The sequence below is a fragment of the Mediterraneibacter agrestimuris genome, from assembly GCF_943193195.1.
Classification (GTDB): domain Bacteria; phylum Bacillota; class Clostridia; order Lachnospirales; family Lachnospiraceae; genus Schaedlerella; species Schaedlerella agrestimuris.
On record NZ_CALPDG010000010.1, the window covers coordinates 1 to 57671 of the forward strand.

Sequence of the window (57671 nt, forward strand, 5' to 3'; positions counted from 1 at the left end):
AAGCCCCCCTCAAGATGAGATATCCCATAACGTCAAGTTAGTAAGACCCCTTGAAGACGACGAGGTAGATAGGGCAGGGGTGGAAGTGCAGTAATGCATGGAGCTGACTGTTACTAATAGGTCGAGGGCATAACCAAAGCAAGGGCACTTAGTGAAGACAAGCAAAGCGTAGGCTTAGTTTAGTACGATGCTTGTTCGATGGAGCTTATGCTTCTTGAACTGCTAATGTTCAAGAAGATAGCGAGGTTCTGTCGAGTTTAGTAAATCGAACTTCATTAAAGCGCAAAGCACGGTGATAGGAACTAGTGATGTAATTCTTTGTATGCAGTTTTGAAGGTATATATAAATAGTGGGATGAGAGAAGAACAGTATCCGAAAGGGTACTGTTTTTTTACATTAAAGAAAAGTAAGAAAATTCAGGGTACTTTAAAAATACGCTTGTCTGTGCAAGTCTATGAAATATCTCACATACAATGTGGTTGATCTTGTTGAGGTTCTGTTGAGTAATATTGTTATTTTAAATATATTGATACAGTTGCAAATAAAGAGAGAGCTGTTGTGATTGAAAAAGAACAGACAAAATGTTATCATGCGAGTATAACAATGAAAAACTATAATGAGGAATTAAAATGATACAGATACAGAACGAAAAAAGAAAATCAATTGCGGTGGTGGCGCTTGACCCCATGGCGGGTGCCTCTTATAAACAAGAGATAGAGAATCTGTTTGGAGAGTATGCAGAAGTCAGGGGATACAGTGTGAGGGATGGTTCGGCTACAGGAAAACTTCCATGTGCAGATCTTTTTGTAATATCCACGGATGCTTATGGTTCAGCGGAGGAGGTAGCCAGACATGTGCCGATAGACAGTGAGGTTATGTCTGTAGAAGTGACCTTTCATTTGGAAACACTGGAAAAGCTCTGGAAGCTTCCGAAGGATAAAAACGTGTTGTTTGTAAATCTTACTGAGGTTATGGCAAGGGAAGCGATTGCGCAGTTAAATGCACTGGGAGTTAATCACCTGCATTTTATTCCTTATCGTCAGGGGATGCCGCTGACAGAGGATGTTGATATCATTGTGACTCCGGCAGAAGGGCGGTATGTACCACAGACAGATAAGCCAGTAATTGACATCGGACAGAGACCTTGCTCCTATAGTATGATGATTGAAATTGCTTTGCGGCTAGGTCTGGAACATCTGCTGGAAACAGAGTCGTTTTTGGATTATGAAAAATCAGTCGTATCTAAGCATTATAGTTTTGATAAAATGTTTAGTATAGCCCGAAGACAGGAAAGTCAGTTTCACATTTTGATGGAAATACTCAATGAAGGTCTTGTGGGAGTTAATGAATCAGGAGAAATCTTTGCGTGTAATAAAAAGGCATGCCAGATTGCCAGGGTGTCGGAAAAGCTTGTGATAGGAAAACGTGGGGAAGATGTATTTCCTTATATTTCATTTTATAAAGCGTTAAAGGAAAAAATAGAAATACCAGAAAAAATTACGAAGCTGTATAGCAATAATATTTCTATCGCAGTGATACCGGTTCTTAGGAAGGGAGAATGTATTGGTGCCTTTGCGACATTACAGTATTTTAATGAACAGGAGCAGAGACAGAATGAGCTGCGCAGCCAGCTTCTCAAAAAAGGGCATTATGCTAAGTACAGCTTTGATGATGTAATCGGAGATTCACCTGTTATCTGTCGGACGAAGGAAATGTTGAAGCGCATGGCGGCAACAGAGAGTCCGATCTTAATTGTCGGTGAAACAGGTACGGGAAAGGAACTGATGGCACATTCTGTTCATCGGGCATCTGCACGGGCAGAAGGTCCGTTTATAGCTATTAATGTGGCGGCAATGCCGGAAAACCTTCTGGAAAGTGAGTTGTTTGGTTATGCGGACGGGGCATTTACCGGAGCAAGAAAAGGAGGTAAGCCGGGACTTTTTGAATTTGCTCATCAGGGAACCTTGTTTCTGGATGAAGTGGAGGGAATGAGCGCTTCCATGCAGGTGAAGCTTTTGCGTGTGTTACAGGAGCGAGAGGTTATGCGCGTAGGAGGGAGCAATATTGTAAAGGTAGATGTACGGGTTGTGGCAGCTACCAATGAGTTTTTGGAAGAGAAGGTAGAAACGGGCAGCTTTCGGAGGGATCTATATTACCGTTTGAATGCCTTGACTGTGGTGTTGCCTCCGCTTAGAGAACGGGATGAAGATATTTTTATGCTTTTAGATCATTTTAGAAATGAGATCGGCGGGAATTTTGAGCTTGCGGAAGAAACGAAAAGATTCTTGCTGGCATATTCATGGCCGGGAAATATCCGGGAATTGCATAATGCAGCAGAATATTTTAATTATATAGGCAAGCCGGTGATAGAGGTACAGGATTTACCGCCTACAATGACAAAAAAGCTTTCCCGGCATACCTTCACAGATGATTTGGTGATTTTAACGCATACGAAGCAGGGCTCTCTGCAAGAGTTCATTATGGAACAGATATTTCTTGCAGAACAGAATGGCGGCAGCATTGGCAGGGAGGCTCTTTTGCAGGCAGCAAAGCAAAAAGGATTTCATGTATCGCAAAAAAAGATAAGAGACCTTCTTTCAAAAATGACAGAAGACGGTCTTATTATAAGAGGACGCGGAAGAGGCGGGAACAGATTGACACCGAGAGGTCTGAAGCAGTACAGCAGCTGAAAGGGAAAGTTGCTGTACTTTTTTGTGTAAGAAACCAAAAATGACCAATAAGATCATTAAAACGCAGATAATAACCAGATAGTGACCAATAAAATGAATTTTCTTAAGAGAATAGAGATAGAATGCATAATACAAATTAAAATTGATTAGTAGCAATAAAATATTTAACACGATTTTTAGTGCAAAAAACGTATTAAAATCATTTTTGTGTAAAAAATTAGAAATAAATTCCTGTTTATGCGGAAGTTGGCACGATAATTGCACTATATATAAGTAAAAGCCGCAAGAAACGGTAAAAAGAAGAGAAAGGAAGGTACTTATATATGAAGTACAATTTTGACGAGGTAATTGACCGCAGCAGTAACCGTTCATCCAAATATGATGAGTGTGTGAAAAAGTTCGGTACGCAAGATGTAATACCTCTGTGGGTGGCGGATATGGATTTCCGTACAGCACAGCCAATCATTGATGCATGTGTAGAAAAAGCGCAGGAGGGGATTTGGGGTTATACATCCAGACCAGATAGTTATTTTGAGGCAGTACAGGAATGGGAGAAGAAAAGAAATAATTGGGATACAGATACGGCGCTTATGAGCTGGAGCCTTGGTGTTGTACCGGCAATGTCATCTTTGATCAAGATTTTCAGTAAAACCGGAGACAAGATTATGATCCAGACTCCGGTATATTCAGAATTTTATGATATTACTGAGGCATGGGACCGGGTTGTTGTAGAAAACCAGCTTGTGGAAAAGGACGGAAACTGGGAAATTGATTTTGAAGATTTTGAGGAAAAGGTAAAAGAATGTAAGATATTCCTTCTGTGTAATCCTCATAATCCGTTGGGAATTGTATGGAAACCGGAAGAGTTAAGAAGGATGGCAGAAATTTGTATTGCAAATGATGTGCTGCTGGTTTCCGATGAGATTCATTCCGATTTGATATTTCATGGAAAGACACACACACCGACAGCAACTTTGTCGAAGGAAATAGCAGAAAGGATAATTACTTGTGTGTCTGTGACAAAGACATTTAACTTGGCGGGATTACAGGCGTCTACAACCATTTTCCCGAATATGGAGATGAAAAAAGCGTTTGATAAGTTCTGGGGCAATATGGATGTTCATAGAAACAACGCATTCAGTTCTGTAGCTATGGAAGCTGCTTACAGAGAGGGCGAGGAGTGGCTGGAACAGCTTTTGGAATATGTTTCCGGTAACTTTGACTTTATTAAAGAATATTGTGAGAAAAATATTCCTAAGATTAAGCCAAACCTGCCGGATGCTACATATCTGGTATGGCTGGACTGCCGCAAGTTGGGAATGGATAATGAGGAGCTTCGCCGTTTTATGATTCAAGACGCCAAGATCGGACTGAATGAGGGATATACTTTCGGACGCAGTTTATGTGGATTTATGAGATTGAATGCAGCTTGCCCGCGTTCTGTTCTTGAAAAGGCATTAAAACAGTTAGAAGATGCGGTGAATGCTTTGAACTAAAGAAACGTTAAGAGTAAAATATACAAAAAGGAAAAGAGATATATTGGAGGAGAAACAATGGATAAGAAAAAAATTTGGGAAAGCTATAAATTTCCGTTGCTTCTATTGGCAGGCATTTTGGCTGGCTCGGCAATCGGCTTGATTTTTGGAGAGAAAGCAACAGTTTTGGCGCCATTGGGAGATATTTTTATTAACCTGATGTTTACCATTGTAGTACCTATGGTATTTGTTTCCATTACAAGTGCAGTCGGAAGTATGCTGAATATGAAGCGTTTGGGGAAAATTCTGGGAAGCATGGTTCTTGTATTTATCGTAACGGGATTTATTGCGGCCATTCTGGTTTTAGTAGTCGTAAATATCTGGCCTCCGGCTGCAAATACTTCAATTACGATGCAGAGTGCAGAAATGGAAGAAGCTGCAAGTGTCAGCTCAATGATTGTAAATACTCTTACAGTAGATGATTTTGACGGACTTCTTAGCCGCCAGAATATGCTCCCGTTGATTGTATTCTCGATTATGGCAGGTGTTGCGGTATCTGCCTGCGGAGGAGAAGACAGCTCGGTAGGACGTCTGCTTACCAATATGAATGCGGTTATAATGAAGATTGTTTCTATGATCATGAAACTGGCTCCAATCGGACTCGGTGCATATTTTGCAAATCTTGTAGGAGAATTTGGACCTCAGCTTATCGGAGATTACGGACGGGCTATGTTGATCTACTATCCTCTGTGTATTGTATACGGGGTTGTATTCTTCCCGCTGTATGCCTATTTTGCTGGGGGGAAAGAGGGCGTAAAGAGAATGGTGAAAAATATTCTCAATCCTGCAGTAACGGCTTTTGCAACGCAGAGTTCTGTAGCAACGCTTCCTACAAATGTGGAGGCATGCGGCAAAATCGGTGTACCAAGTGACATTAGTAATATTGTACTTCCGATGGGAGCTACCATGCACATGGATGGTTCCGTGCTTTCCAGTATTACAAAGATTGCATTTTTGTTTGGTGTATTCCAGATGCCTTATACAGGTGTGGGTACATATGCAATGTCCATTGTAGTAGCAGTTATGAGCGCTTTCGTTTTGTCCGGCGCTCCGGGAGGCGGTCTTGTAGGAGAAATGTTGATTGTCAGCCTGTTTGGATTTCCAGGAGAAGCATTTCCACTGATTGCAACATTGGGTTTCCTTGCAGACCCGATGGCTACCTGCCTGAATTCTTCCGGTGATACGATTGCTTCGATGGTTGTAACCCGTCTGGTAGAAGGAAAGAACTGGCTTGCTGCGAAGCGGTAAGAGTATTGTCTTAAGCAGTTCTTTGTGAAATGAAAGAAATTAAAAAAAATAAATAATATAGAGAACAAAAAATATGATAGAATAAGAATAAAGAAAGTGAGAAAATAATTATGAAAATTACAGTAATTGGAAGTCATCTTTGCCCGGATACATTGTATGCACTGAATAAGCTGTCAGCAGCAGGAATTGAAGTTAGTTTTAAAGATATTTTGTCCTGTCACGCAGATCTTATGTCATATCTTTTGCTGAGAGATAACAGCGAGGTTTATGCTGAGATTCGCGGAAACGAGCGTCTTGGAGTGCCATGCTTCGTTTTGGAGGATGGCACGGTGACGCTGGATATCAATGAAATATTGAAATAGAAAGTTAATATTTTTTGCGGCGGTTGTCTATATCAGAGGTGTTCTGTTCTTTGATAATAACGCCGATGCAGGCGGAAACATTTGGTATATGGAAAAGTATAGTATGATTTCGGAGGGCATAAAAGGTGAATATACTGACCAATTTGATAAAAGAGGATATGAAGCCGGCGCTGGGAGTCACAGAGCCGGGGGCAATTGCTTTTGCTGTTGCAACGGCAGGAAGTCATATAAAAGGACCTGTTGAAAAGGTGATTCTCCGTCTGAATAGTGGGATATTTAAAAATGCATTTACTTGTGGGATCCCCGGAGTCAGTGAGGTAGGAAACTACTATGCGGCAGCTCTGGGGGCTGTTGGGGCAGATGCTGAAAAAGGTCTGGAATGTCTGGATGGAATTACAGAAGAACAGAAGGAAGCGGCGCGGGGCATGGTGGAGGCGGGAAAAATCACTGTTGAGATGAGTGAAATCACCAGCCGTATTTACATAAAGGCAATTGTGTTCGGAAAGAATTCACAGACTGCTGCGGTAACTATTCGTGATGCTCATACAAATATTGTTGAAATTATAGAAAACAGTCAGACAGTATATGAAAAGAAGCAGGAAAAAGAACAACGGGAGACAGATGGAGACTGTCTGATCCACCGTTATACTTTTGCACAAATATATGAATATGCATTAAGTGTACCAGCGGCAGAGTTAGACTTTATAAAAGAAGCCTTTTCGATGAATGAGGAGCTTCTGATGGAGGGGCTTTCCAGTGATAAAACGACATATGGTCCTTACCTGTTGGATGCAAACGGCGGAAACCTGGTTTCCGAAGATGAGAGGAAGACAGCGTCTCTTTTCTGCAATGGTGCTATTGAGGCAAGAGTGCTTGGACTTTCCAAACCGGCTATGAGTATTACAGGATCGGGAGCTCATGGTATTATTGCAACCATGCCTCTTTATGCAGCATATAAGGTGAAGGGGTACACAGAGGAAAATCTGCTGCGGGCAACGGCATTAAGTTATTTGGTCTGTATGTATATCAAGGAATATTCGGGGAAGTTATCTGCGTTCTGTGGATGTGCGATTGCTGCCGGAACAGGAATGGCATGTGGACTGGCATTTCTGCGGGGAGGAGATTTGGAAGTACTGGAAAAAGTAATCAACAACATGGCAAGCAGTATTACAGGAATGATCTGTGACGGCGGAAACCAGGGATGCACGATGAAAGGTATTGTAGCGGTGGATGCAGCTTATGCGGCAGTGGATATGGCAGTCAGAGATGTGTATATATATAATGTTCACGGAATCAACGGAAAAACACCGGAAGAGACGATGAAAAATATGGGATTGATTGCTTCACCCGGTATGGCAGGTACGGAAAAAACAATTGTAGAAATTCTGGAAGGAAAAAAATAAAGAGAGAAGAAGGGGTATGAAAAGATGAATCAGACAAATAAAAGATATCAGACATATTTGCAGATCTTGAGGGAAGAGCTTGTGCCGGCTATGGGATGTACGGAACCGATCGCGATTGCATATGCAGCTGCAAAAGGAAGAGAGGTTCTTGGAAGTATTCCTGACTGTGTGGAGATCGGTGTCAGCGATAATATTATCAAGAATGTAAAAAGTGTTATTGTGCCGAATACAGGAGGACTAAAGGGAATCGAGGCGGCAGCAGTGGCTGGTATTGTAGGCGGCAGGGCAGATATGCTTCTGGAGGTGATCTCTCAGGTGACTCCAGAACAGAAAGAAGAAATGAAAACATTTCTGGAGAAAGTGCCTGTCAGGGTGAAGGCGGTCGATAACGGTATGATTTTTGATATTATCATTCAGTTATATTGTGGGAACGAGTCTGCGAAAGTACGCATTTGCCAGTATCATACGAATATTGTCTGTGTAGAAAAAAACGGTGAAATATTGTATGATGCAGATGTACCAGAGAACTCCGAAGATAAAGCAAATGCAGAAATCGGACTGGCAGATAAGACACTGTTAAATATAAAAGATATTATTGAATTTGCGGATACTTGTGAGATTGAAGATGTGAAAGCGGTTTTGGATACACAGATTCAGTATAATACACTCATTGCAGAAGAGGGTCTGATCGGGGATTACGGCGCAAATATTGGTTCAACTTTTCTAAAATTTTACGGGCATGATGTGAGAAACCGCGCCATTGCCAAGGCGGCAGCAGGGTCTGATGCAAGAATGAGCGGCTGTGAAATGCCGGTTGTTATTAATTCAGGAAGCGGAAATCAGGGCATTACGGTTTCAGTTCCGGTAATAGAATATGCTAAAGAACTGTTCGTTTCCAAAGAAAAGCTGTATCGTGCACTGGTTGTCTCCAATCTTATCGCCGTCCATGAAAAGACAGGAATCGGAAGGCTTTCAGCATACTGCGGGGCTGTCAGCGCAGGATGTGCGGCAGGCTGCGGGATCGCATACCTGCAAGGCGGTGGATATAATGAGATAGCACATACACTTGTCAATGCGCTGGCGATTGTTTCAGGAATTATCTGTGATGGTGCCAAGCCTTCTTGTGCAGCGAAGATTGCATCCAGTGTAGAGGCTGGAATTCTGGGGTACCATATGTATAAGAACAATCAGGAATTCAAGGGCGGAGACGGTATTGTTAATACCGGTGTGGAAGCGACCATCAGAAATATCGGACGTCTCGGCAGAGACGGGATGAGACAGACCGATAAAGAAATTGTAAAGATTATGATGGATGAAGAATAAAATATAAGGAATCCTATTTCTGTTCGATGCAAAATTTATACATTGTTAAAATTGCATTAACCACAAAAATAGGATTCCTTATAAACTATTCCAGTACTTCCGATACTGTAACTAAAATGGTATCTCCGGCTTGCTTTCCTATTTTACTGCGGATATCTTTGCGTACTCCAATGATATAGCAGACAGAACCGTCTGCATTTTTCACTCCCATATTCACTATACTTCCAGAATATGGTTCACCGTCAAAGGTTACATTTACTTTCACTCTGCCTTTCCCAAACTCTTTCCTTATATCATACGGAAAACGAATATATGCGCCTCCTTTATCTGGGACAGCCTCTATCACTGCTCGAAATTCATAAGTTTTTCTGTTCACTGTCAATGTATCTCCTTTTTCAAATGATTACACTTGTAACAGTTCAGATCAGGACTTTGCACTGGCTGCAAAGTCTGTGAAATAACGTATAGGTAGAGAAGCATCAAGCCACCACGAAGTGGTTTTGCATGGCTTGATGCCTGTAACAGGAAGCCGAAGGCTGAACTGTTATTCACACTTGTTACTGATCACAGTCGAAATGCGCGTAAACTGCGCATTATTTTTATGATTCACATTATACTATATTTTAAACATAATTGTATCCTTTTTGTTAAAATTTATTTTATTTTAGAAATATCGCGATGTTTTTTTGTGCCATTTGCTGATTATCGACACTTTTTCGACACTTTAATTAGTATAATTCAACATAAATAATAAATAATACTAAATTATAGGAGGTGCAACTATGAAGAAAAAAGTGCTGTCTGGATTAATGTGTGGATTTATGGCTGCTATCATGCTTATGGGCTGCGGAAATTCAGGAAATGAGACAAAGGAAGCAGCAGACACAGGGGACAAGAGCGGTGATGGAATTGAAAATGCGAAGATTGCATTGGTCCTTCCCGGAAGTATTGACGATCAGAGCTGGAATGCATCCAATTATGCGGGAGCAAAAGCTGTTGAGGAAGAGTATGGTGTGAAAGTTGACGTTATCGAATCTTGTGCGGTGGAAGATTTTGATGCAACATTTACAGAATATGGTGAAAAAGGATATGATCTGGTTATTTCGGCGGGAAGTCAGTTTGACCAGTCAATTGCAAATATTGCCCCAAATTATCCGGATACTATTTATACGGCAATTAACGGGGTAATTTCCGAATCGGAAAATATGTGCCCGGTTTATCCTAAGGAATACGAAGCGAGTTACCTTGCCGGAATTATTGCAGGTTATGCTACGGAGAACGGCAAATTTGCTACTATGGGCGGTGCAGACAGCGCATCTATGAATAAATGTCTTGACTGTTATGACGCGGCTGCTGTTAAGACTGCAAAAGAGAGAGGTATTGAAGGGGCGGAGGCTGCCAGGGCTTACATTAATAGTTGGACAGATATTGCACTGACTAAATCAACTACGGACCAGATGATTGATAATGGAGCAGATGTGGTGCACTGTTATTCTAATGAAGGTCAGTCAGGTGCGGTTCAGTCAAGTCAGGATAAAGGGGCAAAGTTTGTTGCATTTGCAGGAAATAAAAATGGTGAAGCTGATTGCGTAATTGCATCAGCATATGCAGATTTAACAAAGTTATATCCATGGGCTGTGAATGCGTTATTAATAGAAGGTGTCAGAGGATATACAGAAGCCGGGATTTCGGAAGGGGTTATCAGTATAGAGATGACAGATCAGGTATCCGACGAATGTAAAGCAGCAGTGGAGGCAGCAAGTAAAGAGATAGCAGACGGAACAATTAAGTGCGAAGAATTCTTTTCAGAAAAAGCAAAGTAAATGAAAGACTCACTTTGCAGCATAAGGAGGGCAAATATGAGTGTAAACAGCGTACCGGCTGTAGAGTTAAGACACATTACGAAACGTTTTGCCAAAGTTCTTGCAAATGATGATGTTTCTTTCACTATAAATAAAGGAGAGGTTGTAGCTCTTTTGGGTGAAAACGGTGCCGGTAAAAGTACGATAATGAAAATTCTATATGGATTGTATCATGCTACAAGTGGGGAAATCTTGATTGAAGGGAAGCCGACAAAAATCGATTCCTCTAAAGATGCAGTGAATTTGGGGATATCTATGATTCAACAGCATTTCTCCCTTGTACCGCCGCACACTGTGACAGAAAATATTATTCTGGGTACTTGTAAGGGAATCATAGACTACGGAACAAAAGAAAAAGAAATACAGGAACTTGCTGACAGATATGATTTTAATGTATCTGCAACAGACTATATTCGGGATCTTCCTGTAGGTGCGCAACAAAAAGTAGAGATTCTTAAGGCACTGTACTTAAATGCAAAAATTTTGATAATGGATGAGCCAACGGCAGTCCTGACACCTCAGGAATCGGTAACTCTTATGAAATTTGTGAGGGATTATGCAGAAAAAGGAAATTCAGTTGTATTTATTACTCATAAAATGAAAGAAGTTATGGAGGTATCAGACCGCATTATAGTTATGCGGAATGGACGTGTATCAGGCTGCCTCGAAAAAGCAGATACAGATGAAAGAGAGTTGGCAAGAATTATGGTAGGATGTGATCTGGAAGAGGTGAGATCACACCATACCAGCGATCAACGACCGAAGAAAGAACGTCTGATCGTGGAAAACCTGAGCGTAGAATATAAGAATGAAGTTCCTCTATTATCCAATATTAACTTTGCAATTCATGAAGGTGAGATTTTCGGTGTGGCTGGTGTGTCAGGGAACGGGCAGCAAGAGCTTTGTGAAGCAATTTATGGATATTTGAAACCTACAAAAGGAAAAGTGATACTGGATGACGAGGAAATTACGACCCTTGATGTGCGCAGCCATATTGCAAGAGGGATCGGATATCTGGCATCAGACCGCCACAGATATAGTATGATCGGCGATATGTCTTTGTCGGAGAATATGTTGCTGAAAGCTAGTTATTTAGATAAATGGGTTCACAAAGGGGTGATAGACCGAAAAAAATTAGATGATTATACAAAAGATGCAATAAAACAATATAAAATCAAGGCGCCGGATCACGCTATAACAATAGGGAGTTTGTCTGGAGGAAATCAGCAAAAAGTAGTCGTTGCCAGAGAGGTTGATATGGGTGAAAATCTCATTATAATTGATCAGCCGACAAGAGGTCTGGATATAGGTGCAATTAATTATGTACATAAGACTATTTTAAATGAAAAGCAAAAGGGAAAAAGTATTTTGCTTGTTTCTACAGAATTATCAGAGATATTTGCATTGTCAGACCGCATAGCAGTGATCTATAAGGGAAAGATGATGGGAATATACAAAAATGGAGAACTAACAACTGATGAAATTGGACTGCTGATGGCGGGATATGAGATTGATTCAGCTAAAACAGGAGGTGAGGACACTGAAAAAGAATAGAGATGTTTATGATTTCATTATTTGGACTGTTTTAGCAATTGCAGTGGGACTGGTATTAAGTTTTTCTTTCCTTCCGATGTTTGGAATCAGTTCAATAGACGCAATGAAGATCATGATTACAGAGATATTTTCAAGTAGTTACTCAATGGGAAACATACTTGTAAAAACTGCTCCGCTTATTCTTACCGGCCTTGCCTTTGCATTTACATATAAAGCAAAACTTTTTAATATTGGAATACAGGGTCAATTTTATGTGGGCTGTATTACTGCGGCAGCGATTTCTCTGAAAATGCAGGGACATGCTCCGGGATTGGTTGTCATTATACTGGCAGCATTGGGAAGTGTTGCGGGAGGTGCATTTGTTGGTTTTATGATTGGTTTTTTTAAAGCAAAATTTGGAGCCAATGAATTTTTGGTAAGTATGATGTCTACCTATGTTTTTACCTACTTGAATTTGTTTTTAATGCGTACTGTATTACAAGAATCAAATCATAACTATATTAAAACAGACTATTTAGACAAGTCCGTATGGTTACCACAGTTGATTCCGGGAACGGCTGTATCTTGGGGCATTGTATTTTCAATATTGGTCGCAGTACTTGTATGGTTTGTTCTATATAAAACATCATTAGGATACCGGATCCGTATGACAGGTCTTAATAAGGAAGCTGCCGGTATGGCAGGGATTAAACCAGAAAGGCAGTTTATGATTTCCTTTGCAATTTCAGGTGCAATTGCCGGATTTGCAGGGTGGATCGAAGTGAATGGTATGCAGCATATGATGTTGCCGGATTTTGATGCAGAGATTGGCTCTTTTGGAGTAGGAATTGCGATTCTTGCAAACTCACATCCTATCGGAATCCTTTTTGCGGCATTGTTGTTTGGCTTTTTACAAGTAGGCGGTACGGCTTTAGGACATGCTTCTGGAGCCCCGCCAAGTGTAATTGAGTTGATGCAGGGATTTGTTATGTTGTTTGTTCTTATGTCTTTCTTTTTCCGCAGGAAAATTGAGATAAACCGGTTAAAGAAGCTGAAGTCAGAAAATGAGGAGGTGGCTTGAGGATGGATGTTGTTATCAGTTTGATTTTTAGAGCAATATTTATGAGTACACCTTTGATCTTAGGTGCGGTAGGTGAAATCATTGCCGAGCGTACGGGAATGATGGTTACTGCTATTGAAGGTATTTTTTTGTCTGGTGCATGGGGCGGATTTATCGGTGTTTATCTGACCGGGAGTTATACAGTGGGGTTTTTGACCGCAATGTTATGCGGGCTGGCAGTTGCAATGCTGTATGGTCTTACGACAGTTTACATGGATCAGCACCAGATTGTTATGGGAACAGCAATTACTATTTTAATGACGGGATTTTGCAAGTTCTTTTTCAGGGCTATTTTCGGGACACCTACAACACCGCTTAAAATAGAACCTCTGAGAGTTATTAAAATTCCGGTGTTATCAGATATTCCGATTGTCGGTCCAATACTTTTCTCCCAAAATATTATTTCTTATATGACGTATGTTTTGGTATTTGCAGCAGGATTCATTATATTTAAAACATCTTTAGGTCTGACATTAAGATCGTGCGGAGAGAATCCGGAAGCAGCAGATGTGGCTGGTATTAATGTAAGGCGGGTGAGATTCTGGTCGGTAGCCGTAGCCGGAGGTCTTGGCGGAATTGCAGGCGCTTATTACTGTATTTGTAATGCAGGAATGTACTCTGCAGAAATTATATCTGGAAGAGGATGGATAGCTTTTGGCATTTGCTTCTTAGGAAACTGGAGACCATTCAGCGGTTTATTATTTGCTGTTGCATTTGGGATATCGGATGCGCTGGGGATATTTGCTAAGACATCGCAGATTGGATTTTTGCCCACAGAGTTTTTTAACGCTTTACCATATATTTTAATTATTGTATTGACTATATGCCGTAAGAACTTGAAAATGCCAGCTAATCTAGGAACAAATTATGTAAAAGAAAACTAAAAAGTTAATGGAAGCAGAAAGAAAGAGGGTATATTATGAAGTTATTACTGATTAATCCAAATACTTCTGATGGTTTTACTTCAATTGCACAAAAAGCGGCTGATGTATATAAAAATAAAGATACAATTGTAAAAGCAGTATCGTCATCTTGCGGACCCTTAACATTAGAGGGATACTTTGATGAGATCATTTCGTCTGTCGGAGTGTTAGAAATTGTTCAGCGGGAAAAGGAAAACTATGATGGATTTATAGTTGCATGCTTCAGTAATCATTTTTCCATTTATGCAGCACGGCAGATTACAGAGAAACCAGTTGTCGGTATATTTGAACCGCCAATGCTGCTGGCAAAACAATTAGGGGCAAAGTTTAGTATTGTGACGCCGTCTCCAAGATGGAAACCGCTGTTAGAAGAGGGATTAGAAGCAGTGGGAATGAAGCAGTCGTGTGCAAGTATCAGGGTAATCGGTTTAGATGTAGAAGAATTAGAATGCCTGCAACAGGAGAAACTTGAAACATATCTGTTAGAGGAGGCAAAAAAGGCGGTGAAAGAGGATGGCGCAGAGGTTATTGTCCTGGGGTGCTGCGGGTTAGCAGGGTTTGATATGAGATTGCGTGAAAAACTGAATATTCCTGTATTTGACCCAGTTGCATCGGCTGTTAAAGTGTTAGAAGATCTGGTGGATCTGAAAATGTCTACAAGCCGGATAATGAGTTATAGTCCAGTAATCCCTCAAGAATATAAAAATGTTCCAGAGGTATTTCACCCTTTGTATGAGGGGAGCGATTCTACTCAAAGGTAAGTTGTTATGAAAAAAAATAGGCAGTCTGAAGAATTTTGGTAACAGTTCAGTATAGGAGTTTGCACTTGTTGCAAACTCCGTAAAAACATGTGCTGAAGAAATAGAATCCGCCCTTTCACCGTAGGTGGATTTAAAATAGGGCGGATTCAGTTGCTATGCATACGACAAAAACGTCCAGTGGACGTTTTTTAGTGACTATGAAACCGGAAGGCTGAATAGTAACAAATTTTTTTAGCTAATTCTAGGATTGCCTATTTGAAATTGTGAAATATGGTATAATAGATTTTATTTACTGACTTTAAAAAGAGGGATGAATATGCGTACAAACAATACGATTTTGGATTTGTATGCGATTATTGTAATTATTATATTACTGACATCGTGTATTTTACAGCAAAGGCGAAATAAGCAGATTAACATATACTTGATCGGATGGATGATCGCACATATGCTGATGCTGTGCTGCGATGTTGTGCGCTGGAGCCTTCGCGGTAAAATAGACGGTGTGTTTCTTTTTACAGTGATGTTTATCTGTGAATATGTAATGGCATATATTTGTATGGGTTTTTTTCACTATTATTTTATTGATTATATGAAGGAAAATGTTGAAATTAATACAAAGCTGCGTCTTATCGTATGGCCGATTATTATTGTAATGTCTCTATTGTGGGCATTTTCTTGTAAAAACAGACTTTTTTATGTTATCACATATAATGCAGTAAATGTAGCAAATGATGGATATTACCTGAGTCAGTGCCCCGCAATGCTACTTATTATGTTTGATATGTTTTTGGTGTTTCATTATCGAAACCAGCTTGGGTGGCGGACGGTTGTAACGATGTGGCTGTATATGGTGTTTCCGCTGCTGGCATTTCCTATGCAGTATGCATGGGATGCAGAGGTATTGTTTATCGGAATGCTATTATCATTGTTAACACGGTATGTATGTATTAGTTCAGAACAGAACAGACTTCTTGCGGAAAGCCGCATTGCGATTACTATGAGTCAGATCCAGCCTCACTTTCTATATAATGCATTAGGGTCTATCAGTGCATTGTGTGATATAGATCCAATACATGCGAGAGATGCAACAGATCATTTTGCAGAGTATCTCCGAATGAATCTGGAGTCGATGAAGCATATATCCCCTATCTCGTTTCAGACAGAATTGAACCACATAAAGACTTATATATGGCTGGAAAAAATGCGTTTTGGGGACAAACTGCAAGTGGTATTTGATATTCGGACAGAAAAATTTCAGATTCCCGCTTTATCTGTACAGCCAATAGTGGAAAATGCTGTTAAACATGGAATTTGCATAAAAGAGGATGGCGGGATCGTTAAGATACTGACGAGGGAATCAAAAAAAGAATATATTATAGAAGTCAGTGATAATGGAATAGGCTTTGAACTGTCCGAGATCAGCGAATACCATGATGGTAAGCTTCATGTAGGGATTAAAAATGTTACGGAACGGCTGGAAGTGATGGTGAGGGGATCTTTAACAATACAAAGTGAAAAAGGATTAGGAACGATCGTAATTATACGAATTCCTAAGCAGACGCATATGACGACATTAAAAAACAGACAGATTCCATAGATATGTAACAGACTTGAAGAGGGAAAGCGAGGAGAGCATATGGAAATCGTTGCAGTAGATGATGAAGTATTAATGTTGGAAAAGATGAAAAGGGTCATTGAAGAGGCGGAACCGGAATCAAAACTGCATGTATTTGAAAGATCCAAAGAAGTTCTGGAATTTGCAAAAACTCATAAAGTGGATGTATTCTTTTTAGATGTTAGTATGCCGGGAATGGACGGGGTAACACTGGCAAAAAAGATAAAATTGATACAGCCCAGGGCAAATATTATATTTTCTACAGGATATTCTGAATATATGCCAGATGCATTCTTATTGAATGCAAGTGGTTACCTTCTAAAGCCGATCACGGTAAAACAGGTGAGAGAACAATTAGATATTCTTCGTTTCCCTGTTGAAACTCATGTGACAGAAAGCCTGAGATTGCAATGTTTTGGAAATTTTGAAGCCTTTTTAGGTGAACATCCGATACATTTCCGGCATAGTAAAACAAAAGAAATCCTTGCATATTTGACATTTCGCAGAGGTGCAATGTGTACAAATAATGAAATTATGGCTGCAATATGGGAAGATGAGTCACATGAATCATATTTCCGTGATTTACGCAAAGATCTTCTTAGTACGTTGGAGAAACACGGATGTGGGGATACGATCGAGACAAGCTGGGGAAAGATGGCTTTAAATTTAAACAAGGTGGAATGTGATTATTACCAGTGGCTTAGCGGAGTTGCCAGTGGTATTAATGCATATCATGGCGAATTTATGGGGCAGTATTCATGGGCGGAATTCGTGAATGCTTCTTTACAGGAAAGGATATAAATATAGAGTTAAGGGATAAAATAAAGCGTGTAAGTTTTCTTTTCGATAACTTTTACACGCTTTATTTTATTTTCTTTTAATGGTGCATTTAGAACATATATGAAACACTGAAATAAGATGTTTCTTGATGCATTATATGTTATACTTTCAGTAGATTGTAGAGAAATAGAGTGGAGGTTTTGAATGAGCGAACAGAAAAAAAGACAGACAACATTAGATTTTCGCCATCAGTTAAAAGGCGCAATCCTAGATGCAGTTGATGAGGGCTTGATCCCAAGAGATCCGACAAGAAAGGCAATTATTAAAGGAAAAGCGCTAGATCAGAAATTTCAATACATGGATTGCGGCATACCCATGCATCATTATTCCTGTTTGCAGGAGTTTCTATTGCTAGCGTTGCCCGAAGATTGGGACATGCGAGCATGACGACTACACAAAAGACCTATCTGCATATCATACAGGAACTTGAAAATAAAGATGTGGATTTGGTAATGAGAACATTGTCGGGATTATAAAAATTAAAGTATAATAGAAATTCTTACGCTGTTACGCTTCGCATGATAAAGTATAAAATGTTAATGGAATATCTCATAAAAAAGTGATATAATAAGTTGCATAATATGCGGTCTAAGCAGACAAGCATGCAATTTACAGGGCTGCATGAGTATGGTGTGCCTGCTGAATGGCACCGGAGGGAAGGGCAAATGAAAGATAACAATATACGTTTGAAAGGTCAGCTTAAGATTTATATGTATTGGCCGGTTATTATGACCGGACTGTTGATCGCTATGAACATCTGGATGTATCATGTAAGCCGCAAAGCAGGAATCGTTATGAGTGTTTTTATTATCATATATGCGGTGATGGCGGGAGGACTATATTTTTATAACCGTTCGATGATTCTGGCAGATATGATACAATTTTCAACGCAGTACAAGGGACTTCAGAACGTGCTGCTTCAGGGATTGTCTGTACCGTATGCCATTTTGCTGGAAGATGGGCAGATTCTTTGGAAGAATGAACGATTTACGGAAATATTTGCAGAGCAGAGAAGGGAACACTACGTATATAAGTTGATTCCTGAGTTGGGTCAGAAAGTTCTGCCACGCGGTGATATCGATCATGTGGAACTGGAAGTAGGATATCAGGGACGGGATTATCAGGCGATTTTAAAGAAGGTTTCTGTAGCAGATTTTCATGACAAAGAGGAAATTGTACGGATGCCGCAAGGCAAGGAATATTTTATTACTCTCTATTTAAACGATGTCACAGAGCTGAATTCTTACATCAGGGAAAATGAAGACCAGCGGCTGATTGCGGGATTGATTTACATTGATAACTATGATGAGGTCATGGAGAGTGTTGAGGAAGTCAGGCAGTCACTTCTTGTGGCCTTGATCGACCGGAAGATTAATAAATATATTAGCGATGAAGATGGAATTGTCAAAAAACTGGAAAAGGACAAGTATTTTATTGTTATTAAGAAGGAAAGCTACCGTAAGTTTGAGGAGAATAGGTTTTCTTTGCTGGAAGAGGTAAAACAGGTCAATATTGGAAATGCATGCTCTGCGTCGCTTAGTATTGGTCTTGGTCTGAATACGTCTACTTATGCGCAGAGCTATAACTATGCCCGTGTAGCGATCGACCTTGCATTGGCCCGGGGCGGCGATCAGGCGGTGGCAAAGGACAGCCATGGAATTACATATTTCGGAGGCAAGAAGGAGCAGACATCTAAAAATACGCGTGTTAAAGCGCGTGTTAAGGCAGAAGCACTGAGGGAGTTTATCGCAGGTAAGGATCAGGTGATCGTTATGGGTCACCGGCTTGCCGATGCAGACAGTCTGGGGGCCTGCATGGGGATTTACCGTGCGGTAAAAGCGCTTGATAAGCGTGCTCATGTGGTAATGAATGAGAATGTAAATTCCATTCGTCCGCTATATGATGAGATTCTTGCAAATTCATCTTATGAAAAAGATTTGTTTCTTTCTTCGGAAGAAGCTCTGGAACGGTTCAATAATGAGAACACAATGTTAGTTGTTGTAGATACGAGCAAGCCGCAGATGACAGAGTGTCCGGAGCTTTTGAAACGCGCGAAGATGATCGCAGTGCTGGATCATCACCGTCAGAGCAGTTCAGGAATTGAAAATGCAGTTCTTTCTTATATCGAGCCGTATTCTTCTTCCACCTGTGAAATGGTTGCGGAGATTTTGCAGTATATCGTAGAAGATATCCGTGTTCCAAGTGTAGAGGCAGACTGTCTGTATGCGGGAATTATGATTGATACAAGAAACTTTATGAATCGGACAGGCGTACGTACATTTGAAGCAGCAGCGTTTCTCCGCAGGTGCGGTGCGGACATTACCCGTGTGCGGAAGATGTTTCGTGATGATATGGAGTCTTACCGGGCAAAGGCAGCGGCAGTGCGTTTGGCAGAAGTATACCGTGAAGAATATGCGATTGCGGAATGTCCGAGTGATATAGATAGTCCGACAGTGCTCGGGGCGCAGACGGCAAATGAACTTCTGGATATCAGTGGAATTAAAGCGTCATTTGTACTGACTGTCTATGAGGGGAGAATTTATCTGAGTGCCCGTTCTATTGATGAGGTAAATGTACAGATTATTGCTGAGAGGCTGGGCGGCGGCGGTCATATCAATGCGGCCGGGGCGCAGTTTGACCATACAGACGTGGAACAGGTTGTTGAAATGCTGAAAAATACAATTGATCAGATGATTGAAGATGGAGATATTTAAGCATAAAAGCAGAATGATTAAAAGATGTTTTATAAAAAGGAGATTATAGATTATGAAAGTGATATTATTGCAAGATGTAAAGTCCCTCGGAAAAAAGGGTGAGATTGTCAATGTAAACGATGGATATGCAAGGAATTTTATTTTGCCGAAGAAGCTTGGAGCAGAAGCAAACAGCAAGAATTTAAACGATTTGAAGCTTCAGAAGGATAACGAAGCAAAGATTGCAAAGGAACATTTGGAAGCGGCAAAGTCGTTGGGGGAACAGTTGAAAGCCGGGCAGGTGGAACTGTCGATTAAAGTTGGAGAGGGCGGTAAGACATTCGGCTCTGTATCCAGTAAAGAGATTGCAACAGCGGTCAGGGAACAGATGAATCTGGAAATTGACAAGAAGAAAATACAGTTAAAAGAAGCAATCAAGACACTGGGAACACATGATGTTCCAGTGAAGCTTCACCCAGAAGTGACAGCAGAGCTGAAGGTTGTTGTAAAAGAAGAAGTATAAGAACAATATCATGATGCAGGATTGTGGGAGTGCAAAGCACGGAACAATCTGTAGGCATCATAGTTGGGGGCTTTTGACCCCAACACAATATCATGTGAGGATATAAGGGGACGGCTTAATGGATGAAGCAGTAATAAAGCGGATTATGCCGCATAGCACGGAGGCGGAGCGTGCTGTTATCGGCGCCATATTGATGAACAAGGAAGCGGCGGTGACAACGTCTGAGATGATTACAGGGGAGGACTTTTATCAGGCTGCATATGGTATTGTTTTTGATGCGATGGTCGAACTGTTTCATATGGGACGGCCGATTGATTTGATTACTCTCCAGGAACATTTGAAATCAAAGAATGTACCCCCTGAAATCAGTAGTCTGGAATTTATCAAAGATTTGATTGCTGAGATGGGGGTAGAGACTTCGGCAAATGTAAAATATTATGCGCAAATCGTACAAGAGAAGTCTACGCTTCGCAGGCTGATTAAGATTAACGAAGAGATTGCGAATACTTGTTATCAGGAAAATCAACCGTTGGAAGAGATTCTGGAAAGAACAGAAAAACAAGTATTTGAACTGATTGAGCATGGAAATTCTCAGGAATATGTGCCGATCAGGCAGGTTGTACTCAATGCGCTGGATGTGATCGAACGGGCATCTAAGACAAAAGGAACTGTAACAGGTATCCCTACTGGATTTATTGATTTGGATTATAAGTTGTCGGGACTACAGCGCTCTGATTTGATTTTGATCGCGGCAAGACCGTCTATGGGTAAGACAGCATTTGTTTTAAATATTGCACAGCATGTTGCGTTTCGTCAGAATCTGGCGGTGGCGATTTTCAGCTTAGAGATGTCGAAGGAACAATTGGTGAACAGATTGTTTTCGCTGGAATCTCATGTGGATGCACAGGTTCTGAGAACAGGTAATTTAAAAGATACCGATTGGGAAAAACTGATCGAAGGTGCGGGAACGATTGGAAAGTCCCGTATGATCATTGACGATACATCCGGTATTTCTATAGCAGAAATGCGCTCCAAATGCCGGAAATATAAACTGGAACTGGGACTGGATCTGATCATCATTGACTATTTACAGTTGATGAGCGGAAGCGGTGGAAGAGGCAATGAAAGCCGTCAGCAGGAAATTTCGGAGATATCCCGTTCTTTGAAGGGACTGGCAAGAGAACTGAATGTACCTGTTATAGCACTTTCTCAGTTGAGCCGTGCGGTAGAATCCAGAACGGATAAGCGTCCGATGCTTTCTGACTTGCGTGAGTCAGGGGCTATTGAGCAGGATGCGGATGTATGTATGTTTATTTATCGCGAGGATTATTATATTCCAGATACAGAAGACAAAAATATTGCGGAGATTATTATCGCCAAGCAGAGAAATGGTCCGATCGGAACGGTGCGGCTGGCGTGGATGCCGCAGTACACCAGATTCGGAAACGAACTACGGGAACAGAATCAGGAATAAGGAAGACATTAAGAAAATGCAATGGAGAGAAGGATGCTGCTTTGTAATTAGCTGTTTAGTTACAAAGCAGCATCTTTTTCTGCTTTAAGCACCCAAAGTGGTGCATGGATAAAATGCTGTAAAGGTTTTGATTTAATCTATACGAGTCAGGGAAAAGATGAATTCGGTGCCCACACCTTCCGTACTTACAACGTTGATGAGTTCATCATGTGCTGAAATGGCTTCTTTGACGATGGCAAGACCCAGACCGGTTCCCTTTTTATCTTTGCCCCGGGAGAGGTCAGACTTGTAGAACCGCTCCCAGATTTTATTCAGATCTTTCTTGGGGATTCCCATTCCGCTGTCTTTGATAGAAACGAATACTTTTTCATTTCTGCGGGTCACTTCTATCGTGACAATAGAATCATTTTCACTGAATTTGACTGCATTGTCCAGCAGATTGTAAAGCACCTGCTGAATTTTGCGCTGATCTGCATAAACATAGGTTGCTTCTGAAAGGAAAAGAAGCTCAATGGAAATATGCTTTGGTGTACATACTCCTTCAAAGGATGCTGCAGTCTTTTTAAGTGTTTCCTGGATGTCAAAACGGGTTTTGTTCAGCATCAGTTCTTTGGTATCAAATTCATTGAGCGTCAGCAAATCTCTTGTCAGATCGGTTAGTCGTTCTGTTTCAAATAAAATGATGTTTAGATATTTTCCCTGTAATTCGGGAGGAATAGTTCCGTCTGCCATAGCTTCCACGTAGCCTTTGATCGAGGTCAGAGGAGAACGGAAGTCGTGGGAAACATTCGCTACAATATTTTTCTGGTAATCTTCCATGTCCTTCAATTGAGAGGACATATAGTTCAGTGATGCAGAGAGATAGCCAATTTCATCATGAGTGTAGACGGGAATCTCATAGTCCAGGTTGCCCAGAGCATACTGGGCAGCAGCATCAATGATTTTTTTGAGAGGTCGGTAGATAAAGAAATGAAAACCTACCAGAATCGAAAATGCCAGTATATATACGACTCCAAGCGTTATATAAACGGAAGTCATCAGTTGTGCTACATCCTGTTCAATGGTGGACAGCGGTTTATGGATCAAAAGATAGCCTTCTGTATGGAAGCCTTGAATCACAGGTGCCATGATGGTCATTACATCTTCGGAAAAATAATTGTGGTAAGTTCCTGCAATGTACTGGCTTCCCACAATTTCTGCTGGGTTAAAGTCTTCAATTACCGAGGGAGATAGTGTGCTTCCTGTGTTAGAAGCAGTGATCATCGTCCCGTCCGGTTCTACAAACCAGAGTGAGGCTTCCAGATAAATCTGCATAGCATCTAGCTGGGAATATACCGCCCACGCAGAGGTTTTCCCTTCAAAATAGGAGGGCAGATAATTAGCTGCGATCAAGTTGGCTTCCCGGTACAGACTTTGGGAGGCATTGTCCTTCAACTGGTTTAAAATGAGTTGCTTACCAAGTGTTGCAGCGGTAAACAAACTCAGAAAACCAAAGGCGATATACAGCCATATAAATTTCAGATATAATGTATTTTTCATGGAAATTATCCTTTATTTTATTTCAAATTTATAACCGATACCCCATACCGTGCTCAGGCCCCATGCTGCATGGTCCTTAATCTTCTCACGCAGACGCTTGATATGAACGTCTACGGTACGGGTGTCACCGATATATTCATAACCCCAGATTTGATCCAGAAGCTGCTCTCTTGTAAATACCTGATTTGGTGATGAAGCCAGAAAGTACAGCAATTCAAGTTCTTTTGGCGGCATATCTACAGTTTGTCCATCGCAGGTAACGGAGTAGTTGGTCAGATTGATTTCAAGACCCTCGTATGTCACACATTTAATATTGTCTGAGGCAGGGAGCTCAGGTTTGACCGCCTGATATCTACGCAGTACGGCGCGGATTCTGGCAACCATTTCTTTGGAATCAAAGGGTTTCATAATGTAGTCGTCAGCGCCCAGTTCTAATCCCAGCACTTTGTCAAAGACCTCGCCCTTTGCAGAGAGCATAATCACAGGGACTGCAGATTTGGCACGGATTTCCCGGCAGACCTGGTAACCATCGATACCCGGAAGCATTAAGTCCAGCAGCACCAGATTGGGATGATAGGTGTCGAAAGCAGCTAGTGCGTCCTCGCCGTTATAAACCATTTTTGTATCAAAGCACTCTTTTACTAAATAGAGCGAAATCAACTCTGCAATATTTTCATCATCGTCTACGATTAGGATTTTCTGTTTATTCATGATGTCTCCTTTTAAGTTAATAAGTAGATGTTTCATCTGTGCATGGCTGAATAGTTACGAAAAGTTTACGATTGTGACGCCTGCGTCTCCCTCGCCAAATTCTGCAATATGGAAAGATTTCACATGTTTCTGGCGGCGCAGGTACTCGTGGATCCCCTTTCTCAAAGCGCCTGTTCCCTTACCATGTACAATCCGCACACTGTTCAGGTGAGAAAGAAGAGCATCATCCAGATATTTGTCCAGCTCTGCGATCGCTTCGTCTACGGTTTTTCCGAGAAGATTGATTTCGGGGCTGACGGATAAAGACTTGCTCATCTTGATTTTCCCGCTGCTGGTTCTCCGCGTATTCTTTTGTGCGTAAGGATTCTGTTCTTCGATGATCTCGAGGTCGGAAATATTGACCTGAGAACGCAGGATTCCCATCTGAACCGTAACATTTCCGCGGGAATCAGGAAGAGAACTGATGGTTCCGGTTAGGTTCATACTAAGTACTCTGACAGATTCTCCCAGCTTGAAATCGGATGGCTTGTAATTCTTTTTTGGTTTCTGCGGTGCGAGGCCAGATTTTGCAGAAGTATCTTTGAGCTTCTGCCGCAGACGTTCTCTTTCACGCTCCATTTCTGCCGCAGAAATGTTTTCTTTTCCGAACTTACGGAAATTCTTCATAGTCTCATCAGCTACCTCTTTGGCATCTCTGAGAATGGCATTTGCCTTTTCATTTGCTTCACGTAAAATGCGTTCCCGCTGTTCTTCCAGTTTTGCCTGTTTCTGGTGTGTCTGGTTTTTAAGACGTTCCATTTCTCTTTTGTAGTTTTGAATCTCTTCCCGTTCTTTTTCGATGGTCTTGCGGCTGTGTTCCAGATCTCCCAGCAAATCTTCAAAGGAAACGTCATGTTCAGACAAACGTGCTTTTGCATCTTCGATAATGTAATCCGGCAGCCCCAGCTTACTGGAAATTGCAAAAGCATTGCTCTTTCCCGGAATACCGATCAACAGCCGATAAGTCGGTTTTAGACTCTCTACATCGAATTCACAGCAGGCATTTTCCACACCTTCGGTTGTCAGGGCATAGACCTTCAATTCACTGTAATGGGTTGTTGCCATTGTACAGATTCCTTGGTTGTGCAGGTGGGAGAGGATGGAGATTGCCAGCGCGGCTCCCTCAGTTGGATCTGTTCCCGCTCCTAGTTCATCAAAGAGCACAAGAGAATCTTTGTCTACGTCTTTTAAGAAAGAGACGATATTGGTCATATGAGAGGAAAATGTACTCAAACTCTGTTCAATACTCTGTTCGTCTCCGATATCTGCATAAATCTGCTTGAAGACAGCAATCTCTGAGCGGTCTGCCGCTGGAATATGGAGTCCTGCCTGTCCCATCAGGGTGAGCAGTCCAACGGTCTTCAAAGATACAGTCTTACCTCCCGTATTAGGACCAGTAACGATTAGAAGAGAGAAATCCTCTCCCAGACGGATCGTAATCGGGACTACTTTGCGGGAATCCAACAGAGGATGACGGCCATCCCGGATTTTGATACGTCCTTCTGCATTGAGCACCGGACGGCTGCCGTTCATGGAGAAGGCAAGCTGACCTCTTGCAAAAATAAAGTCCAAATCTGTAAGGATACGGTAGTTCATCCGGATTTCTTCGATATAGGCTGCAGTATCTTCACTCAAACGGGCAAGAATGATCTGGATTTCTTCCTGTTCCTTCGCATAAAGTTCTTTTAGATCATTGTTTAGTTTCACAACAGCCATAGGCTCGATAAACAAGGTAGAGCCTGTAGAAGACTGATCGTGAATCAGACCATGCACCTGTCCCCGGTATTCTGCTTTGACCGGAATACAATAGCGGTCTCCGCGCATGGTGATGATCGGGTCCTGCAGGTAAGTACGGAGAGACCCGTTTACCAGAGCATTCAAAGTAGAATGAACCTTGTCGTTGATACCACTGATACTGCGGCGAATATGTTTGAGTGTGGCACTGGCGTCATCGCTGATTTCTTCTTCGCTGATAATACAGCGTTCAATTTCGCTGCTTAACAAAGTCAATGGTTCTAACTGCTCAAAGCGGATATCCAGACAGTCGGCAAGTTCATCCTGAGTATCGTGCCTTCCGTATGTTTTGGCGCGGGCAGCAGTTTTGAGCACTTTACAGATACGCAATAGCTCACCGCTTAAAAGAGCCCCTCCCACTTCCAGACGCTTCATTGATTCTTCCACAGGAAATGCATCACTAAAAGAAATCCTGCCTTTTTTGACAATGTGGGTAAATGCCGCAGCGGTCTGTTCCTGTGCAGTATTGATCCGCTCTAAATCTGTCATAGGTTTTAACCTGCGGCAGAGCTGTTTTCCACGGAAAGAAGATGCCTGCTCTTCCAGCATGGAAATTATTTTGTTGTATTCTAATTTGGTTAATGTTTTCTGATTCATAAATGTTGTAACAATCCTTTTTGATGTTTATTATTATAATATGGGTTTCTGTGCACCTAATACTTACGAAATCCTAATCATTATTTTACTCTATTTGATTCATATTGAAAAGGATAATATTGAAGAATTCAGGGGAATCGGTTATACTAAAATCTGAAGGAGAAAATGCCTATGCAAAGCGAGCAGAATTCTAACCCGAAACCGGAAGAAGAGTATTCCTTTTTAACGGAAACAATCAAACCAAAATCAATAAGCAGGAAAAAATTGTTTGTACAATTGATCAGAATGGCAATTTACGGGGTGATCATCGGAATTTTTGCCTGCTGTGGTTTTTTTGCGCTCAAACCGTGGGCAGAACGGACATTTGGAGAGGAGTCCGAAGAAGTGACCATTCCGAAAGACACAGTTGAATTACCGAAAGGAGAGGCTGTAGAGACAGAGAAGGAACCATTGATACTGGATGAGCAAAGCTATCGGCAGATGATGGATAAGCTATATCTGACAGCACAGGAAGCTAAGAAGTGTCTTGTTACCGTGCGCGTGAAGTCAGATGAAGACTGGACGAAGGAACTGGAGAAGACCAATTCTTCTGCGGTCAGCAGTGCAGGAATCATTATGGCGGAAAATGGCGGGGAACTGCTGGTTGTAGCAGATAACAGTGTATGTGAGAAAGCTTCCGAATGGGAGATTTTATTTACTGATGGAAAAAGTCTTACAGGAACTTTAAAGGTACAAGATAAAAACAGAGGACTGGCGGTTTTCAGTATTGATGAAGAAGAGATTCCGGAAACTACGGCAAATCGCATTCAGCCGGCGGAACTGGGAAATTCTAATCTTGTGATTCAGGGAGATGTTGTTATCGGACTGGGCAATCTTTTTGGATATGAAGAAGGTCTTGGTTACGGAGTGGTAAGTTCTGTAGCCTATGAAGAAGTGTTTTCAGACGGACAGTGTGGAATTATTGCTACAGATATTGCGGTGGCACAGTCAGGGACAGGAATTCTAATTAACCAGAAAGGACAGATAATCGGTCTGATCCGGCAGGGACTTCTCAGGCATGGTGAGACAGAGGGACCGGAGGTGACTGCAAATGCATTGGCGATTTCCGATCTGAAAGCAGTAATGGAGTTGATGTTAAACGGTAAAAGCGTGCCTTATGCAGGCATACACGGAGTCACAGTAACGGCGGAGGTCGCAGAAGAACAAAGAATACCAGAAGGACTGTATGTGACGCAGATAGAGGGAGATTCTCCGGCGATGGCAGCCGGAATCCAGAATGGGGATGTCATTCAGTCTGTAAATGGAGAAGATGTTACAGGGATCACGTCCTTTGAAAGAGCGGTCCTTAAATGCACTTCGGGCGAAAGTGTGAAGGTTCAGGGAATGAGGAGAGGTTCTGATGAGTATGTAGAGGCTGCATTTTCATTAAATGTGGGTTCAAAAGAATAGTTTAAGGTTATAAAAATTAAGAGACTGGAAAGAGGATACGACAGATTATGAAATATATTAAAGACTTACATGAAGGCGAGACAATTAGAAGTATTTACCTGTGTAAAGGCAAGCGTTCGGCAGAAACACGCAATGGTAAGCCGTATGACAATTTGCTTCTGCAAGATAAGACGGGTGTACTGGACGGCAAAATCTGGGATCCGAATTCTCAAGGGATTGCAGATTATGATGAGAAAGATTTTATAGAAGTTGTTGGAGAACTCATTACATACAACAATAACTTACAGCTTAATATTAAGCAGCTCCGCAAGGTTTCTGAGGGGGATTACAACCCGGCGGATTATATGCCTACTTCCGAAAAGAGTGTGGATAATATGTACAACGAACTGCTGGATTATATTCGGGGGATTTCCAATGATTATCTGCGCCGTGCCATAGAATATTATTTTGTAAATGACGCAGAGTTTGTTAAGACATTTAAAGGGCATTCCGCAGCAAAAACGGTACACCATGGATTTGCGGGAGGTTTGCTGGAGCATACATTGAGTGTAATTCGTCTGTGCGAATATTTTGCGGGCGCTTACGAAATTATCAATAAGGATTTATTGATTGCCGCTGCAGTCTGCCATGACATTGGAAAGACAAGGGAACTGTCTGATTTTCCAGACAATGATTATACTGATGAAGGTCAGTTGATCGGACATATTGTGATCGGCGTGGAAATGATCAGCGAGGCAGTACGTTCAATTCCAGATTTTCCGGTTGTACTGGCAAATGAGTGGAAGCACTGTGTTATCGCTCATCATGGGGAACTAGAATTTGGTTCCCCGAAAAAACCGGCATTAGTTGAGGCAGCGGCGCTCAATCTGGCAGATAATGCAGACGCAAAAATGCAGACATTGAAAGAGATTTTCAAGGATAAAAAAGGAACGGACTGGCTGGGATTCAATCGGCTGTTCGAGTCAAATCTGCGCAGAACGAGTGAAATCTAGTGCAGTGGAGGAAGAACCCAGCCCATTCATTGAAAGTGGACGTAACAGTTCAGCATAGGAGTTTGTACTTGTTGCAAACTCCGTAAAAATGTGTGATGGGAAAACAGAATCCGCCCTTTCACCGCAGGTGAACTAAAAAACGTCCACCGGACGTTTTTGTCGTATGCTTGGCAACTTAAAATAGGGCGGATTCAGTAACAGTGCAGCCGAAAAGCTGAACTGTTACAAGTGAACCTATCATGGGCTGGATTCTTGTTGTAATTATAAAATGAGGATATAGTAAATGCAGAAAAATGAAACGGTAATTGTAAAAATTGAAGATATTGGAGTAAATGGAGAGGGTATAGGCAAAGTTGATGGCTATACCCTATTTATTAAGGATGCGGTTATTGGTGATCTGGCAGAGGTCAAGGTAGTGAAAGCAAAGAAGAATTACGGCTATGCCCGTCTGATGAAGGTGATCGTGCCCTCAGAATACAGAACATCTCCGAAGTGTGCATTTGCACGGAAATGCGGCGGCTGCCAGATTCAGGAAATGTCTTATGAGAAGCAGCTTGAGTTTAAGCAGAATAAGGTAAAGGGAAATCTGGAGCGGATCGGAGGATTTTCAGCTGATTATCTGGAGCAGACTATGGAACCGATCATAGGGATGGAAGAACCGTTTTATTATCGGAATAAAGCACAGTTCCCCTTTGGAACTGACAAAAAAGGAAATCCGGTGACAGGTTTTTATGCGGGAAGAACCCACGATATTATTGCGAATACAGACTGCGTGCTGGGAGTTCCGGTGAATAAGGAGATATTGGAACTGGTGCTTGAATTTATGAAGAAATATCATATTTCATCTTATGATGAGGCAACAGGGAAGGGGCAGATTCGTCATGTACTGATTCGGTTTGGCTTTGCGACAAAAGAAATTATGGTGTGTTTTGTAGTGAATCAGGATAATGTATGTATTGGAAAGCAGAACAAGAAAGAGAATGCAAACCAGACCGGGAGACAGAAGAACGAACGGGCAGGATGCAGAGAGTGGATTCCCCATCAGGAAGAACTGATAGACAGACTCCGTGCAATTGATGGAATGGCAAGTATTTCAATAAGTCCGAATACAAAGAGAAATAATGTCATCATGGGAGATTCCTATGAGGTACTTTGGGGGAAGGGATATATTACCGACTATATCGGAGAGGTAAAATATCAAATATCGCCGCTGTCATTCTACCAGGTCAATCCGGCGCAGACAGAGAAGTTATATGGACTGGCGCTGAAATATGCGGGATTGCAGAAGCAGACAGACAGGAAGAATGAAAAGGACAACGATAAGAAGGCTGATGAGCAGACAGGCAGAAAAACGGTAGTGTGGGACTTGTATTGCGGGATTGGAACCATCTCTCTTTTTCTGGCACAGCAGGCAGACTGGGTCTATGGTGTGGAGATTGTGCCTCAGGCAATTGACGATGCAAAGCAGAATGCGAAGATTAACGGAATTGAGAATGTAGAATTTTACGTTGGAAAGGCAGAAGAGGTTCTGCCGGCTTATTATGATAACTATATGAAGGAACATCCGGGGGAGACTGCCCATGCGGATGTGATTGTCGTTGATCCGCCGCGGAAAGGCTGTGAAGAATCATTGCTGCGGACAATAGTGGATATGGAGCCTGACCGAGTTGTGTATGTGAGCTGCGATTCGGCAACACTTGCACGGGATTTGAAGTATTTGTGCGGAAGTGGGGAATATAAGCTGGTGAAGTGGCGGGCTGTAGATCAGTTCCCGATGAGTGTGCACGTGGAGACAGTCTGTCTGCTGACGAAAAAAGCCCAGTAAATCAAAGGGTTCTGCCGCATAGAAGAAAAAACGGTGCTGTATTTCTTGTGAAATATGTTTGGTAAGACGGCTTGTTTTCCGGGGTGGGGTTCAAAAATAATTTGCTGAAATGGAGTTTCGCTAAATTGTATGGGTTTCGCTAAAATGTTTGAGTTTCGCTAAAATGTTTAGTGTTTTGCTAAAGCATACGGATAAAAAATGTACAGTCAGGGTATCAGTAGGAGCGTCTGTTATCCTGGCTGTTTTGGTTTGACATCATCACTGCTAATGGAGATTTAAAAATCCACGTTTGACGTGGAAAATGATTTGACATTCCACATTGAACGTGGTAATTTGTAAGTGCAGGCGGAAGAGTTTGCAAAGGAGGTTGGATGATGAAATTTGGGCTGTTTTCTGAATTGTATGATGAGGCAAAAAGTTGTGAGAACGTGGATGTATTCATAGAACGCCGTGAGGATGATGTGGAACTGAAGAAAACACCAGATGATAACATTGTGCTGTTGCTGCGGTTTATATATGATGCCGCTCATATGGGCATTAGGGATATTCGAGAATATTTGGGAATGCTGCGTCCGCAGTTCTGCGAGCAGTATGAGATAAAAATGAGAACACTGGAAGATTGGGAGTACGGGAAAAATCCGGTACCGCAGCGTTTGCTTAAGCTGTTGTCATATACTCTTGTAGAGGATTTCCTGAGCTAATGCAAAATTTTAAGGTCGGTGTGAGGTGCTTCAATAATGAGTGAAAAACTTAACTTTAGATATGCAGAAAGAAAAGATACTTCATTAATCCTAAGTTTTATTAAAGAGCTGGCAGCTTATGAAAAAATGCTGGATGAGGTTGTTGCTGATGAGAAAACACTGGAAGAGTGGATTTTTGACAGAGAAAAAGCGGAGGTTATTTTTGCGGTTGCAGATGGCAAAGAAATCGGGTTTGCTCTTTTCTTCCATAACTTTTCCACATTTCTTGGCAGAGCCGGGATCTATTTAGAAGACTTATTTGTACGGACAGAGTATAGGGGAAAAGGATATGGTAAAGCCATATTAAAGAAGCTGGCAGCAATTGCAGTTGAGCGCGACTGCGGACGATTGGAATGGTGGTGCCTGGATTGGAATAAGCCGAGTATTGACTTTTATTTGTCCCTTGGCGCAGAACCAATGTCTGATTGGACCGTGTACCGTATTACTGGTGCCACGCTTTCAGAACTTGCTAAGTGATACAGCCTCTTTTTGAATACAGAGTTGTATGGAGTTTTAGATAACAGACCGGGAGGTGGAATAGAGAATGAACAACGATTTAGAGCGGTTTCTGATCGCACAGCAGACTTATTACCGGATTGCCCTGCAGGAGATAAAGTCCGGGCGGAAGAGGAGCCATTGGATGTGGTTTATCTTTCCACAGATTGCGGGACTTGGTTACAGTGAAACTGCCCGATATTATGCAATCAAGGATATGGCTGAAGCGAAAGCATATATGGAAGATTACACACTTAGTAGTAATCTCATTGAAATCTCGCAGGCATTACTGGATGTGGATTCCGATGACGCGACCGCTGTGATGGGATGGCCAGATGATCTGAAATTGAAATCTTCCATGACCTTATTTGCTTTGGTGAAACCGGAGTGTGAAGTATTTCAGAAGGTGCTGGAAAAGTTTTTTCATGGGGAAAAGGACCAGAAAACAATAGAAATTTTACAGGACAAAAAGCTTGGAGCTATGTGGTAAATTGAAAACCGCATGGTTCCAGGCTTTTTTAGTAAATAAACCTATTATGTATTGATGATTATTGGCATACCGTCTCACTGGCTTGCGTACCATAAATGAAAACCCTAATCCCCCAGCTATGCTGGGGAGAATAGAGTAAGCGGAAGCGGAGAGGACGTCATAAAAAAGCCTCCTATGATACAATGAGTAAGGTGTTGCAAGCCAAACTCAAAGAATAGGAGGCGTCCACATGGACAAGAAAAGTTTATCACATACTGCATGGAAATGCCAGTACCATATAGTTTTCATTCCCAAATACAGAAAGAAGCAATTGTATGGTCAGGTACGCGCCGATGTGCGAGAAATCATCCGAACACTGTGCGGGTATAAAGGAGTGGAAATAATCGACGGAGCGGTATGCCCAGATCATGTACACCTTTGTGTAAGTATACCACCAAAGATGAGTATCTCGACTTTCATGGGGTATTTAAAGGGGAAAAGTACATTAATGATATATGACAGGCATCCGAATTTGCAGAGTAAGTGGAACAAAGCATTCTGGGCAAGAGGGTATTATGTCGCAACAATAGGCAATGTGACAGAAGAAGCAATCAAGAAGTATGTAAGAGAACAGTCGGAAGAATCAAGGAAAGAAGATAGTGAAGGAGCCGCTTTGTAGCGGTAGCCAGTAACAGAGCTTGCAGCACCCGCCTTTGAGGCGAGCAAGCAACAAAGGTCCCTTGGGGGGGCCAGAGCAAACCACCACTTGAAGTGGTGGTTGGTGACTTTGATACAATGCACCCTTTGAGCGTTGAGGGTGCATTTTTAACGATTACCCATACTCAAAAAACGATAGGGTGCATTTGTTTCGGATTTATGATATTCTATGGTAAAACACAGCGATAAAATATGATTTTCAGGAAAGGTGAGGTATTGATTATGAGTAAGGTATTAGTAGCGTATTTCAGTGCCAGCGGCGTAACAGCGAAACTGGCGAAGCGGCTTGCAGAGGCTATCGGAGCAGATTTACATGAGATTCAGCCGGAGGTTCCATATACGGATGCTGATCTGGACTGGATGAATAAAAAGAGCCGCAGCAGTGTGGAGATGAATGATAAGTCATTCCGGCCTGCTGTTGCAAATAAAGTGGAGAATATGGAGCAGTATTCCGTGATTTTCACAGCCTTCCCTATCTGGTGGTACGTTGCCCCGACCATTGTGAACACGTTTTTGGAGCAATACGATCTGACTGGTAAGACGATTATCCCGCTGGCAACTTCGGGCAGCAGCGGTATGGGGAACACAAACAAGGAGCTGGCGGTTTCCTGTCCGGGAGCAGAATTAAAGGAAGGAAAGAGATTCTCTGCGGATGCAAGTGCGGAAGAACTGAAAGTATGGGCAGAAGGATTCGGGATTTAAGATACATAGGTAAGACAAACAAAGTTATCAATATAGTCCTATAAAGTTATCTTTCATGACAACGAATAATAAGAAATCTATGGTAACATCCTACCCGTAGTGGTAAATTGTTCTACAGGAAAGGGTGCGAAACATGGAAAATGAAGTATACGAAAAGGACTATGGAGAGGAATTCCGGGAGAGAAGCGATAAGGCAAAGGGAAAGGATTTTCTGGACACCTTGATGGATGTTGGATTCTTTCAGGTGTATAAAGAAGAAATGGACAAAATCCCAAAGCGTGTGGTTCCCAAAGAAAAAGAAGATTATGAATACCTGCTTGGGGAGTGTGACGCTTATGTCAGGCAATTTGGCGGGAAAATCCGGGGCGAGGTGGATTACCAGAAATGGCAGGCGACCATTGATTTGTATCAGTCACATTTTGAGTTCTGTGACAGGGAGGCACTGACGCTGCTAAAAGAAATCGCAGAACGGGCGGAGAATGTAACGTTTTCAATTAAGGACGGGCTGTTGCGGATGACCATATTCATTGGATATTTTGATGAGGTGTATTAAGGATGAGGGCATCTGTCAGTATTGATAATGACTGGCGGGTGCTTTTTTTTCATGAAGATATGGTATGCTGTAAGAAATCAATTAGCCGGAGGTACGGAGCTATGGACAATCAGCGGAATTTACTGGATTATGAGACGATCAAGGGAGCTGTCCACAGTGAAGGAGAAGCAGCCGGATGGAAGTGTGAGAATTTATGTGGATGAGGATTTGAAACAGAAGATAGCATTGAAGCTGCTGGAGGAGATACCAAATTTTCCGTTGGAGGAAACGGAGAGGATAGCGAAAGAGGAAACGGAGGGTCTTTGAAACACACCCATCCTGGGTTCTTTCCCAATCCGCAATCTACGAAGCGGTCTGGAAGAAGCCGGAAGATAAGTGTCAGGCTGCAGTAGTAAATGTGATGAGTAGCATTAGAAGGAAGATCGGGGGTGGCATATAGAGACTGTGGTTGGCAGCGGATATCGGTTTGTGGGGTGGGAATAGAGACAGAGATAGCTTTATGGAGTTATCTCTGCGTTTTTTAGAAATATAACTTGGATATACTCTCTATCAGAGTTAACATAGAAAAAGAGGAAATTTTCCTGTTGTAACATTTCACGGACATTTGCCTGTTATACTATCTGCAAAAAGCAAAGGAAGTGAGAATATGAAGCAGATTTTAATTGTCGAGGACGACAGTTTTTTGAATAAGATGTTGGCCTATAACCTGACCGCAGATGGCTACGGTGTGACTTCTGCCCTAAATTCCAGAACCGCAGCCGAAACCATCCGCCAGCGGGAATTCGATTTAGTGCTGCTGGATATCAACCTGCCGGACGGGAACGGTTTTGAGCTATGCAAGCTGATAAAGCCCCAGCACCCAGACACCATAGTAATTTTCCTGACCGCCAACGATCAGGAGAGCGACCAGATACGGGGCTATGAGGTGGGCGCGGTAGACTACATTACAAAGCCCTTTGTGATCGGAGCCTTGCAGCGGAAAATCAAAGCCATGTTCGCCATGCTGGAACACCACAAACCGGCCAAGGATATTTACGATGACGGGCGGCTGTTTCTGGACTTCTCGGAGCAGACGGCTTCCTTAAACGGCAAGCCCCTGACCCTATCCCCGATGGAGTACAAAATGCTGAACCTGTTCCGCAAAAATCCCCGGCAAGTGCTGACCCGTGGGCAGCTTTTGGAAAAGCTGTGGGATGTAGACGAGAAATTTGTGGATGAACACACCCTGACAACCTCCATCAGCCGGATTCGCAGCAAGATTGAATCCGATGGCGGCGCACCCTATATCAAGACCGTTTACGGCATGGGCTATCAATGGACGGGAGGCGAGGCAAAATGAAGTTTAAGAACCTCTCGGTAAAGCGGCTGTTTGGTCGGGTGGCACTGGGGCTTGTCCTCTCCATGTCCGGGATCACCATAGTCCTGTTTCTTGCGACAAAACAGATGGCGGTACTGCTGACGGGCGGGGCGCTGCTGCTGTGCGCCCTTGTGGGGATTTTTGTACTGACGCAGGCGTTTGGAAAGCGGCTGTCGCAGTTTACCGCTGACCTGTGCCAGACTTTAGACCACATGATTGCCGGGAATGAAGCACCAAAACGCCCGGAGGACAGCGAAACCCAGCTCGCCAGAATCGGCCACCGGCTGGCAAGACTCTATCAGATCATGCAGGAGAACCGCCGCCGGGTAGACGAGGAACGGCAGGAGTTGCAGACCCTTGTATCGGATATTTCCCATCAGGTAAAAACGCCGGTGAGCAATCTGAAAATGGCAACGGACACCCTGCTGGAAAAGCCTATGATCGAGGCGGAGCGCACCGACTTTATCCGGGGAATCCGCACCCAGACGGATAAGTTGGACTTTCTCTTTCAGGCTCTTGTGAAAACCTCCCGGCTGGAAACGGGCGTGATCCAGTTGGATAAGAAACCAGGTCGCCTCTTTGATACCGTGGCGCAGGCCATGAGTGGGATCGTGTATGCGGCAGAGAAAAAAGAAATCGTCGTGTCCGTGAACTGCCCGGAAGATCTGATCCTCTCCCATGACAGCAAGTGGACATCCGAAGCACTCTTTAACCTGCTGGATAATGCGGTGAAGTATACCCCAGCAGGCGGGAACATTTCGGTGTCCGTGATACCGTGGGAAATGTATGTGGAAATCAAAGTGGGCGACACCGGCAAAGGCATTTCCGAAAGCAATCAGGCTGCTATCTTCCGACGCTTCTACCGGGAGGAAGAAGTACACGACCAGCAGGGCGTGGGCATTGGCCTGTATTTGGCCCGCGAGATCGTAACACGGCAGGGCGGCTATATCAAAGTGGTTTCGGAGCCGGGACAGGGTTCAGAATTTTCCATCATGCTTCCTGTAAAATAGAACGCGGCGGACGGCCATTCCCGGTTGCCCGCCGTAAATTTTTTCGCAGTAGTGTGCCGATAAAGCTTCCAGTGGCAGGTTTTCGGCTGAAATGTCCGAGCGATGTAACATTTCACCCCGATTTTCAATGAAATTTTTTGGCCGCTGTAACATTTCGCGGACATTTGGGTTTTACAATACCCTTATCAACAGGCAGGAAGCCTTGAAAGGAGTTTTGAGTATGAGCGTTTTACAGACGATTGACCTGAAAAAGTATTACGGCACAGAGCCGAACATTACCCGCGCCCTTGACGGCGTGAACTTCTCCGTGGAGGACGGCGAATTTGTGGCCGTTGTGGGAACCTCCGGCAGCGGAAAATCCACCCTGCTTCACATGATGGGCGGGCTGGACACCCCTGCCAGCGGAACCGTGATCGTCCGGGGCGAAGAACTGGCAAAGAAGAACGATGAACAGCTTACCATCTTCCGCCGCCGCAACATCGGTTTTATCTTCCAGAACTATAATCTTGTTCCTATCCTGAATGTATATGAGAATATTGTCCTGCCGGTGGAGCTGGACGGGGACACGGTGGATCAGAAGTTTTTGGACGAGATCGTTCACCTGCTGGGGCTGGAAGATAAACTGAAAAATATGCCAAACAATCTTTCCGGCGGACAGCAACAGCGTGTGGCGATTGCCCGCGCCCTGATTACCAAGCCGGCTATCGTGCTGGCCGATGAGCCGACTGGCAACCTTGACAGCAAGACCAGCGCCGAGGTGCTAGGGCTTATCAAGCGTACTAGCGCGGAGTTCCGCCAGACCGTTGTCATGATTACTCACAATAACGACATTGCCCGCCTTGCAGATCGGATTGTCCGCATTGAGGACGGCAAGATTGTGGAATAAGGAGGTGGCAGACTATGACATGGCCTTTTGAAAATGATACCAGCACCATTGTCAAGAAGCTGGCGAACAGGAGTATTCAGGCGGACAAACGGCGTAATGTGTTTATCATCGTGACGATTGCCCTTGCCGCCTGCCTTATGACAACGCTTGCATTATATACATTTGGTAAATCTTATGAAGCGAAAACATTTTTGCAGGGACGTTATCAGGCGGCAGTAATTGGAATTGATCCGCAAATGGTAACAATCCTATCTAATGATGCAAATATTGAAATGGCAGGTATGGAAGTTGCTTTAGACAGTTTTCGTATTGAGGATTATACTCTGAATATCAACTATCGGGATAGCAACGACTTATATCTCCGTTCCATTGAGATGAATGGGCGGCTGCCAGAAACAGAAAATGAGGTTGCGGTTTCTTCTTCATTTCTGGAACATACCGGGTATAGTGTGTCCTTAAATGAGAAAATCGTATTGCCATTAAAAAATGGCGAGACAGAATATATTGTTTGCGGTATCATCAATGATGATGGCAGTAACCGAAACTATCAAATTCTGGTGTCTGATGTGTTTTTAAAATCCTACTATGCAGGATCTATCCCGTATGTGGGTATTTTTCGCATTATGGCAAGTGAACATTTCAGCCAGGAGGAGTTAAAAACAACTATCTGTAGTTGCCTTGGCAACTATGGGATAGAAGAAAATCAGATAGCATTTAGTTCCTCGTATTTTGATACTGTTGATAATTCATCGAGAGATATGCTCATTGTGCTGGCCATAAGCGTTTTGATTGTTATAGCCTGCTCAATGGTAATTTATAGCCTGTTCTATATCTCAGTTATAGGAAAAATTAAAGAATATGGACGTTTTCAGGTAATCGGCATGACAAAAAAGCAAATCAAAAAAATGATATGGAAAGAAAGTCGAAAACTTTCACTTCTGTCCATTCCTGCCGGATGTGTACTCGGATGTGTACTTGGATATGCCCTTGTTCCCAAAGGCTGGTACTGGCCCAACAGTATCATGTGCATACTGGGGGTAACAGTAATTACTGAGCTTGCAGTTATGATATCTATTAACAAACCCGTAAAAATTGCGGCTTCGGTTTCCCCTATAGAGGCAATTCGGATTACTACTACAACAGACACAGCAAAAGAAATGACAACAAAAAAACTGGTACGCAATCTTTCCCCTATGAATTTGGCAAAACTCAATTTTATGAGGAACCGCAAAAAGGTTGTTATGACTTTAATTTCTCTTGGATTTACCGGAATACTCTTGATGTGTGGGGCAACATATTTTTGCTCTGTGAATGAAAATAAAATTGCACGGCAGATGTTCGGTGAAAAAGAAATCACCATTTCATTATCTCCGAATGATAATAGCACGCAGCAAATTTCTCGTGTTACATTGATGACACATTTGCAAGAGAACAATCCTTTATCCGATGAACTTGTCAATGAACTGCTAAAGTGTAAAGAAATTACAGAAATAAAAGAGGTACAAGGCGTATATGCTGCTATTTTTCTGCCCGGAAATGCTGGTACCGAGAGCAGCATGGATGAAATGATCGGTGCATTATCCAGGGAACAGATAGCTAATCATAATTCATGCCTTTTGAGCGGAACAATGGACTATAATACTCTGGTAGAGGGATATGGTATTTTAGTAGATGATAACGAGAATAATCTTGCCAAATTTTACGGATACGATTTGAAGCTGGGCGATCAGATAGAAATTTTATCTGATACGGGAGAAAAGATTACCTTTACAATAGCCGGAACTGTGGACTTTGGAAATGAGTATAATGGTAATTTGTTTTTTCTACCAACGGATCTGATAAAAGTGTTACGCAGTAAAGTAACTAATTTCAATACACAGCTTTCCATCAGAACAGATTTACAGGAGCTTCCTCTGGCAGAGCAGTTTGTATTTGATACGCTAAGTGGGAAGCAGGATTTGGTAATTGAGAGTTATACCGATGTCCTGGCATTTGCACAAAAAAGTCTGAAGGCATATACAGCACCGATTTATGGTCTTGTCATATTTATCGGGCTATTTGGTATTATAAATCTTATCAATACACTTATGACAAATTTAATATCAAGGCAGCAGGAGTTTGGGGTACTTCAATCTATCGGTCTAACCGGAAAACAGCTTGCAAAGATGTTGCAAATAGAAAGCCTTTACTATGTTTTTGGAACAATGATAATTACTTTGACCGTTGGGACTGTTTCGGGATACTGTCTGTGCTTGCTGTTCGATCAAATTGGCGTTTTTGGAAAGTTGCACTATACATTTCCGATTGTTCAGGTAATTATTTTTTTCGTCGCACTTTTTGCTGTTGCTATGGGATATTCCCTTTTGGCAATCCGTTACTGTAAAAAGCAATCGCTTGTAGACCGTATCAAAACAATGGAATAAATTTGTTTATACCGGTGGGACGGCACTCGTCGTCCCAATAATAACTGAATAAATGAAAGACAGGAATGATATCGCCCTTTCTGCCGTACTCTAGCCGCGGAGAAGGAATCCATACCCGCTGGGCGTCGCAGAAGAATGGTTACAAGGCGAACATTTTTGAGGGACAGCCATATGCGAAACAGGTGGGAAAATTCATGGTTATATGGTACAATGAAGAACAATGACAGATTTGAAGTTGCAGGAGGGAAACTCCATGAATATGATTGGTAAACTACAAGACAAGAATCATACAGCGGCATATAAATTTCTTTTAGAACTTGAAGCTGCGTCAGTGGAATCAGGTGAGTTGTATGGTGATTTTGAAAAATTTCTTGAATCTGGAAAAATATAAGGACAGTATGGCTTTACTTTGTTTATTAAAAGATATGGGGAGCAAATGCTGTTAGATTGCTTAGAGCGTAACGAGAGAAATGGCATTATATATCATCGTGAAGGTGTCGTTGGCGATTATGATGAATTTGATGATGTAGAAAAACTGATCATGTTCATTAAAGAAGGAAAGCGATAACTTCCGATTTTCGTAACTTAGGAGGTGTTTGTATATGGCTGACATTGAATTTATTAGATGTTCTGGGACAAATGAAGACTTTATCGAGAACTGTCAGTTATTAGATATGGATTTAGATAGGCGAGTAGGAAGAGTTATTAAGAGAGATAAATATAAACAGTATAATCAGCTTGATGAGATAAAAGAGGTTGTAGTTGTGTATGTTGATGGAAAAGCCGCTGGTGCTGGAGCAATTAGAGAATATCAGTACGGTGATATCGACAATGCAACTGAATAGAAAAGAGTATTTGTCAGAGATGAATTTCAAGGAAAAGGAATAGGAACCAAGCTGGTTCTTGAATTAATCGAATGGGCAAAAGAACTAGGATATAGGAAATTGATTCTTGAAACTGGAGAATTGCTACAAGAATCGTGCCATGTATATCGAAAAGTAGGATTTAATAAAATGAATAATTATGGTCCTTATATTTCAATGCCAGAATCATTGTGCATGATGAAAGAATTGTAACGGTTAACTTTGATTATGAATACATAATGTTATAAAAATTGAAATTTTATTTATGTAAAAAACTCGGCGGCTTTCAGTTTACAAGGAAGGCGCAGAGAGCGTAAAATTGTATTTTGTTCAGTTCTAAAAATAGTGATTGAAAGGGGTATATAAATGAATAAAATTACTTGCGTATGTTTAGGTGTAAAGAGCATGGAGAAAGCGATAAAATTTTATCGAGATGGTTTGGGGTATAAGACAGATTGCAAAGAGAATAATCCATATGTATGCTTTTTCGATACGCCAGGAACAAAATTTGAATTATTTCCATTGGACTTATTAGCAAAAGATATAAACGAAAACAATCCTCCACAAATAGGTAACGGATTTGGCGGTATTACATTAACGTATAATGTGGAACACAAGGATGACGTTGATAAGATCATTGAATTGGTTCGAACTGCAGGAGGAACAATTGTAAGAGAACCGCAGGATGTATTTTGGGGAGGCTATCACGCATACTTTACAGATCTGGATGGATATTACTGGGAAGTCGCGTGGGGACCTGATTTTAAGTACGATGAAAAAGGTATGCTGCAATTTTAATTTCCAGTTTGTAGAGTTAATGGAAATAGAGGTTAAGAAAGGAAAACTTACATGAAATACAATTGTACGGTTATATCGGTAGCAGACATCAACGCTGCAAGAAAGTTCTATGAGGATTTATTCGGATTGGAAGTATTTCAGGATTATGGAAGAAATATAGCTTTTACCTGTGGTTTAGCTTTACAGCAGGATTTTGATTGGCTTGTTCATTTATCAAAAGAAAGTGTATTGACAAAACCCAATAATATGGAACTGTGTTTTGAAGAAGAGGATTTTGACGGTTTTCTGAACAAGTTGAAAGAATACCCGGATATTGAATATCTGGGAGAAGTGATCGAGCATAGTTGGGGCCAGCGGGTGATTCGGTTTTACGATTTGGACGGACACATCATTGAGGTTGGCGAGGATATGAAAATGGTGATAAAGCGTTTTCTTGCTTCCGGCATGACTATGGAAGAAGTTTCTGTGAAAATGGACGCTTCTATTGAGGATTTGACAAAACTTCTAAACAGATAATACATGGGACGAATAAACAAATCGGTATTTGCAATATTGTAGTAGGGAGGTAAAAATGCGTCGTTCAGATAGGGAAGTAAAAGAGTTTGAAGATATTGTAGCTATCATGGAAAAATGTGATGTATGCCGAATTGCCTTAAATAATAATGGCTACCCATATATATTACCACTTAATTTTGGAATGTGTATAAAAAAAGGTAAAATCGAGTTGTATTTTCATGGAGCTATGGAGGGTACAAAATATGATTTAATTGAAAAGGACAATAGAGCCAGTTTTGAAATGGATTGTGGACATAAATTAGTGACAGAGGTTGAACACGGAAGTTGCACAATGGAATATGAGAGTGTTATTGGACAAGGGCGTGTTGAAATGCTTTCTGATGATGAAAAGTGCAATGCTTTATATATTTTGATGAAGCATTATGGTCAAGAAGAATTTTCGTTCAATAAGGCAGTAATGCCCCGTACAAAAGTTTTTAAACTGGTAGTAGAAAAAGTAACAGGCAAAATAAGACTGAAGAAAAATGACAAACATTAAAATTACAGTTGATTGGGCTAAAACAAAAACTGCGAATCGATATCATTAGGGAGAGTTATTCAAATGAAAATAGACAGACTGTTGAAAATTGTCATTTATCTTTTGAATCATGAGAATGTATCCGCCAGAGACCTGGCAGAACGGCTCCATGTTTCTGTTCGCACCATACAGAGAGACATGGTCAGTATTGCAGAAGCAGGGATTCCTGTATATTCCAATCAGGGAAAGGGTGGAGGATACTCCATTTTGCCGTCGTATAAGGTTAGAAACTGCAATATCCATCAGGAAGAACAGCAGTTGATTCAGCAGGCACTGGAAAGCCTGGCAACCTCATATGCAAATGAAACGCTGGCAGGTTTAATTGAAAAGTATCATGCACTTTTGGACAGGGATCAGGAACAGAGTATCTTTTTTGATTTTGGAATCGCCATGGAGAATCAACAGGTGCAAAAAGTGAACCAGATGCTGAAACGGGCAATTGAGACAAAGGCACTGGTTGAATTTTTCTACAGGGATGCGCAGGGAAAAGAAACACAGCGGTTGGTTGAACCTCTTGCTATCCAGTATAAATGGTATTCATGGTATTTATTTGCATGGTCTGTTCCACAGGAGGCGTATCGTACCTTTAAAGTTGCACGAATCCGCAAGCCTCAAATTACATCGGAAAAGTCTGACAGAAAGCATCCGGCGGTAAAGGAGCTTATGGAGCAGTCAGACAGGGCATATGGTGAAACTTGTATTACACTGGAGGTAGCGTTTGATAAGAAAGATACGTGCCTGATGGAAGAGTACTTTCCGGACAGCCAAATAGAAGAATGGTCGGAGGAAAAATCAAGAATATGGATTCAGGTTCCGCCTGGAGAACGCTCGTGGAAAGCCCTGCTTTTGAGTATGGGAAACCGTGTGGAAGTCATTTCTCCGGAAGCCTGCCGAAATGAACTGATCGAGACTGCTCAAAAATTTTTATCTAATTACGACATATAGCTGTCGCAGAAGTATGGTAGGATGGAGATGTTCTATGGCACATGGAGTATTCTGCGCGTATGGCGGAAGGTAAAAAAGAGAGGAGCATAAGATGAGTGAATTTGTGAAAGTGTTACTTGGAGATCAGGGAACTTTTGAGGATGTGTATCAGGAGTGTCCGGTTTTTGACGATGGAAAATACTGCTTACGTCTGGTCGCAGAAAGTGATGCGGAGGATTTACTGAAGGTTTATTCGGACGGGAAGGCGGTTCCTTTTTTCAATAGTGATAATTGCGGTGGGGATGACTTCCATTATACATCTCTGGAAAGAATGAGGGAGGCTGTCAGCTATTGGCTTTGGGAGTATGAAAGAAGAGGATTTGTGAGATGGGGTATTTTCAGCCATAAAGAGGAAGAAGTTATAGGAACGGTTGAATTATTCCACAGGGATTCTGAGGATTATTTCAAAGACTGCGGGCTGCTGCGTCTGGATCTGCGAAGTGATTACGAAAAAGCAGATGTGATAAAGGAAATTTTACAACAGATAGAAACTCCAGCGTTTGACATGTTTTCCTGCCGGATGCTGGCAACAAAAGCGGTGCCAACCGCAAAAGAACGTATTCAGGCATTGGCGGTACTGGGGTATGAAGAATCAGATCATGCGCTGACCGGACATGATGGCACTCAGTATAAATACTATTGGGTTCTTAATAAGAAATAGGAAACATTATGGATTAATTCTGTTGCTGCAGTATGATGACGGGTTCTGCCGTTTTTTGTATTAGCGGTGGGAGGGCAAATGGACAGAATTTATTTTACGAAAAAACAGGCGCGGCAGTTTTTGTTATTAAAGCATGGCTTGCTGGGAGATTACAAATTTGTTGGAAAAGAAGGCGTCCTTTCTTTTGTCCGGCAGGCAGGATGCATTCAGTTTGATCCGGTGGATGTCTGTGGCAGAAATGCGGATCTGGTTTTGCAGTCCAGAATCAAAGACTATCAAAAGACGATGCTTTATGAGCTTTTATATATCGATCGGAAACTGGTGGATTATTTTGATAAAAATCTCTCGATTCTTCCAATAGAGAACTGGAAATATTTTGCCCGGGAGCGGCAGGCTCACCGAAGCTGGGAGAGAAGCCATACAGAAATTGTGGAAGTACAGGAACGGGTGCGTGAGGAAATTGCACGGCGGGGACCACTGTGCAGCGCAGATTTGGACATAGTGGAAAAGGTATCCTGGTATTGGAGTGATACCAGGTTGTCGAGAGCGGCGTTGGAACATATGTATTTTGTCGGAGAACTGGGAATCCATCATAAGAGCGGAACACTGAAATATTATGATCTGATTGAAAATTGCATTCCGGCAGAATTTTTGAATCAACCAGAGCCTTTTCCTTCGGATTTTGATTATAGAAAATGGCTGGTGTCAGAGCGCATTGGTTCGGTGGGTCTTTTGTGGAACCGTGCTTCTGACGCATGGCTGGGTATACAGGGACTTAAGGCTGCACAGAGAAATGCTATATTCGAGATGCTGTTAAAAGAAGAGAAGATTATTGAAGTAAAAGTGGAAGAGATTGGGGAGCCGTTGTATTGCCGCAGGGAGGATGCAGGACTTGCAGAATTTATATTGAAAAATCCCCCGATGAAAAAGCGCTGTGAATTTATTGCACCGCTGGATAATCTGATCTGGGACAGGAAGCTTATAGGAGCAGTTTTTGATTTTTCTTATAAATGGGAAATCTATACGCCGAAGCAGCAGCGTAAATATGGTTATTATGTTTTGCCGATTCTCTATGGAGACAGATTTGCAGGCAGGATAGAAATGGCTTATGATAAAAAGCAGGGAAAGCTGGAACTAAAAAATATCTGGTATGAGCCGGACTTGCGTCTGACAAAGGCACTGCAGCGCGATGTGGACAGACGCATCAGACGGTTTGAACGTTTTTGCAGAAAAAGAGGCTGGAATGATTGGAGAGATTGTAAAAGTCATCGTTGACAGACCGCTTGGAAGTTATCATCCGGAACATAAAGACCTGTATTATCCTGTTAACTACGGATATATCGAAGGCATTATGGCTCCTGATGGTGAGGAGCAGGATGCTTATATCGTTGGTGTAAATGAAGCTGTTAAAGAATTTACAGGAAAGATTACTGCGGTTGTACACCGATTGGATGATGTTGAAGAAAAATGGGTGGTTGCACCTGAAAATCTTTCTTTTAGTGAGAAGGAAATCATGGAGCAGATAAAGTTTCAGGAACAGTATTTTAAGTCGGAAATCAGAATGTAATAATTTCGTTATAATGAAATTTATGGATTAAATATTTTATGACGGAATTAAATGAGTTGAGGTGATAAGAATGATTCGTGAAGCGAAACAGGAAGATTTGCTGGAAGTGCTGAATTTATATTTATATCTTCATGAAGAGACTGTTCCAGAACAATCGGAACATTTATCGGTCATTTGGAATCAAATTATAGCAGATAAAAATCATCATCTTATTGTAAATATTGTTGACGGAAAGATTGTTTCTTCGTGCGTTTGTGTGATTATTCCAAATTTAACAAGAAACATACATCCGTATGCGTTTGTGGAAAATGTTGTTACTCATGCAGACTATAGAGGGCATGGTTATGCTACGGAATGCTTAAATTATGCAAAAACCATAGCTGTAAATAATAATTGCTACAAGATGATGCTGCTGACAGGTTCAAAAGAACAAAAGACGTTAGAGTTTTATAAAAATGCGGGATATAACTGTACAGATAAAACAGCTTTTATTCAATGGTTAGATATATGAGATAAATTCCAGATTCATATCTGAGAGAAACGAAAGGATGGCAGAGCAGTGATGAAAATAGACCGCTTATTAGAAATCATCATATATCTGTTGAAACTGTGTGCCTCTTGAGCAACCGAAAATTAAAACCTGATACTTATATAAAATTGAGTCTGGATATGGAAGATTATTACAGAATCAAAGATGCAGAGAAGGAAAAGAACAAGACATCATAACATCCTACCCGTAGTGATAAATTGTTCTACAGGAAAGGGTGCGAAGCATGGAAAATGTAGTATACGAGAAAGATTACGGAGAGGAATTCCGGGAGAGAAGTGATAAGGCGAAAGGACAGGACTTTTTAGACACATTGAAGGATATCGGATTCTTCCAGGCATACAAAGAAGAAATGGATAAAATCCCAAAGCGTGTGGTTCCAAAGGAAAAAGAGGATTACGGATACCTGCTTGGAGAATGTGACTTTTTCGATTAAGGACGGGCTATTGCGGATGACCATATTCATTGGATATTTTGATAAGGTGTATTAAGGATGAGAGCATCTGTTAGTGTGAGGAATGGCGGGTGCTTTTTTCATGAAGTTATGGTATGCTGTAAGAAATCAATTAGCCGGAGGTACGGAGTTATGGACGATCAGCGGATTTTACTGGATTATGAAACGATCAAGGGAGCTGTCGCCGGGGAGAAGTGGGCAATGGAGCGGATTCTTAAACATTACGATTTCTATATGGATGAACTCGCCACAGTGAAGGAGCGGGAGCCGGATGGAAATGTGAAGTGTTATGTGGATGAGGTTTTGAAGCAGGCAATAGCATTGAAACTGCTGGAGGAAGCGGAGAGGAGAGCGAAAGAGAAAATTAATAGTGTTTGAATCCATCCGGGATTCTTTCATAATTCGCAATCTACGAAGCTGCCTGGAAGAAGAGCATGGGGATAATACGCTTTTAGGGGTGAAAAATGGTATCCCGTTTATCTTGGATTTTTCTATTCCTACAAAATTGTAGCCTAACAGTAATATTGCAGTAAGGTATGGATAGTATACTTTTATTGAATGCGAAATATAGCAGAGAGGTATACTGGATGCTGAAAATAAAGAAACAAATCGGAATTTGGAGGTATTGTATTATGAGATTGGACGGTTTTGGATTATTTGTTGAAGATATGGCGAAAATGATTCGCTTTTACAGAGATGTACTTGGCTTTGAGATTAAAGAAGCGGAAGATACATCTAATGTATATCTTGTAAAAGATGGGACGTTGTTTCTGTTGTACGGCAGAAATGACTTTGAAAAAATGACCAATCGCAGATATGATTATATCAAAGGATTCAACGGTCATTTTGAAATGGCACTTTATGTTGATACATTTGAAGAAGTTGATAAAGCATTTAGTAAAGCTGTAGAAAACGGTGCTACTCCTGTACTGGAACCGGAACTTGAACCTTGGGGACAGAGAACTTGTTATATTGCTGATCCTGAAGGTAATTTAATAGAGATAGGTTCTTGGAATAAGCCTTACGAAGAAAAGGATTCATAAATTCGAATTTGAGAGGGAATTGAATATGAATAAGGAATGGTTGAACTTAATAAAACAATTTGTGTAGATTTTTAGTCTGCCAGATTAAAATTTGAGATTTGAGGTACAGCGTATGAAAGGTTTCCATAGGGACAATCAGCTATTTTCTCTTTGTGGTTTGAACTGCGGATTATGTCCTATGCACTTAAATAAATATTGTCCCGGCTGCGGTGGCGGAGAGGGGAATCAATCCTGCAAAATTGCAAAGTGTAGTTTAGAACATGATGGTGTGGAATATTGTTTTCGGTGCAGAGAGTACCCCTGTGAGAAGTATGAGCATATAGATGAATTTGATTCATTCATTACACACAGTAACCGAAAAGCTGATTTGAAAAAAGCAAGAGAGATAGGGATCGAAGCATACAATGCGGAGCAGACAGAAAAGACGGAATTATTGAATTTACTGTTAGCCAACTATAACGATGGCAGGAAAAAGACTCTTTTTTGTGTGGCGGTCAATCTTTTGGAATTGCAGGAAATAAATGAGATACTTTTGCAAATCAAGGGTAATTCGGAACTGGAAAGATTGACACTCAAAGAAAAAAGTTCTTATGCTGCGGGGGTGTTTCAAAACGCAGCAAAGCGAAAGAATATTGAACTAAAGCTCCGGAAGAAAAAATAATCTCTAAGAAAGGAAAACTTACATGAAATACAATTGTACGGTTATATCGGTAGCAGACATCAAAGCTGCAAGAAAGTTTTATGAGGATTTATTCGGATTGGAAGTATTTCAGGATTATGGAAGAAATATAGCTTTTACCTGCGGTTTAGCTTTACAGCAGGACTTTGACTGGCTTGTTCATTTACCAAAAGAAAGCATATTAAAAAAATCTAACAATGTGGAATTATGTTTTGAGGAACAGGACTTTGACAGTTTCTTACATAAACTAAAAGAATATCCGAATATTGAGTGTTTGGGTGAGGTAATTGAACACAGTTGGGGGCAACGTGTCATTCGATTTTATGATTTGGACGGACATATCATAGAAGTTGGAGAGAATATGAAAATGGTTATAAAGCGTTTCCTTGCTTCTGGTATGACCATAGATGAAGTGTCTGTAAAAATGGATGTTTCTTTTGAAGATTTAACGAAGCTGCTAAACAGTTAAATGAAAAGTTGCAAAGGAGAACGAATTAATGAAAAAAATGAGCCGAGAAGCTAAAAAAATAATGATGGAACGTTTTGGAAAAGACACTGTTATTGCGTTGGCAACCATTGAAAAGGAGGTGCCTTATGTGCGATATGTAAATGCCTACTATGAGAACGGTGCATTTTATATTATTACATATGCACTTTCAAATAAAATCAAACATATAGAAAACAATCCTGCTGTTGCAATAGCTGGTGAGTGGTTTACGGCACATGGAAAGGGCAGCAATTTGGGTTATTTTGGAAAAAAAGAGAATTGTATGATTGCTAAAAAACTGAAAAATGTCTTTGCTGAATGGATTGATAACGGACATAACAATTTTGATGATGAAAATACGATAATTCTATGTGTAGAATTAACAGATGGACTGTTACTCTCACATGGGACAAGATATGAGTTTTAGCTTTTCTAGCTTGTAGAATTGGAAAAATTTCAGGAGCAGTATTTCCAGTCAGAACTAAGGATGCTGCCATAGATAGAGATGAAAAGACGAAATTTACGGAGGAGGATCAGAATGGTGGATGTTTATAAAAATTGTCCTGAATATGAGAATGAGGACTATCTTGTGAGAATGGTTTGCCAAGAGGATAGAATGGATTTATTAAAGGTTTATTCTGATAAAAGGGCTGTCCCCTTTTTTAATAGTGATAATTGTGGCGGAGATGATTTCTATTATACAACGGAAAGCAGAATGGAACAGGCGATTGATTACTGGCTTTTCGAGTACAATAGAGAAGGATTTGTGAGGTGGACAATTGTGTCAAAAGCAACTGATGAAGCAATTGGAACAATAGAGCTTTTCCACAGAGACGCCGATGATTATTTTACAAACTGCGGTTTGCTCAGGCTGGACATTCGCAGTGATTATGAAATGACAAGCGAGATTATAAAAATATTAAGATTGATAATGGAACCTGCATATAGCCTGTTTCATTGTGATAAGATTGCTACGAAAGCGCTTCCCTCTGCGGCAGAACGTATTGTGGCGTTGAAAAATTTAGGATTTATACGCTCAGAGGAAAAGCTGATAGGGCATGATGGAACAAAGTATGATTCCTATTTTGTATTGAGGAAAAATTAGCGCCTCTCCAAATCTGGATAAAAAATATGTATCCAGGCTAAAATGCTTGACATTGACAAAGTTATAAGCTAATATAAGACCATATTTCAAGAAAGAGCAGGTATGTGGATGTTAATTGTTTCTGTAATGACAAAGGACAACTAAATTTTATAAGAGGGTAAGCACGGAATAGAGTGCTTTATTTGTGTTACCCTTTTTGGCATTATTGAATGCCGGTTGTTTCTGCCTTACAGAATACTGCATACACTGGGAATAATTGTCTTATTATGATGGATAAGAAAGCGGGAAAAGTATGACTGTGGTGTCATGCTTTTTTATTTCTGCGAGCAAATGGGCTGCATTTTTCAGGTCATTGCTGCTTTCCTTTTATGGGGATGTTTTGCTTTTTTCATCATCTTAAGATATATACATCTGTGGTTTCAGTCTATGTAATGATAGGCAGAAACCACATTTTTTTATGTTTTTTCATTGAATATTTAAACTGGAGGTTTTCAAGATGAAGATAATTGAGACAGAGAATTTAACGAAAAAGTATAAGCGGTATAAAAAGCAGGAGGGTTTGGCCGGAAGTATTAAGGGCCTGTTTCACAGGAAATATGAAGAAAAAATTGCGGTAGATGATTTTGATATTCATGTAAATGAGGGTGAGTTTGTAGGCCTGATCGGGCCGAACGGAGCGGGTAAAACGACCCTGGTGAAGATGTTGACCGGGATTATTGCGCCGACAAGCGGCAGGATACAGGTGATGGGATTTTATCCGAATAAATTGGAAAAAGCATTTAAGCAGCAGTATGCGGTGGTTATGGGGCAAAAGAGCCAGCTGTTTTTTGAACTGACAACGGAGGACACGTTGCGGCTGTTTAAAGAAATATACGGTATCCCGGAAGACGAGTATAAAAGAAACAAGGATTTTTTTGTGGATCTGTTTCAGGTGCAGGAACTGATGAATGTACAGGTAAGAACGCTATCGTTGGGAGAAAGGATGAAGATGGAACTGATCGTTGCATTGCTTCATAATCCGAAAATATTGTTTCTGGATGAACCGACCATTGGACTGGATGCTGTGGCAGGTAAGCAGATCCGGACTTTCTTAAAAGATGTGAATGAGTCAAGAGGAACTACCATTTTGCTTACCTCGCATTATATGGAGGATATTAAGGTATTGTGTAAACGCTCCATAGTCGTGAATCACGGCAGAAAAATATATGACGGCGGTACGGAACTGTTATTTGAGAATTATCAAAAGAGTAAGAGACTGACGATATACTTTGAACACAGCATAGAGCCTGATGTGCCGGAATATTGCAGGGTATTGGAAAAAAAGGATGACAAGCTGGTGCTTGAAATACCAAAACAAAATGCGGAAAAGGTTCTGGAATCTTTTATCGGCATTATCCGATCCGGGATATTGGAATTGAGGAAGAAGAAATAGGCTCTGTCGTGGAGCGTATTTATCAGGGGGTGTAGGACGTGAAGAAATATTTAGAAATTGCCAAGGCATACATGAAAGCACAGTTGATCTGGAGATCGGATACCTTTGTTGACGTGATTCTGTCGGTGGCGAAGATATTATTTGCATGGATCTTATGGAGTATTCTGTTTGAGGGAAAAGAGCAGATAGCGGGATTGGGCTTTCCGGCGATGATTTCTTACTATATCATAAGCTCCTATTTATTCCAGTTGGAAAAATCTGCTGAGATCAGCCGGCAGATGACCGGTATGCTGAGAAATGGTACCTTTTCAAAATATATGGTGATACCGGTACAGACACAGGGGTATTTTGTGGCGATGGAAGCAGGGAAGATTGCGTTTTCTGCGGGCATTGGTTTTTTAGCAACGTTTCTGTGGTTTTATTTGTTCCGGATTCCATTTGTGCATACAGCCAATAGAAAGCTCCTGTTATGCGGAAGTATCATGGTTGTTTTAGGACTGTTGTTTATGGCGCTGCTCAATTACTTTCTTGGGATTTTGACCGTGAAATTTGAGGAGATCAGCATCTTTCTCATGATAAAAGATAACCTTTCCGCATTTGTGACCGGGGCGGTAATTCCCCTTGCGCTTTTACCGGAATGGATGACAGCAGGCATGAGATTTCTGCCTTTCTATTATGTCACATATCTTCCCAGTATGCTGTTTATAGGGAAATGTGAGGAGGAGGCAGTCACAGGCTTAATCGTCTTAGGTGTGTGGTGCATGGTCTTTCTTGTTTTAAATCAGGTAACTTATGAACATGATCGAATCAAATATGATGGAGCAGGAATATGAAACATAATTTAAAATTTATATCAGAACTGATCGAATTCAGATTATCCCAAATCATGACCTTCCGGTTGGGATTCTTTGCACCGTTTTTCACTAATACCAGTTATTTTCTGGTTCAGCTTTTCGCTTTCGAGGCAATTTACGGGCATGTGGACAGTATCCGTGGATGGGGGCATGGGGAAATCCTTATTTTTATTGGAACATTCTCCCTGATTGATGCCCTGAACATGACCATTTGCTTTTTTGGGGTGATTTCCATACCGGAGAAAATACAGACAGGAGAACTGGATTTATATCTGACCAAACCAGTGAATCCACTATTACGGATCACCTTTGAAAAAGTAGATCCGGGCGCCATACCGCTTCTGATCTTCAGCGCCTGTATCGCCTTATATGGGGTGAGAGAAAGCGGCGCGAATCTTTCGTATGCGAATATCATTGGATATTTGTTTCTGGTTTTGCTAATGACCATACTGTACTACGATATGGAGCTTCTGGTACGGTGCTTTGCCTTTTTTGTGTTCTATGTAGATAACCTGATGAAAATAGAGAATACGGCTGTGGATTTGTGTCTGAAAATACCGGGGATTGCTTTTTATGGAATCTATAAGTTTATTTTTTACTGTGTATTGCCGTACGGAATCATTGCGACGCTGCCAACGCAGGCAGTAACAGGGGCATTGTCGGCAAAAGGATTCCTTTTCGGGGTGGCGATCGTGTGCATTTTTACGTTTTTTGCCTTGTCTTTTTGGACATATGGCGTACACAGATATGAAAGCGCAAGCAGCTGATCGTTTTTTGAAAGATATGTGAGATAAATTTAGGATTCACATCTGAGAGATACGAAAGGATGACAGAGAGATGGTGAAAATAGACCGTTTATTAGAAATTATTATATATCTGCTGAATCATGATCATGTTCCTGCAAGCTATCTGGCGGAGCGTTTTCATGTATCAGTCAGAACCATTCAGAGAGATATGATCAGCATATCTTCTATTGGAATACCTGTATATGCCGATGCGGGGAAAAATGGCGGATATTCGATATTGCCAAATTATAAAATAAAGAATACAGATATTCGTGATGATGAACAGCAGCTTGTGGTAAAGGCACTAAAGAGTCTTGCAACCTCCTATACAAGTGATACCTTAAATTCATTGATTGAAAAATATAATGCCATTATTGAAAAGGAAGGCGGTCAGAAAGTATTTTGGGATTTTAGTGTGACAAAGGAGAATCAGCAGGTTCAGGACATGAACGCAATGCTGGAACAGGCGATTGCTCGGAAGAACTATATTTCTTTTGATTACCGCAATGCGAATGGAGACTATTTTCATCCAACGGTACAGCCTTTGGCGATTCATTATAAATGGTATGCATGGTATTTATTTACATATGAGGAAACCAGGCAGGATTACCGGACATTTAAGGTCGCAAGAATGAATCATCTTATTATAGAAGAGAATCACTATGAGCAGGAACATGGGAATATTGAAGAAAGAATGAAAGAATCAGAACAGGCGTATTATAAGACCTGTATCCATATAGAGGTACAGTTTGATAAGGATGAATCCGGACTGATAAAAGAATATTTTCCGGATTGCCCCATAGAGAAAATTGATGACAGGGTACGCAGAATTTTCATGATGTTCCGGCAAAAGAAAGATTGTGGAAAGCACTGTTGCTGAGTTTTGGCAGCAGGGTGAAAGTGATAGGGCCGGATGATTACAAGGAGGAGCTGATAGCAACAGCTCAAAATTTTTTATCTAATTACGACATATAGCTGTCGTCAATGTGTTGTATAATGATGGAAAACATTTGAGGAGGTTTTTATGGAGCGATGCAGTTGGTGCCTTGACGGTGGTATTGTACAAAAATATCATGACGAAGAGTGGGGGATTCCTCTTCACGATGATAAAAAGCATTTTGAATATATTTCCATGGAAGTTATGCAGTGTGGATTAAACTGGACAATGATGTTAAAAAAGTGTGACATTTTTCGGAAATGCTTTGATGATTTTGACTTTCATCAGATTGCAAAGTATTCAGAACAGGATATTATCAGGATTATGAACGAAGAGGGTATGATAAGATCCAGAAGAAAGATAGAGGCTATTATAGGAAACGCAAAGGCGTTTCTCAAGATTATAGAAGAATATGGAAGCTTTGATGATTATATATGGTCCTATTCCAATTATGAAAGCCTGATTTATGTTAAACATCACAATGGCCAGGGAGAAGCAAGTAATGTGTTGTCAGATCAGATCAGCAAAGATTTGAAAAAAAGAGGGTTTAAATATTTGGGTTCTATCACAGTGTTTTCTCATTTACAGGCCTGTGGAATTATAAATGACCATTCGCCACAGTGCTATATGTATAAGAAATTGATACATATGGGAAATGTGAGGTATATCAATGACTAAAAGAAGAGAATCCCATATCAGAGATTTCGCACTACTGTTTACAGGTCAAACGGTTTCACAGCTTGGAACAAACATGACCAGTTTTGCATTGATTATCTGGGTATATACAAAGAACGGTCAGGTTATGGCCTCCTCTTTGCTTGCCATTTGCAGCGCAATACCATATTTGATTGTGAGCTTGTTTGGCGGTGCTATTGTGGACAATGCAAATAAGAAAAAAATCATGCTGATCTGTGATTCGATTGCCGCTATATGTTCATTTGTCATTTTAAGTTGTTTTATGAGCGGTATTTTGGAACTTTGGATACTCTGTGTGGTAAATATAATCAGCGGTTTTATGAATGCTTTTCAAAACCCGGCATCGCAGGTAGCAGTATCTTTACTGGTTAGTCAAAAAGACTATGCAAGAGTTGGCGGCTTGCAGTCTGTAGCTGGTTCTGTCATTGGAATACTGACACCGGTTCTGGCAGCAGGGGTTCTGAGCAGCGGAGGCTTAGGGTTAATCATTGTTATAGATTTGGGGACATTTTTATTTGCATTTATAACATTGCTGCTGTTTGTCAGAATACCAGATATTGTAAAGGAAGATCAGAATGCAGCTTTCAATGAAATTGCCGGAAGTATCAAGGAGGCAGCTTCATATTTGAAAACAAATCAGGGAATTTTGGTACTTCTATCGATGTATAGTGTACTGGAATTCATGGGGGCTATTTCCTTTGACAGTATGTATTCTCCATTGATTCTTGCCCGAACAGGTAATGATGAAATGGCAGTTGGAACAATAGCTGCGTTTATGGCTGCAGGGTGCCTGGCTGCAAGTATTATGCTGACGGTAATGAAACAGCCCCAAAGAAAATTATCAATGATGTATGTGGGAAGTTTTATGTGTCTTGTAGGAATCACTCTATTTGGTATGGGGAGAAATATAGAGCAGTGGTGTGTGGTCGTATTCTTTGGATGCTTTGGAGCACCAATTTATTCTACCTATCAAACAGTCATATTACGGGAAAAGGTACCCACTTCTATGCAAGGAAGGATGTTTTCTCTGCAGGGAATGATTACAGGAATGCTTGCGCCTGTTGGATATTTGTCAGGTGCATTATTGGCAGATTATATTTGTGAACCATTTATGCAAAAAAATGGTAAGGTGCAGCAGCTTTTATCTGTGTTTGTTGGTCAGGGAAAGGGTTCTGGCATTGGATTAATATTTGTTGCGGCGGGGCTCACTGGTATTCTCTTTCTTGTAGTTTTAAGTCAAAATAGAAAAATAAAGGAATTGGATGAGGTTGAAATTTTGTAGATGGAATTGTTAATAGGGGAATGGACAGGTTTGTGGCAAATGGACCACACATAATTTTGGATACAACAGATTTTACTCAGATTGATCAAGAATTGTTATCGTTACAACGGCTTATCATGTGTTCAGAGCATTAATTCCGGCAAAACAGCAAGGATTAAAGTGTGTTGGAAAAGAGGCAGAGACAGTTGCTCCATACTGGAGTGATTGTCTCTGTCTTTATGTTTAAGAGAAATATAACTTGGATGGACCTTCTATTAGAACTAATATAGAAAAAATCAAGCAGCAGCCAACTGTATTTATTTTTAAAGTGACGAATCTCTTACGAAAATAGCACCACATTCACCCTGGATTTTTCTATTCCTACAAAATTGTAGCCTTACAGTAATATTACAGTAAGGTATGGATGGTATACTTTCATAAAATGTAAAGTACAAGAAAAGATGGTTGTTCTATGGAGCATTGCCAGACGAGGAGTAATTTTATGATAAATATTGAGGATGTGCCAGGACTTGAAACTGAACTGCAGATGGTAAATACGCATATAGAACGTTTATGCCGGTCAAACAATAAGTCAATGCAGAAAATGCTGGATTGGGTGCTGAACGCAAGGGGAAAGCAGATACGGCCGATTTTGACACTTTTATGTGCGAGGCTCAAAGGGAAAGCTGTTGATGCGACAGAGGTCGCGGCGGTGATTGAAATATGCCATACCGCTTCACTGATCCATGATGACATTATAGATGAAGCGGATACCCGCAGGGGACAATTATCCGTGCAGAAAAAATTCGGAAAGGAGATGGCAGTCTATGCTGGCGATTTTATGATTTTTTCTACAATTAGACGGACTGGTCTGAAGAACAAGCCCTGGTATGGTTTGATGTTTGACAAATTGGAAACCATGTGTGATGGGGAGGTCAGCCAATTTGATAATCGTTATAATACGGAAATTACAGAGGAGAAGTATATTGAGAATATCCTGGGAAAGACATCGGCAATGTTTAGTATAGCTTGTGGATCGGGTGCTTACGAAGGTAAGTGTAAGGACAGTGAAGTATTGGCAGCAGAACGGTTTGCAGAAAAATTTGGTCTGCTGTTTCAACTGAGAGATGATCTGTTGGATTTTGTGTCCACAGATGACTTAGCAAAGAAGACCATACATAATGATTTTTGGTGCGGATATTATACACTCCCGGCTATT

Annotated in this window: 58 protein-coding genes, 1 rRNA gene and 3 pseudogenes (1 of these 62 running past the window's edge); 58 read left to right on the forward strand and 4 right to left on the reverse strand. The window is 41.3% G+C overall.

From position 1 onward, the window contains the following. The 7 genes from NFS18_RS06965 to NFS18_RS06995 form a co-directional block, all read left to right on the forward strand. Positions 1-137, forward strand: a 23S ribosomal RNA gene (locus NFS18_RS06965); the annotation flags it as partial. Positions 138-629: 492 nt separating this feature from the next. Beyond that, positions 630-2690, forward strand: coding sequence for a sigma-54 interaction domain-containing protein (locus tag NFS18_RS06970; RefSeq protein ID WP_251389352.1), 2061 nt, complete (start codon positions 630-632; stop codon positions 2688-2690). Positions 2691-3013: 323 nt separating this feature from the next. After that, positions 3014-4186 carry a MalY/PatB family protein gene (locus NFS18_RS06975; protein WP_251389354.1) on the forward strand — a complete coding sequence of 391 codons (1173 nt, stop codon included), beginning with the start codon at positions 3014-3016 and terminating at the stop codon, positions 4184-4186. A gap of 57 nt (positions 4187-4243) precedes the next feature. Continuing rightward, entirely contained in the window at positions 4244-5473 is a 1230-nt protein-coding gene (locus tag NFS18_RS06980; RefSeq protein ID WP_251389356.1) for a dicarboxylate/amino acid:cation symporter, read from the forward strand. A 110-nt stretch (positions 5474-5583) separates the two neighbouring features. After that, a complete protein-coding gene (locus NFS18_RS06985) occupies positions 5584-5835 on the forward strand; it encodes a glutaredoxin (RefSeq protein ID WP_251389358.1) in 252 nt (83 codons plus the stop codon). Between the two features lie 125 nt (positions 5836-5960). Then, positions 5961-7238, forward strand: a complete 1278-nt coding sequence (locus NFS18_RS06990; RefSeq protein WP_251389360.1) for an L-cysteine desulfidase family protein — start codon at positions 5961-5963, stop codon at positions 7236-7238. A 24-nt stretch (positions 7239-7262) separates the two neighbouring features. Further along, entirely contained in the window at positions 7263-8561 is a 1299-nt protein-coding gene (locus tag NFS18_RS06995; protein ID WP_251389362.1) for an L-cysteine desulfidase family protein, read from the forward strand. Positions 8562-8646: 85 nt separating this feature from the next. Here the strand turns inward: NFS18_RS06995 and NFS18_RS07000 are convergent, their stop codons facing one another. Then, a complete protein-coding gene (locus NFS18_RS07000) occupies positions 8647-8937 on the reverse strand; it encodes a DUF1905 domain-containing protein (RefSeq protein WP_251389364.1) in 291 nt (96 codons plus the stop codon). A 406-nt stretch (positions 8938-9343) separates the two neighbouring features. Here NFS18_RS07000 and NFS18_RS07005 point away from each other — a divergent pair, with 406 nt between their 5' ends. From NFS18_RS07005 to dnaB, 11 genes and pseudogenes are all read left to right on the forward strand, one after another. Further along, on the forward strand, positions 9344-10384 hold the full coding sequence (locus tag NFS18_RS07005; RefSeq protein ID WP_251389366.1) for a BMP family protein: 1041 nt from the start codon (positions 9344-9346) through the stop codon (positions 10382-10384). A gap of 36 nt (positions 10385-10420) precedes the next feature. Next, positions 10421-11977: an ABC transporter ATP-binding protein gene (locus tag NFS18_RS07010; RefSeq protein ID WP_251389368.1), complete on the forward strand. Its 1557-nt coding sequence runs from the start codon at positions 10421-10423 to the stop codon at positions 11975-11977. Beyond that, positions 11928-13037 (forward strand): ABC transporter permease, encoded by a 1110-nt coding sequence (locus NFS18_RS07015; RefSeq protein ID WP_251389370.1) that lies wholly within the window; start codon positions 11928-11930, stop codon positions 13035-13037. Before NFS18_RS07010 ends, NFS18_RS07015 begins: the two co-directional genes overlap by 50 nt. 2 nt (positions 13038-13039) lie before the next feature. Further along, positions 13040-13960, forward strand: coding sequence for an ABC transporter permease (locus tag NFS18_RS07020; RefSeq protein WP_251389372.1), 921 nt, complete (start codon positions 13040-13042; stop codon positions 13958-13960). Positions 13961-13995: 35 nt separating this feature from the next. Further along, a complete protein-coding gene (locus tag NFS18_RS07025) occupies positions 13996-14760 on the forward strand; it encodes an aspartate/glutamate racemase family protein (protein WP_251389374.1) in 765 nt (254 codons plus the stop codon). A gap of 316 nt (positions 14761-15076) precedes the next feature. Beyond that, complete coding sequence (locus tag NFS18_RS07030; RefSeq protein ID WP_251389376.1) at positions 15077-16360, forward strand: sensor histidine kinase; 1284 nt, start codon at positions 15077-15079, stop codon at positions 16358-16360. 39 nt (positions 16361-16399) lie between these two features. After that, positions 16400-17179: a response regulator gene (locus NFS18_RS07035; RefSeq protein WP_251389378.1), complete on the forward strand. Its 780-nt coding sequence runs from the start codon at positions 16400-16402 to the stop codon at positions 17177-17179. 183 nt (positions 17180-17362) lie between these two features. Beyond that, positions 17363-17694: pseudogene (locus NFS18_RS07040) on the forward strand (tyrosine-type recombinase/integrase). Between the two features lie 189 nt (positions 17695-17883). Next, positions 17884-19932 carry a DHH family phosphoesterase gene (locus NFS18_RS07045; protein ID WP_251389380.1) on the forward strand — a complete coding sequence of 683 codons (2049 nt, stop codon included), beginning with the start codon at positions 17884-17886 and terminating at the stop codon, positions 19930-19932. Positions 19933-19984: 52 nt separating this feature from the next. Beyond that, the gene (gene rplI, locus NFS18_RS07050; protein WP_251389382.1) at positions 19985-20434 is read left to right on the forward strand and encodes a 50S ribosomal protein L9; all 450 of its coding nucleotides are present in this window, start codon (positions 19985-19987) and stop codon (positions 20432-20434) included. A gap of 118 nt (positions 20435-20552) precedes the next feature. Then, entirely contained in the window at positions 20553-21908 is a 1356-nt protein-coding gene (dnaB, locus tag NFS18_RS07055; protein ID WP_251389384.1) for a replicative DNA helicase, read from the forward strand. A 132-nt stretch (positions 21909-22040) separates the two neighbouring features. On the opposite strand, the gene NFS18_RS07060 is transcribed toward dnaB, so the two are convergent. Genes NFS18_RS07060 through NFS18_RS07070 form a run of 3 tightly spaced genes read right to left on the reverse strand, consistent with a single transcriptional unit; the run spans position 22041 to position 26588 of the window. Further along, complete coding sequence (locus NFS18_RS07060; protein WP_251389386.1) at positions 22041-23447, reverse strand: sensor histidine kinase; 1407 nt, start codon at positions 23445-23447, stop codon at positions 22041-22043. Between the two features lie 12 nt (positions 23448-23459). After that, positions 23460-24161, reverse strand: a complete 702-nt coding sequence (locus NFS18_RS07065; protein ID WP_251389464.1) for a response regulator — start codon at positions 24159-24161, stop codon at positions 23460-23462. A 51-nt stretch (positions 24162-24212) separates the two neighbouring features. Further along, positions 24213-26588, reverse strand: coding sequence for an endonuclease MutS2 (locus tag NFS18_RS07070; RefSeq protein ID WP_251389388.1), 2376 nt, complete (start codon positions 26586-26588; stop codon positions 24213-24215). A gap of 171 nt (positions 26589-26759) precedes the next feature. Here NFS18_RS07070 and NFS18_RS07075 point away from each other — a divergent pair, with 171 nt between their 5' ends. From NFS18_RS07075 to NFS18_RS07270, 40 genes and pseudogenes are all read left to right on the forward strand, one after another. Next, entirely contained in the window at positions 26760-28037 is a 1278-nt protein-coding gene (locus NFS18_RS07075) for a S1C family serine protease (RefSeq protein ID WP_251389390.1), read from the forward strand. 47 nt (positions 28038-28084) lie between these two features. Beyond that, positions 28085-29029, forward strand: coding sequence for a 3'-5' exoribonuclease YhaM family protein (locus NFS18_RS07080; RefSeq protein ID WP_251389392.1), 945 nt, complete (start codon positions 28085-28087; stop codon positions 29027-29029). Between the two features lie 283 nt (positions 29030-29312). Beyond that, positions 29313-30854, forward strand: a complete 1542-nt coding sequence (gene rlmD, locus NFS18_RS07085; RefSeq protein ID WP_251389393.1) for a 23S rRNA (uracil(1939)-C(5))-methyltransferase RlmD — start codon at positions 29313-29315, stop codon at positions 30852-30854. 371 nt (positions 30855-31225) lie between these two features. Further along, positions 31226-31555: a helix-turn-helix domain-containing protein gene (locus NFS18_RS07090; protein ID WP_131918289.1), complete on the forward strand. Its 330-nt coding sequence runs from the start codon at positions 31226-31228 to the stop codon at positions 31553-31555. 36 nt (positions 31556-31591) lie between these two features. Then, on the forward strand, positions 31592-32071 hold the full coding sequence (locus tag NFS18_RS07095; protein ID WP_115624773.1) for a GNAT family N-acetyltransferase: 480 nt from the start codon (positions 31592-31594) through the stop codon (positions 32069-32071). A 67-nt stretch (positions 32072-32138) separates the two neighbouring features. After that, entirely contained in the window at positions 32139-32579 is a 441-nt protein-coding gene (locus NFS18_RS07100; RefSeq protein ID WP_115624774.1) for a DUF1810 domain-containing protein, read from the forward strand. A gap of 229 nt (positions 32580-32808) precedes the next feature. Then, positions 32809-33237: an IS200/IS605 family transposase gene (gene tnpA / locus NFS18_RS07105; protein ID WP_251389395.1), complete on the forward strand. Its 429-nt coding sequence runs from the start codon at positions 32809-32811 to the stop codon at positions 33235-33237. A 260-nt stretch (positions 33238-33497) separates the two neighbouring features. Beyond that, positions 33498-33977: a flavodoxin gene (locus NFS18_RS07110; RefSeq protein ID WP_115624775.1), complete on the forward strand. Its 480-nt coding sequence runs from the start codon at positions 33498-33500 to the stop codon at positions 33975-33977. A gap of 133 nt (positions 33978-34110) precedes the next feature. After that, positions 34111-34530, forward strand: a complete 420-nt coding sequence (locus NFS18_RS07115; protein ID WP_115624776.1) for a hypothetical protein — start codon at positions 34111-34113, stop codon at positions 34528-34530. A 51-nt stretch (positions 34531-34581) separates the two neighbouring features. Next, a complete protein-coding gene (locus tag NFS18_RS07120; RefSeq protein ID WP_251389397.1) occupies positions 34582-34836 on the forward strand; it encodes a helix-turn-helix domain-containing protein in 255 nt (84 codons plus the stop codon). A 340-nt stretch (positions 34837-35176) separates the two neighbouring features. After that, a complete protein-coding gene (locus tag NFS18_RS07125) occupies positions 35177-35869 on the forward strand; it encodes a response regulator transcription factor (RefSeq protein WP_115624777.1) in 693 nt (230 codons plus the stop codon). Then, positions 35866-36897, forward strand: coding sequence for a sensor histidine kinase (locus NFS18_RS07130; protein ID WP_115624778.1), 1032 nt, complete (start codon positions 35866-35868; stop codon positions 36895-36897). Before NFS18_RS07125 ends, NFS18_RS07130 begins: the two co-directional genes overlap by 4 nt. 220 nt (positions 36898-37117) lie before the next feature. After that, on the forward strand, positions 37118-37783 hold the full coding sequence (locus NFS18_RS07135; RefSeq protein WP_115624779.1) for an ABC transporter ATP-binding protein: 666 nt from the start codon (positions 37118-37120) through the stop codon (positions 37781-37783). Positions 37784-37797: 14 nt separating this feature from the next. Next, the gene (locus tag NFS18_RS07140; protein ID WP_115624780.1) at positions 37798-40206 is read left to right on the forward strand and encodes an ABC transporter permease; all 2409 of its coding nucleotides are present in this window, start codon (positions 37798-37800) and stop codon (positions 40204-40206) included. 253 nt (positions 40207-40459) lie between these two features. Next, the gene (locus NFS18_RS07145) at positions 40460-40597 is read left to right on the forward strand and encodes a hypothetical protein (protein WP_165907165.1); all 138 of its coding nucleotides are present in this window, start codon (positions 40460-40462) and stop codon (positions 40595-40597) included. A 6-nt stretch (positions 40598-40603) separates the two neighbouring features. Beyond that, positions 40604-40774: pseudogene (locus NFS18_RS07150) on the forward strand (DUF3795 domain-containing protein); the annotation flags it as partial. 34 nt (positions 40775-40808) lie between these two features. Continuing rightward, positions 40809-41051, forward strand: a complete 243-nt coding sequence (locus NFS18_RS07155; RefSeq protein WP_242999043.1) for a hypothetical protein — start codon at positions 40809-40811, stop codon at positions 41049-41051. 15 nt (positions 41052-41066) lie between these two features. Beyond that, a pseudogene (locus NFS18_RS19705) lies at positions 41067-41282 on the forward strand (GNAT family N-acetyltransferase); the annotation flags it as partial. Positions 41283-41435: 153 nt separating this feature from the next. Beyond that, positions 41436-41867, forward strand: coding sequence for a VOC family protein (locus NFS18_RS07165; RefSeq protein ID WP_115624781.1), 432 nt, complete (start codon positions 41436-41438; stop codon positions 41865-41867). Between the two features lie 51 nt (positions 41868-41918). Continuing rightward, positions 41919-42383 carry a VOC family protein gene (locus NFS18_RS07170; RefSeq protein WP_115624782.1) on the forward strand — a complete coding sequence of 155 codons (465 nt, stop codon included), beginning with the start codon at positions 41919-41921 and terminating at the stop codon, positions 42381-42383. A gap of 55 nt (positions 42384-42438) precedes the next feature. Further along, positions 42439-42921, forward strand: a complete 483-nt coding sequence (locus tag NFS18_RS07175) for a pyridoxamine 5'-phosphate oxidase family protein (protein ID WP_115624783.1) — start codon at positions 42439-42441, stop codon at positions 42919-42921. 63 nt (positions 42922-42984) lie between these two features. After that, positions 42985-43905 carry a helix-turn-helix transcriptional regulator gene (locus NFS18_RS07180; RefSeq protein WP_115624784.1) on the forward strand — a complete coding sequence of 307 codons (921 nt, stop codon included), beginning with the start codon at positions 42985-42987 and terminating at the stop codon, positions 43903-43905. 91 nt (positions 43906-43996) lie between these two features. After that, positions 43997-44605 (forward strand): GNAT family N-acetyltransferase, encoded by a 609-nt coding sequence (locus NFS18_RS07185; RefSeq protein ID WP_115624785.1) that lies wholly within the window; start codon positions 43997-43999, stop codon positions 44603-44605. Between the two features lie 78 nt (positions 44606-44683). Then, complete coding sequence (locus NFS18_RS07190) at positions 44684-45880, forward strand: winged helix-turn-helix domain-containing protein (protein ID WP_115624786.1); 1197 nt, start codon at positions 44684-44686, stop codon at positions 45878-45880. After that, positions 45849-46172: an inorganic pyrophosphatase gene (locus NFS18_RS07195; RefSeq protein WP_115624787.1), complete on the forward strand. Its 324-nt coding sequence runs from the start codon at positions 45849-45851 to the stop codon at positions 46170-46172. The genes NFS18_RS07190 and NFS18_RS07195 overlap by 32 nt, the downstream gene beginning before the upstream one ends. Before the next feature lie 70 nt (positions 46173-46242). Continuing rightward, positions 46243-46683, forward strand: a complete 441-nt coding sequence (locus NFS18_RS07200) for a GNAT family N-acetyltransferase (RefSeq protein WP_115624788.1) — start codon at positions 46243-46245, stop codon at positions 46681-46683. Positions 46684-46945: 262 nt separating this feature from the next. Beyond that, positions 46946-47155, forward strand: coding sequence for a hypothetical protein (locus tag NFS18_RS07205; RefSeq protein ID WP_115624789.1), 210 nt, complete (start codon positions 46946-46948; stop codon positions 47153-47155). Between the two features lie 150 nt (positions 47156-47305). Continuing rightward, positions 47306-47551: a helix-turn-helix domain-containing protein gene (locus NFS18_RS07210; RefSeq protein WP_115624790.1), complete on the forward strand. Its 246-nt coding sequence runs from the start codon at positions 47306-47308 to the stop codon at positions 47549-47551. Positions 47552-47805: 254 nt separating this feature from the next. Continuing rightward, positions 47806-48216 carry a VOC family protein gene (locus NFS18_RS07215; protein WP_115624791.1) on the forward strand — a complete coding sequence of 137 codons (411 nt, stop codon included), beginning with the start codon at positions 47806-47808 and terminating at the stop codon, positions 48214-48216. 112 nt (positions 48217-48328) lie between these two features. Continuing rightward, positions 48329-48877: a DUF3795 domain-containing protein gene (locus tag NFS18_RS07220; protein ID WP_162209488.1), complete on the forward strand. Its 549-nt coding sequence runs from the start codon at positions 48329-48331 to the stop codon at positions 48875-48877. Between the two features lie 22 nt (positions 48878-48899). Next, entirely contained in the window at positions 48900-49364 is a 465-nt protein-coding gene (locus NFS18_RS07225; RefSeq protein WP_251389400.1) for a VOC family protein, read from the forward strand. Positions 49365-49392: 28 nt separating this feature from the next. Beyond that, positions 49393-49809, forward strand: a complete 417-nt coding sequence (locus NFS18_RS07230) for a pyridoxamine 5'-phosphate oxidase family protein (protein WP_115624793.1) — start codon at positions 49393-49395, stop codon at positions 49807-49809. Between the two features lie 111 nt (positions 49810-49920). Continuing rightward, positions 49921-50487, forward strand: a complete 567-nt coding sequence (locus NFS18_RS07235) for a GNAT family N-acetyltransferase (protein ID WP_150837362.1) — start codon at positions 49921-49923, stop codon at positions 50485-50487. 496 nt (positions 50488-50983) lie between these two features. After that, positions 50984-51919 (forward strand): ABC transporter ATP-binding protein, encoded by a 936-nt coding sequence (locus NFS18_RS07240; RefSeq protein ID WP_331477579.1) that lies wholly within the window; start codon positions 50984-50986, stop codon positions 51917-51919. Between the two features lie 38 nt (positions 51920-51957). After that, the gene (locus tag NFS18_RS07245; RefSeq protein WP_251389402.1) at positions 51958-52752 is read left to right on the forward strand and encodes an ABC transporter permease; all 795 of its coding nucleotides are present in this window, start codon (positions 51958-51960) and stop codon (positions 52750-52752) included. After that, on the forward strand, positions 52749-53540 hold the full coding sequence (locus NFS18_RS07250; protein WP_251389404.1) for an ABC-2 family transporter protein: 792 nt from the start codon (positions 52749-52751) through the stop codon (positions 53538-53540). The genes NFS18_RS07245 and NFS18_RS07250 overlap by 4 nt, the downstream gene beginning before the upstream one ends. 70 nt (positions 53541-53610) lie before the next feature. After that, positions 53611-54438 carry a helix-turn-helix transcriptional regulator gene (locus NFS18_RS07255; protein ID WP_251389406.1) on the forward strand — a complete coding sequence of 276 codons (828 nt, stop codon included), beginning with the start codon at positions 53611-53613 and terminating at the stop codon, positions 54436-54438. A 144-nt stretch (positions 54439-54582) separates the two neighbouring features. Beyond that, positions 54583-55173, forward strand: a complete 591-nt coding sequence (locus tag NFS18_RS07260; protein ID WP_251389408.1) for a DNA-3-methyladenine glycosylase I — start codon at positions 54583-54585, stop codon at positions 55171-55173. After that, positions 55166-56473 (forward strand): MFS transporter, encoded by a 1308-nt coding sequence (locus NFS18_RS07265; RefSeq protein ID WP_251389410.1) that lies wholly within the window; start codon positions 55166-55168, stop codon positions 56471-56473. Before NFS18_RS07260 ends, NFS18_RS07265 begins: the two co-directional genes overlap by 8 nt. Before the next feature lie 481 nt (positions 56474-56954). Continuing rightward, a protein-coding gene (locus tag NFS18_RS07270) for a polyprenyl synthetase family protein (protein WP_251389412.1) crosses the window boundary here: on the forward strand, positions 56955-57671 show its 5' portion. The gene runs 309 nt beyond the window's last position; 717 of the gene's 1026 nt are visible here — the first part of the coding sequence; it begins with the start codon at positions 56955-56957; its stop codon lies off the right edge, out of view.

What these genes read in the sequence shown, in the direction of transcription:
- NFS18_RS06970 (WP_251389352.1), top strand. Translation starts at nt 630, where the DNA reads ATGATACAGATACAGAACGAAAAAAGAAAATCAATTGCGGTGGTGGCG.
- NFS18_RS06975 (WP_251389354.1), top strand. Translation starts at nt 3,014, where the DNA reads ATGAAGTACAATTTTGACGAGGTAATTGACCGCAGCAGTAACCGTTCA.
- NFS18_RS06980 (WP_251389356.1), top strand. Translation starts at nt 4,244, where the DNA reads ATGGATAAGAAAAAAATTTGGGAAAGCTATAAATTTCCGTTGCTTCTA.
- NFS18_RS06985 (WP_251389358.1), top strand. Translation starts at nt 5,584, where the DNA reads ATGAAAATTACAGTAATTGGAAGTCATCTTTGCCCGGATACATTGTAT.
- NFS18_RS06995 (WP_251389362.1), top strand. Translation starts at nt 7,263, where the DNA reads ATGAATCAGACAAATAAAAGATATCAGACATATTTGCAGATCTTGAGG.
- NFS18_RS07005 (WP_251389366.1), top strand. Translation starts at nt 9,344, where the DNA reads ATGAAGAAAAAAGTGCTGTCTGGATTAATGTGTGGATTTATGGCTGCT.
- NFS18_RS07010 (WP_251389368.1), top strand. Translation starts at nt 10,421, where the DNA reads ATGAGTGTAAACAGCGTACCGGCTGTAGAGTTAAGACACATTACGAAA.
- NFS18_RS07015 (WP_251389370.1), top strand. Translation starts at nt 11,928, where the DNA reads ATGAGATTGATTCAGCTAAAACAGGAGGTGAGGACACTGAAAAAGAAT.
- NFS18_RS07020 (WP_251389372.1), top strand. Translation starts at nt 13,040, where the DNA reads ATGGATGTTGTTATCAGTTTGATTTTTAGAGCAATATTTATGAGTACA.
- NFS18_RS07025 (WP_251389374.1), top strand. Translation starts at nt 13,996, where the DNA reads ATGAAGTTATTACTGATTAATCCAAATACTTCTGATGGTTTTACTTCA.
- NFS18_RS07030 (WP_251389376.1), top strand. Translation starts at nt 15,077, where the DNA reads ATGCGTACAAACAATACGATTTTGGATTTGTATGCGATTATTGTAATT.
- NFS18_RS07035 (WP_251389378.1), top strand. Translation starts at nt 16,400, where the DNA reads ATGGAAATCGTTGCAGTAGATGATGAAGTATTAATGTTGGAAAAGATG.
- NFS18_RS07045 (WP_251389380.1), top strand. Translation starts at nt 17,884, where the DNA reads ATGAAAGATAACAATATACGTTTGAAAGGTCAGCTTAAGATTTATATG.
- rplI (WP_251389382.1), top strand. Translation starts at nt 19,985, where the DNA reads ATGAAAGTGATATTATTGCAAGATGTAAAGTCCCTCGGAAAAAAGGGT.
- dnaB (WP_251389384.1), top strand. Translation starts at nt 20,553, where the DNA reads ATGGATGAAGCAGTAATAAAGCGGATTATGCCGCATAGCACGGAGGCG.
- NFS18_RS07060 (WP_251389386.1), bottom strand. Translation starts at nt 23,447, where the DNA reads ATGAAAAATACATTATATCTGAAATTTATATGGCTGTATATCGCCTTT.
- NFS18_RS07070 (WP_251389388.1), bottom strand. Translation starts at nt 26,588, where the DNA reads ATGAATCAGAAAACATTAACCAAATTAGAATACAACAAAATAATTTCC.
- NFS18_RS07075 (WP_251389390.1), top strand. Translation starts at nt 26,760, where the DNA reads ATGCAAAGCGAGCAGAATTCTAACCCGAAACCGGAAGAAGAGTATTCC.
- NFS18_RS07080 (WP_251389392.1), top strand. Translation starts at nt 28,085, where the DNA reads ATGAAATATATTAAAGACTTACATGAAGGCGAGACAATTAGAAGTATT.
- rlmD (WP_251389393.1), top strand. Translation starts at nt 29,313, where the DNA reads ATGCAGAAAAATGAAACGGTAATTGTAAAAATTGAAGATATTGGAGTA.
- NFS18_RS07090 (WP_131918289.1), top strand. Translation starts at nt 31,226, where the DNA reads ATGATGAAATTTGGGCTGTTTTCTGAATTGTATGATGAGGCAAAAAGT.
- NFS18_RS07095 (WP_115624773.1), top strand. Translation starts at nt 31,592, where the DNA reads ATGAGTGAAAAACTTAACTTTAGATATGCAGAAAGAAAAGATACTTCA.
- NFS18_RS07100 (WP_115624774.1), top strand. Translation starts at nt 32,139, where the DNA reads ATGAACAACGATTTAGAGCGGTTTCTGATCGCACAGCAGACTTATTAC.
- tnpA (WP_251389395.1), top strand. Translation starts at nt 32,809, where the DNA reads ATGGACAAGAAAAGTTTATCACATACTGCATGGAAATGCCAGTACCAT.
- NFS18_RS07110 (WP_115624775.1), top strand. Translation starts at nt 33,498, where the DNA reads ATGAGTAAGGTATTAGTAGCGTATTTCAGTGCCAGCGGCGTAACAGCG.
- NFS18_RS07115 (WP_115624776.1), top strand. Translation starts at nt 34,111, where the DNA reads ATGGAAAATGAAGTATACGAAAAGGACTATGGAGAGGAATTCCGGGAG.
- NFS18_RS07120 (WP_251389397.1), top strand. Translation starts at nt 34,582, where the DNA reads ATGAAGATATGGTATGCTGTAAGAAATCAATTAGCCGGAGGTACGGAG.
- NFS18_RS07125 (WP_115624777.1), top strand. Translation starts at nt 35,177, where the DNA reads ATGAAGCAGATTTTAATTGTCGAGGACGACAGTTTTTTGAATAAGATG.
- NFS18_RS07130 (WP_115624778.1), top strand. Translation starts at nt 35,866, where the DNA reads ATGAAGTTTAAGAACCTCTCGGTAAAGCGGCTGTTTGGTCGGGTGGCA.
- NFS18_RS07135 (WP_115624779.1), top strand. Translation starts at nt 37,118, where the DNA reads ATGAGCGTTTTACAGACGATTGACCTGAAAAAGTATTACGGCACAGAG.
- NFS18_RS07140 (WP_115624780.1), top strand. Translation starts at nt 37,798, where the DNA reads ATGACATGGCCTTTTGAAAATGATACCAGCACCATTGTCAAGAAGCTG.
- NFS18_RS07145 (WP_165907165.1), top strand. Translation starts at nt 40,460, where the DNA reads ATGAATATGATTGGTAAACTACAAGACAAGAATCATACAGCGGCATAT.
- NFS18_RS07155 (WP_242999043.1), top strand. Translation starts at nt 40,809, where the DNA reads ATGGCTGACATTGAATTTATTAGATGTTCTGGGACAAATGAAGACTTT.
- NFS18_RS07165 (WP_115624781.1), top strand. Translation starts at nt 41,436, where the DNA reads ATGAATAAAATTACTTGCGTATGTTTAGGTGTAAAGAGCATGGAGAAA.
- NFS18_RS07170 (WP_115624782.1), top strand. Translation starts at nt 41,919, where the DNA reads ATGAAATACAATTGTACGGTTATATCGGTAGCAGACATCAACGCTGCA.
- NFS18_RS07175 (WP_115624783.1), top strand. Translation starts at nt 42,439, where the DNA reads ATGCGTCGTTCAGATAGGGAAGTAAAAGAGTTTGAAGATATTGTAGCT.
- NFS18_RS07180 (WP_115624784.1), top strand. Translation starts at nt 42,985, where the DNA reads ATGAAAATAGACAGACTGTTGAAAATTGTCATTTATCTTTTGAATCAT.
- NFS18_RS07185 (WP_115624785.1), top strand. Translation starts at nt 43,997, where the DNA reads ATGAGTGAATTTGTGAAAGTGTTACTTGGAGATCAGGGAACTTTTGAG.
- NFS18_RS07190 (WP_115624786.1), top strand. Translation starts at nt 44,684, where the DNA reads ATGGACAGAATTTATTTTACGAAAAAACAGGCGCGGCAGTTTTTGTTA.
- NFS18_RS07195 (WP_115624787.1), top strand. Translation starts at nt 45,849, where the DNA reads ATGATTGGAGAGATTGTAAAAGTCATCGTTGACAGACCGCTTGGAAGT.
- NFS18_RS07200 (WP_115624788.1), top strand. Translation starts at nt 46,243, where the DNA reads ATGATTCGTGAAGCGAAACAGGAAGATTTGCTGGAAGTGCTGAATTTA.
- NFS18_RS07205 (WP_115624789.1), top strand. Translation starts at nt 46,946, where the DNA reads ATGGAAAATGTAGTATACGAGAAAGATTACGGAGAGGAATTCCGGGAG.
- NFS18_RS07210 (WP_115624790.1), top strand. Translation starts at nt 47,306, where the DNA reads ATGGACGATCAGCGGATTTTACTGGATTATGAAACGATCAAGGGAGCT.
- NFS18_RS07215 (WP_115624791.1), top strand. Translation starts at nt 47,806, where the DNA reads ATGAGATTGGACGGTTTTGGATTATTTGTTGAAGATATGGCGAAAATG.
- NFS18_RS07220 (WP_162209488.1), top strand. Translation starts at nt 48,329, where the DNA reads ATGAAAGGTTTCCATAGGGACAATCAGCTATTTTCTCTTTGTGGTTTG.
- NFS18_RS07225 (WP_251389400.1), top strand. Translation starts at nt 48,900, where the DNA reads ATGAAATACAATTGTACGGTTATATCGGTAGCAGACATCAAAGCTGCA.
- NFS18_RS07230 (WP_115624793.1), top strand. Translation starts at nt 49,393, where the DNA reads ATGAAAAAAATGAGCCGAGAAGCTAAAAAAATAATGATGGAACGTTTT.
- NFS18_RS07235 (WP_150837362.1), top strand. Translation starts at nt 49,921, where the DNA reads ATGGTGGATGTTTATAAAAATTGTCCTGAATATGAGAATGAGGACTAT.
- NFS18_RS07240 (WP_331477579.1), top strand. Translation starts at nt 50,984, where the DNA reads ATGAAGATAATTGAGACAGAGAATTTAACGAAAAAGTATAAGCGGTAT.
- NFS18_RS07250 (WP_251389404.1), top strand. Translation starts at nt 52,749, where the DNA reads ATGAAACATAATTTAAAATTTATATCAGAACTGATCGAATTCAGATTA.
- NFS18_RS07255 (WP_251389406.1), top strand. Translation starts at nt 53,611, where the DNA reads ATGGTGAAAATAGACCGTTTATTAGAAATTATTATATATCTGCTGAAT.
- NFS18_RS07260 (WP_251389408.1), top strand. Translation starts at nt 54,583, where the DNA reads ATGGAGCGATGCAGTTGGTGCCTTGACGGTGGTATTGTACAAAAATAT.
- NFS18_RS07265 (WP_251389410.1), top strand. Translation starts at nt 55,166, where the DNA reads ATGACTAAAAGAAGAGAATCCCATATCAGAGATTTCGCACTACTGTTT.